Annotated in this window: 52 protein-coding genes and 3 pseudogenes (1 of these 55 running past the window's edge); 17 read left to right on the top strand and 38 right to left on the bottom strand. The window is 62.6% G+C overall.

What is annotated here, in order from left to right; genetic code table 11:
- Nucleotides 1–257, bottom strand: partial view of a putative bifunctional diguanylate cyclase/phosphodiesterase gene (locus P0D71_RS31870; RefSeq protein WP_408483506.1) — the 5' portion only. It extends 1423 nt beyond the left edge of the window; only the first 257 of its 1680 coding nucleotides appear in the window; the start codon lies at nt 255–257; the stop codon falls past the left edge of the window.
- 809 nt (nt 258–1066) lie between these two features.
- Between P0D71_RS31870 and P0D71_RS31865 the strand changes: the two genes are divergently transcribed.
- Nucleotides 1067–1873 carry a YkgJ family cysteine cluster protein gene (locus P0D71_RS31865; protein ID WP_091806830.1) on the top strand — a complete coding sequence of 269 codons (807 nt, stop codon included), beginning with the start codon at nt 1067–1069 and terminating at the stop codon, nt 1871–1873.
- A 93-nt stretch (nt 1874–1966) separates the two neighbouring features.
- Complete coding sequence (locus P0D71_RS31860) at nt 1967–2686, top strand: DUF1223 domain-containing protein (RefSeq protein ID WP_408483505.1); 720 nt, start codon at nt 1967–1969, stop codon at nt 2684–2686.
- A gap of 393 nt (nt 2687–3079) precedes the next feature.
- Here the strand turns inward: P0D71_RS31860 and P0D71_RS31855 are convergent, their stop codons facing one another.
- The 5 genes from P0D71_RS31855 to P0D71_RS31835 all read right to left on the bottom strand — a co-directional run bounded on the left by P0D71_RS31855 (nt 3080) and on the right by P0D71_RS31835 (nt 7324).
- Nucleotides 3080–3679, bottom strand: a complete 600-nt coding sequence (locus P0D71_RS31855) for a hypothetical protein (protein WP_408483504.1) — start codon at nt 3677–3679, stop codon at nt 3080–3082.
- Between the two features lie 241 nt (nt 3680–3920).
- Nucleotides 3921–4532 (bottom strand): class I SAM-dependent methyltransferase, encoded by a 612-nt coding sequence (locus tag P0D71_RS31850; protein WP_408483503.1) that lies wholly within the window; start codon nt 4530–4532, stop codon nt 3921–3923.
- Nucleotides 4533–4737: 205 nt separating this feature from the next.
- Nucleotides 4738–6006 (bottom strand): RNA polymerase sigma factor, encoded by a 1269-nt coding sequence (locus tag P0D71_RS31845; protein ID WP_408483502.1) that lies wholly within the window; start codon nt 6004–6006, stop codon nt 4738–4740.
- The gene (locus P0D71_RS31840) at nt 6003–6374 is read right to left on the bottom strand and encodes a YciI family protein (RefSeq protein ID WP_091806811.1); all 372 of its coding nucleotides are present in this window, start codon (nt 6372–6374) and stop codon (nt 6003–6005) included. Before P0D71_RS31840 ends, P0D71_RS31845 begins: the two co-directional genes overlap by 4 nt.
- A gap of 176 nt (nt 6375–6550) precedes the next feature.
- On the bottom strand, nt 6551–7324 hold the full coding sequence (locus tag P0D71_RS31835; RefSeq protein WP_091806809.1) for an MBL fold metallo-hydrolase: 774 nt from the start codon (nt 7322–7324) through the stop codon (nt 6551–6553).
- Between the two features lie 411 nt (nt 7325–7735).
- On the opposite strand from P0D71_RS31835, the gene P0D71_RS31830 reads away from it, so the two are divergent.
- From P0D71_RS31830 to P0D71_RS31815, 4 genes are all read left to right on the top strand, one after another.
- Entirely contained in the window at nt 7736–8296 is a 561-nt protein-coding gene (locus P0D71_RS31830; protein ID WP_408483501.1) for a carboxymuconolactone decarboxylase family protein, read from the top strand.
- A gap of 65 nt (nt 8297–8361) precedes the next feature.
- Nucleotides 8362–9138, top strand: coding sequence for an enoyl-CoA hydratase/isomerase family protein (locus P0D71_RS31825; protein WP_408293679.1), 777 nt, complete (start codon nt 8362–8364; stop codon nt 9136–9138).
- 55 nt (nt 9139–9193) lie between these two features.
- Entirely contained in the window at nt 9194–9865 is a 672-nt protein-coding gene (locus P0D71_RS31820; protein ID WP_408483500.1) for a peroxiredoxin-like family protein, read from the top strand.
- 97 nt (nt 9866–9962) lie between these two features.
- Nucleotides 9963–10679 carry an SDR family oxidoreductase gene (locus P0D71_RS31815; protein ID WP_408483499.1) on the top strand — a complete coding sequence of 239 codons (717 nt, stop codon included), beginning with the start codon at nt 9963–9965 and terminating at the stop codon, nt 10677–10679.
- On the opposite strand, the gene P0D71_RS31810 is transcribed toward P0D71_RS31815, so the two are convergent.
- Complete coding sequence (locus P0D71_RS31810) at nt 10668–11588, bottom strand: LysR family transcriptional regulator (RefSeq protein WP_408483498.1); 921 nt, start codon at nt 11586–11588, stop codon at nt 10668–10670. The two genes, P0D71_RS31815 and P0D71_RS31810, sit on opposite strands and share 12 nt — an antisense overlap.
- A 42-nt stretch (nt 11589–11630) precedes the next feature.
- Nucleotides 11631–12278: an oxidoreductase gene (locus tag P0D71_RS31805; protein ID WP_408483497.1), complete on the bottom strand. Its 648-nt coding sequence runs from the start codon at nt 12276–12278 to the stop codon at nt 11631–11633.
- A gap of 487 nt (nt 12279–12765) precedes the next feature.
- On the opposite strand from P0D71_RS31805, the pseudogene P0D71_RS31800 reads away from it, so the two are divergent.
- A pseudogene (locus tag P0D71_RS31800) lies at nt 12766–12861 on the top strand (catalase); the annotation flags it as partial.
- A gap of 195 nt (nt 12862–13056) precedes the next feature.
- Here P0D71_RS31800 and P0D71_RS31795 read toward each other — a convergent pair.
- Together P0D71_RS31795 and P0D71_RS31790 are read right to left on the bottom strand one after the other, a co-directional pair.
- Nucleotides 13057–13773, bottom strand: a complete 717-nt coding sequence (locus P0D71_RS31795; protein ID WP_408483496.1) for a pirin family protein — start codon at nt 13771–13773, stop codon at nt 13057–13059.
- Nucleotides 13774–13833: 60 nt separating this feature from the next.
- On the bottom strand, nt 13834–14598 hold the full coding sequence (locus P0D71_RS31790; protein WP_408483495.1) for an SDR family NAD(P)-dependent oxidoreductase: 765 nt from the start codon (nt 14596–14598) through the stop codon (nt 13834–13836).
- A 150-nt stretch (nt 14599–14748) separates the two neighbouring features.
- On the opposite strand from P0D71_RS31790, the gene P0D71_RS31785 reads away from it, so the two are divergent.
- On the top strand, nt 14749–15675 hold the full coding sequence (locus P0D71_RS31785) for a LysR family transcriptional regulator (protein WP_091806797.1): 927 nt from the start codon (nt 14749–14751) through the stop codon (nt 15673–15675).
- Nucleotides 15676–15839: 164 nt separating this feature from the next.
- Nucleotides 15840–16463: a LysE family translocator gene (locus P0D71_RS31780; protein ID WP_408293698.1), complete on the top strand. Its 624-nt coding sequence runs from the start codon at nt 15840–15842 to the stop codon at nt 16461–16463.
- A gap of 9 nt (nt 16464–16472) precedes the next feature.
- On the opposite strand, the gene P0D71_RS31775 is transcribed toward P0D71_RS31780, so the two are convergent.
- Complete coding sequence (locus P0D71_RS31775; RefSeq protein ID WP_091806794.1) at nt 16473–17888, bottom strand: aminotransferase-like domain-containing protein; 1416 nt, start codon at nt 17886–17888, stop codon at nt 16473–16475.
- Between the two features lie 218 nt (nt 17889–18106).
- On the opposite strand from P0D71_RS31775, the gene aptA reads away from it, so the two are divergent.
- A complete protein-coding gene (gene aptA, locus P0D71_RS31770; protein ID WP_408483494.1) occupies nt 18107–19435 on the top strand; it encodes an omega-aminotransferase AptA in 1329 nt (442 codons plus the stop codon).
- Nucleotides 19436–19503: 68 nt separating this feature from the next.
- Here the strand turns inward: aptA and P0D71_RS31765 are convergent, their stop codons facing one another.
- On the bottom strand, nt 19504–20022 hold the full coding sequence (locus tag P0D71_RS31765) for a DUF6496 domain-containing protein (RefSeq protein WP_408483493.1): 519 nt from the start codon (nt 20020–20022) through the stop codon (nt 19504–19506).
- Between the two features lie 285 nt (nt 20023–20307).
- Here P0D71_RS31765 and P0D71_RS31760 point away from each other — a divergent pair, with 285 nt between their 5' ends.
- Nucleotides 20308–20559 carry a hypothetical protein gene (locus tag P0D71_RS31760; RefSeq protein WP_007178046.1) on the top strand — a complete coding sequence of 84 codons (252 nt, stop codon included), beginning with the start codon at nt 20308–20310 and terminating at the stop codon, nt 20557–20559.
- Nucleotides 20560–20736: 177 nt separating this feature from the next.
- On the opposite strand, the gene P0D71_RS31755 is transcribed toward P0D71_RS31760, so the two are convergent.
- The 11 genes from P0D71_RS31755 to P0D71_RS31705 all read right to left on the bottom strand — a co-directional run bounded on the left by P0D71_RS31755 (nt 20737) and on the right by P0D71_RS31705 (nt 34901).
- Nucleotides 20737–21945 (bottom strand): ABC transporter substrate-binding protein, encoded by a 1209-nt coding sequence (locus P0D71_RS31755; RefSeq protein ID WP_091806787.1) that lies wholly within the window; start codon nt 21943–21945, stop codon nt 20737–20739.
- A gap of 108 nt (nt 21946–22053) precedes the next feature.
- The gene (locus tag P0D71_RS31750) at nt 22054–25662 is read right to left on the bottom strand and encodes a molybdopterin cofactor-binding domain-containing protein (protein ID WP_408483492.1); all 3609 of its coding nucleotides are present in this window, start codon (nt 25660–25662) and stop codon (nt 22054–22056) included.
- Nucleotides 25659–26165 carry a (2Fe-2S)-binding protein gene (locus P0D71_RS31745; RefSeq protein WP_408483491.1) on the bottom strand — a complete coding sequence of 169 codons (507 nt, stop codon included), beginning with the start codon at nt 26163–26165 and terminating at the stop codon, nt 25659–25661. The genes P0D71_RS31750 and P0D71_RS31745 overlap by 4 nt, the downstream gene beginning before the upstream one ends.
- Nucleotides 26166–26205: 40 nt before the next feature.
- Entirely contained in the window at nt 26206–27405 is a 1200-nt protein-coding gene (locus P0D71_RS31740) for an amidohydrolase family protein (RefSeq protein WP_408483490.1), read from the bottom strand.
- Between the two features lie 74 nt (nt 27406–27479).
- Nucleotides 27480–28193 (bottom strand): ABC transporter ATP-binding protein, encoded by a 714-nt coding sequence (locus P0D71_RS31735; RefSeq protein WP_408342236.1) that lies wholly within the window; start codon nt 28191–28193, stop codon nt 27480–27482.
- Nucleotides 28190–28999, bottom strand: coding sequence for an ABC transporter ATP-binding protein (locus tag P0D71_RS31730; RefSeq protein ID WP_408483489.1), 810 nt, complete (start codon nt 28997–28999; stop codon nt 28190–28192). Before P0D71_RS31730 ends, P0D71_RS31735 begins: the two co-directional genes overlap by 4 nt.
- The gene (locus P0D71_RS31725) at nt 28996–30936 is read right to left on the bottom strand and encodes an ABC transporter permease (protein ID WP_408184288.1); all 1941 of its coding nucleotides are present in this window, start codon (nt 30934–30936) and stop codon (nt 28996–28998) included. Before P0D71_RS31725 ends, P0D71_RS31730 begins: the two co-directional genes overlap by 4 nt.
- Nucleotides 30937–31076: 140 nt before the next feature.
- Nucleotides 31077–31661 carry an amino acid synthesis family protein gene (locus tag P0D71_RS31720; protein ID WP_091806770.1) on the bottom strand — a complete coding sequence of 195 codons (585 nt, stop codon included), beginning with the start codon at nt 31659–31661 and terminating at the stop codon, nt 31077–31079.
- Between the two features lie 60 nt (nt 31662–31721).
- Nucleotides 31722–32312, bottom strand: coding sequence for an amino acid synthesis family protein (locus tag P0D71_RS31715; protein ID WP_408184290.1), 591 nt, complete (start codon nt 32310–32312; stop codon nt 31722–31724).
- On the bottom strand, nt 32288–33226 hold the full coding sequence (locus tag P0D71_RS31710; protein ID WP_408483488.1) for a UPF0280 family protein: 939 nt from the start codon (nt 33224–33226) through the stop codon (nt 32288–32290). The genes P0D71_RS31715 and P0D71_RS31710 overlap by 25 nt, the downstream gene beginning before the upstream one ends.
- Before the next feature lie 67 nt (nt 33227–33293).
- Nucleotides 33294–34901 (bottom strand): 6-hydroxynicotinate reductase, encoded by a 1608-nt coding sequence (locus tag P0D71_RS31705; RefSeq protein WP_408483487.1) that lies wholly within the window; start codon nt 34899–34901, stop codon nt 33294–33296.
- 373 nt (nt 34902–35274) lie between these two features.
- Between P0D71_RS31705 and P0D71_RS31700 the strand changes: the two genes are divergently transcribed.
- Nucleotides 35275–36003, top strand: a complete 729-nt coding sequence (locus P0D71_RS31700; protein ID WP_408184293.1) for a TetR/AcrR family transcriptional regulator — start codon at nt 35275–35277, stop codon at nt 36001–36003.
- A 21-nt stretch (nt 36004–36024) separates the two neighbouring features.
- Here P0D71_RS31700 and wecB read toward each other — a convergent pair whose 3' ends face one another.
- The 11 genes from wecB to P0D71_RS31645 all read right to left on the bottom strand — a co-directional run bounded on the left by wecB (nt 36025) and on the right by P0D71_RS31645 (nt 47947).
- The gene (wecB, locus tag P0D71_RS31695; RefSeq protein ID WP_408483486.1) at nt 36025–37128 is read right to left on the bottom strand and encodes a non-hydrolyzing UDP-N-acetylglucosamine 2-epimerase; all 1104 of its coding nucleotides are present in this window, start codon (nt 37126–37128) and stop codon (nt 36025–36027) included.
- 67 nt (nt 37129–37195) lie between these two features.
- Nucleotides 37196–38272: a class I SAM-dependent methyltransferase gene (locus tag P0D71_RS31690; protein WP_408483510.1), complete on the bottom strand. Its 1077-nt coding sequence runs from the start codon at nt 38270–38272 to the stop codon at nt 37196–37198.
- Between the two features lie 177 nt (nt 38273–38449).
- Nucleotides 38450–41161, bottom strand: coding sequence for a glycosyltransferase (locus P0D71_RS31685; RefSeq protein ID WP_408483485.1), 2712 nt, complete (start codon nt 41159–41161; stop codon nt 38450–38452).
- Between the two features lie 48 nt (nt 41162–41209).
- Nucleotides 41210–42562: an ABC transporter ATP-binding protein gene (locus P0D71_RS31680; protein WP_408483509.1), complete on the bottom strand. Its 1353-nt coding sequence runs from the start codon at nt 42560–42562 to the stop codon at nt 41210–41212.
- Between the two features lie 18 nt (nt 42563–42580).
- Nucleotides 42581–43429, bottom strand: a complete 849-nt coding sequence (locus P0D71_RS31675; RefSeq protein WP_408483484.1) for an ABC transporter permease — start codon at nt 43427–43429, stop codon at nt 42581–42583.
- A 236-nt stretch (nt 43430–43665) separates the two neighbouring features.
- Entirely contained in the window at nt 43666–43887 is a 222-nt protein-coding gene (locus P0D71_RS31670) for a hypothetical protein (RefSeq protein ID WP_143048408.1), read from the bottom strand.
- 63 nt (nt 43888–43950) lie between these two features.
- On the bottom strand, nt 43951–44346 hold the full coding sequence (pcaC, locus tag P0D71_RS31665; RefSeq protein WP_091806734.1) for a 4-carboxymuconolactone decarboxylase: 396 nt from the start codon (nt 44344–44346) through the stop codon (nt 43951–43953).
- Complete coding sequence (gene pcaD / locus P0D71_RS31660; RefSeq protein ID WP_408483483.1) at nt 44343–45134, bottom strand: 3-oxoadipate enol-lactonase; 792 nt, start codon at nt 45132–45134, stop codon at nt 44343–44345. The genes pcaC and pcaD overlap by 4 nt, the downstream gene beginning before the upstream one ends.
- Before the next feature lie 5 nt (nt 45135–45139).
- Nucleotides 45140–46519 (bottom strand): 3-carboxy-cis,cis-muconate cycloisomerase, encoded by a 1380-nt coding sequence (locus P0D71_RS31655; RefSeq protein WP_408483482.1) that lies wholly within the window; start codon nt 46517–46519, stop codon nt 45140–45142.
- A gap of 47 nt (nt 46520–46566) precedes the next feature.
- Nucleotides 46567–47226, bottom strand: coding sequence for a 3-oxoacid CoA-transferase subunit B (locus P0D71_RS31650; protein ID WP_408483481.1), 660 nt, complete (start codon nt 47224–47226; stop codon nt 46567–46569).
- A gap of 13 nt (nt 47227–47239) precedes the next feature.
- On the bottom strand, nt 47240–47947 hold the full coding sequence (locus P0D71_RS31645) for a 3-oxoacid CoA-transferase subunit A (RefSeq protein ID WP_091806720.1): 708 nt from the start codon (nt 47945–47947) through the stop codon (nt 47240–47242).
- A gap of 469 nt (nt 47948–48416) precedes the next feature.
- Between P0D71_RS31645 and P0D71_RS31640 the strand changes: the two are divergent.
- Both P0D71_RS31640 and folE read left to right on the top strand, forming a co-directional pair.
- A pseudogene (locus tag P0D71_RS31640) lies at nt 48417–48767 on the top strand (type 2 periplasmic-binding domain-containing protein); the annotation flags it as partial.
- A gap of 152 nt (nt 48768–48919) precedes the next feature.
- Nucleotides 48920–49558, top strand: a complete 639-nt coding sequence (folE, locus tag P0D71_RS31635) for a GTP cyclohydrolase I FolE (protein ID WP_091806717.1) — start codon at nt 48920–48922, stop codon at nt 49556–49558.
- Between the two features lie 27 nt (nt 49559–49585).
- Here folE and P0D71_RS31630 read toward each other — a convergent pair whose 3' ends face one another.
- Nucleotides 49586–50491 (bottom strand): DMT family transporter, encoded by a 906-nt coding sequence (locus tag P0D71_RS31630; protein WP_408483480.1) that lies wholly within the window; start codon nt 50489–50491, stop codon nt 49586–49588.
- Nucleotides 50492–50772: 281 nt separating this feature from the next.
- Here P0D71_RS31630 and P0D71_RS31625 point away from each other — a divergent pair, with 281 nt between their 5' ends.
- Nucleotides 50773–51819, top strand: a complete 1047-nt coding sequence (locus P0D71_RS31625) for a VTT domain-containing protein (RefSeq protein WP_091806710.1) — start codon at nt 50773–50775, stop codon at nt 51817–51819.
- Nucleotides 51820–51919: 100 nt separating this feature from the next.
- Here the strand turns inward: P0D71_RS31625 and P0D71_RS31620 are convergent, their stop codons facing one another.
- Nucleotides 51920–52807: a CHAD domain-containing protein gene (locus P0D71_RS31620; RefSeq protein ID WP_408483479.1), complete on the bottom strand. Its 888-nt coding sequence runs from the start codon at nt 52805–52807 to the stop codon at nt 51920–51922.
- 444 nt (nt 52808–53251) lie between these two features.
- Here P0D71_RS31620 and P0D71_RS31615 point away from each other — a divergent pair, with 444 nt between their 5' ends.
- Nucleotides 53252–54838 (top strand): inorganic phosphate transporter, encoded by a 1587-nt coding sequence (locus tag P0D71_RS31615; protein ID WP_091806704.1) that lies wholly within the window; start codon nt 53252–53254, stop codon nt 54836–54838.
- Nucleotides 54839–54935: 97 nt separating this feature from the next.
- Here P0D71_RS31615 and ppk2 read toward each other — a convergent pair whose 3' ends face one another.
- Both ppk2 and P0D71_RS31605 read right to left on the bottom strand, forming a co-directional pair.
- Nucleotides 54936–55862, bottom strand: a complete 927-nt coding sequence (gene ppk2, locus P0D71_RS31610; protein WP_091806702.1) for a polyphosphate kinase 2 — start codon at nt 55860–55862, stop codon at nt 54936–54938.
- Between the two features lie 154 nt (nt 55863–56016).
- Nucleotides 56017–56415 carry a VOC family protein gene (locus P0D71_RS31605; RefSeq protein ID WP_408184305.1) on the bottom strand — a complete coding sequence of 133 codons (399 nt, stop codon included), beginning with the start codon at nt 56413–56415 and terminating at the stop codon, nt 56017–56019.
- Nucleotides 56416–56670: 255 nt separating this feature from the next.
- On the opposite strand from P0D71_RS31605, the pseudogene P0D71_RS31600 reads away from it, so the two are divergent.
- Nucleotides 56671–56924: pseudogene (locus P0D71_RS31600) on the top strand (hypothetical protein); the annotation flags it as partial.

The following is a 56924-nucleotide window of genomic DNA, read 5'->3' as shown; positions in this document are numbered from 1 at the left end:
TCAAACCAGGTACCTAGCGGCGCGTAGAAGTCGGTCGCGGTGCTGGGCATACCGGTCTCGGCCGCCTGCCGATAGGCTGCTTCGTAGCTCGACCCGATGAGGTCGGGGTATTCGGCCCAGATCTCGCGATCCAGCAGGTCCTCGGACCGACGCTTCAGCAGCCGCGCAGCGGTCCGGTTGATGTTCCGAAACTTCCACTCCCGGTCGAGCGCCATGACGCCGTCCGTGATGTGATCGAGTATCTGAAAACTTTCCACTTCCTTGCCCCTCCCTTGATCGACCGGTGCAATGGTCCCGATATGTCTGCGATCACTAACAGTGCGTATCGTAGGAGGAAATAGGCATTTTTGGGAACCGAAAGATTTTCTGCACTGGCGCCCGCGGTAGCTGCTCGGCGCGGTCAGCTCCCGTGTGCCGTTCTGGGTAAGACCGCTTCCAGCAGGGGACCGGATGCGTCAATGTCCGAACTCCGGAGCCATCGAATGACGCTTGATGGCCGGCAACGAAAGATCGGGCAGCCCGAAGAAGCAGCGCACTGATAAAATCGTGCTGCAAAGCAACTTTGTATCCCGACATGCCTGATCCTACTATCACGCCAGCCGCCGGATCATCTGCTACCGATTCGCCCGCGATACGGCAGTACCTCCCCCGCGTCAGATAAGCCTTCTCGCGACGGCCTGCGCCCATCAATTTCCTGTCCGCCCGCTGTCGACCCATTGTCGACGTTGGCCTGCTTGACCATTGTCTGGCGGATAACGAAGCAGACCTGCCGCTCGCGTGCGGGCTTCGTTGGATGAGCGAGCGGCAGCAACTGCCCGAGACGGAATGGACATGAAGCGATCAAGCGGTCGCAGCCGCTGAATTCACCGGAATTGCAGTTAGTCCAGCGGGTCTTAGCTTCGTCGATGTAGCGCGCATTAAGTCTGCGACTGTAGTCCACAAAAAGCAGCCAATTCCGTCCCGCCGAATCAATGATTTTTTCAACACGAGGCTCCCTACCTGTAACCGGCGCCGCCTATCGAACGAACTAGCTTTACCCGCCAACTAATGTTCGTCGATACTGCCTATGCCAACCCACTTTTCGTGCACCATGTGTGGCCGTTGCTGCCATGATCTGCGGCTGCCTCTCGCCGTCCACGAGGCGCTCGACTGGATTGCGCGCGGTGGTGAGGTGCAACTGTTCTGCGACGCGATCGTCTGGCCTCAGGAGCCGCAACAAACCGACCTGCTCGCCCAACACCGAAAACGCCGCTCATTTGCCGCGCATAGCGGAACGCTGCCAGTACGTGTATCGGTGACACTGGTGGCCGCGTTCGCCGGACCGTGCCCAAATCTCCGCCCAGATATGTCTTGCGGCGCCTACGATCGGCGCCCGCGTGTGTGCCGCATCTATCCTGCCGAGGTCAACCCGTTCGTGAAACTCGACCCGGCCGCGAAGGCCTGTCCTGCCGACGCCTGGTCTGTCGCGGGTCCCGTGCTCATGCACGCGGGTCAGATCGCAAGTGCTGACACGGCAGCGCTCATCGCGCAGTCGCATGAAGCCGACGAGCGCGACCGTGTCGCCAAGACGCATCTGTGTGCGCTGCTCGGGTACGATACCGCCGCTCTCGCAAACGAAGGTTTCGCGGTCTACGCGCCGTCACGCGATCGCCTCGGAGCGGCGCTGCGAGCGGCGCGAGATTCAGGTGCGCAGATCGAAGATCTCCAGCCGCGTTCGTCGCACCCCTGGCACATCATCACGAATCGCTCGACGTCACTCGCGACGTTGCAATCGATCGGCGCCAACGCTCGACAGGCTGAAAATCGATTTCGCGCGGCAGACGCACCGACATATCTGGGTTTCTTTAACGAGGACGTTAGCGATAGCGACTGACAGAATTCATCGCACTCGTCCGGCCCGCTCCAACACTAACCTGCTCGTGCTGGAGAGCGGATTACCATAACGGTCGCTTTCTGGAGTCAGAATATGCTGCCCCGCCTTCTCACTGCCATTATTGCAAGCGCTGCGGCGCTGCTCCCCTCGCGTGCGTTCGCTGACGCACTGCGTCCGGTCGTCGTTGAACTATTCACCTCCGAGGGCTGTTCCTCTTGCCCACCGGCGGATCGCTTGCTTTCCGAGTTGAGCGACACGCGCACCGACGTTCTGCCTTTGGCGTTTCATGTCACATACTGGAATCGGCTCGGCTGGAAAGACCCGTTTTCATTCGACGGCGCCGATGCGCGCCAGGCCCGGTACGCCCAACGGTTTCGTGGCTTCGAGTACACGCCCGAAATGGTTGTCGATGGCAAAGCCGAGTTAGTCGGATCCGATCGCAGTGCAGCCGGCACGGCTATTGAGCACGCCAAGTCCGATGGGGTGACGGCCGCGACTGTCCACGCCACACGTTCGAACGGTGGCGTTTCGGTATCCATTGGCCGTGGCCTCGGACGCGCGCATGTGCTGCTGATTGGCTACGACGCTCGTCACGTCACGGCGATCGGCCGCGGCGAGAACGCGGGCCGTACGCTCACTGAATCGAACGTCGTGCGCAGCATCGTGGACATAGGTCAGTGGTCCGGCGCGGCGGTAACGTTGCGTGCCGATGCCGTCGCCGGCGAACATCAGGTCGTACTCCTCGAGGCCGACGACGATGCGATTGTAGGCGCCGCGAGCGTTATAAATACAGGCGAAGCTCCCGCTCGATGAGTGGCGGGTGTTGTTTCGACAATCAATTCGCCGTGGCCCTGCATGTTTTTTGATCAGCAGACTGGAGAATGCGAACGGTTTGCGGATTCATGGTGCGGGAGCGCTCAGGCACATCTGTTCTGGATCCGACTCTACGGCATTTCCAACTTACAGTAGAAGCCTCGCGCTTGACCCAAGGTTTCGTTTGCGCTCGACAGATGGATGACAGCTTCTCGCTCTGCACGCTGTCAAATCCAATCCCATGTCGGACTGGGCACGCAAGCCACATCGAAGAATAGCGTCGGGCAGAAAGCGACCCACTGCGGCCAGCGGCCGCGCTCTGAAGCAGACGCTCAAAAGCAGGGGCAAGTCGCTCGTCACGGATTGTTTCCATTGCTGAAAATTGCCGTCCTATCAGTTCTCTTGCGAAGGTGACATGTAGACATTGATGTACTCCTCTAAATGCCGGTCTCTCAATAGCGACAAATTAATTACATCCTTACCCGATTTTCCATTGATGTTTTTAAAGGTCACCACCACCGATGGCACCCTCCTGTATCCTCCAGTCGCAGTTACGTTTTCAATGAAAGCCCATGGGAATTGCAAATTCCCGTGTTGATAGCCAGTTTTTGAAAGCGTTATTGCGGGAGCGTTGATATTCCAGCAAATTCGGACAATTTCGCAAGCCTTCTTTCCAAAGAAAATCGTTGCGGGAAAAAATATGATGCCAAACACGATTGCAGCCAGATGATCATTTGGCTGCTTCGCGGGAGCCCAAAACCACGCCGTGTTTATGAGCAGAAACGTTCCGGTGAGGACCAGTAGAGCGATCGCTTCAAATGCAACGGCTCCCTTTGAGTAGAAAAAATCCATGGATTGAGGAATATCTTTTGCTTCTAATATTTTCTTGACCTCGGCCTGCCATTTTTCGGCGCTTTTTCCAATTTTTACCAGTCCGTATGGAACTATAACGAGGAGTGTAGGCAATATAAGTAAGTAAATTAATTTACCCAACTCTCAACCTCTCGATGCAAGCGATAGATAATGAATTATTTTCAATTCGGCTTCCGGAACTTTTATAGAAGGAAATGGCCCCGACCTAAGCGCATTGCAATGTAACCTGACCCAACGATTTGCTCGCAGTTGCCGGCACCCTACGGCCACGGTGTCGCCGATTGTCGACGATTTCGCCTGATGTGTCGAATGTCGTTTCATGGCCGACAATCGCCGCGCGCGGTCGCCGCCACATCGATCCTCACTTCCGGAAAACAAGCCGCGTCCAGGTGACTCCCATGCTCCTGTTTGTTTGCTGGACTGAGTCACTGCAAACATTGAGCAGAAGTTGCAGGTTATGGGCTTCGGCAAGCCTGATCGTGTCCGCAGCGGAGACGTCAAACATGCGCCGCCCCGTAGAGACCGGCCCGTGGCGCAACGACATGATGACGAGGCCGCCCTCGTCCAACAGATCAGAGAGGGTGTCCATCCCTCGGCGACGCTGGGCTTCGTCGAGGTGCATCCATACTGCAGTAACCATGACAACAGTGAACGTGTGCGCCCGCTCCCGGACAAGGCGGAGTTCTGGAAGGCTGTCGTCGAGCCAGACGACGCTGGAAGCCGGATAGAAGTTGATCGCAGCAGCCCGCAATTCGTCGACGGGCTCAACCGCTACCACCGAGTGCCCCATCGATGCCAATGCGGCAGCGTCGCGGCCCATGCCGGCCCCCACGTCGAGGATGCGCGAAGGTGCCGTCGGTATCAGGTGCAGAACCGGTTGGTGGAGGTCTCGGAACGAAATCTTGCGCCAATCGTTAGCCAAGGCCCCAGCATACTCGGCATAACCTTCGGTTCCCGGAACGTCGATCGACATCGATGAATATTGGATGGTCAGATCGGCCGATTGTCGACGATTCAGGCGGAGGTGTCGACTGACCGTTATTGGCGGCAGATTCAACCGGTCGACGACCGTTCTACAAATCGGACGTTGGATTCATATCGACTCAACTCAATTCCGATGCGAACGGTCCAGACCGAGCAGCGGCTTGCAACCTCGCACGGCAAACGCGACGTCTAATCTAACGTCTCGCCGATAACAGCTCGATGCGCTTGCGCTGCAGGAACCGGCGCACGGCCGGATCGCGCTCGAGTCCGATCGCGAGATCGTACGCGTCGAGCGCTTCGGCCGTCGCGCCGGCACGCGCGAGCAGATCCGCACGCGCGGCCCAGTACGGCTGGTAGTCGGCCAGCCGCGGATCGTCCGCATACGGGGCGAGCGCGTCGAGCGCCACCTGCGGGCCGTCCCGTTCCGCCAGCGCGAGCGCGCGGTTCACCGCGACCACGGGCGACGGTGCAATCGCGAGCAGCGCATCGTAGAGCTGCACGATTTCGCCCCAGTTCGGGCGATGCGTCCGGCAGCGGTAGACGTGCGCCGACTGCAGAGCGGCCTCGAGTTGAAAGCGTCCGATCGCGTTGAATGCGCTCGCGCGCCGCAGCAGTGCGTTGGCTGCGTCGATCATCGGCGCATCCCATGTCGCCGGATCCTGGGCCGACAGTGGTACGTAGTCGCCGGCCGCATCGCGTCGCGCATCGCGCCGCGCCTGCGCATAAAGCATCAGCGAGAGCAGACCGAGTGTCTCTGGCTCCTCGGGCAGCAGTTCGACGAGCAGGTGTGCGAGAAACAGCGCCTCGCCGGCGAGGTCGCGCCGCTCGGTATCGACGCCGACGGGATCGGTCCACCCTTGCGCATACGCCGCATAGACCGCTTCGAGCACCGCAGCGACCCGGCCGGGCAACTCCTCGCGCTCGGGTACGCTGAACGGAATGCCCGCGTCGCGGATCTTGTTCTTCGCCCGCACGAGGCGCTTGCTCATCGCGGCGGGCGACATCAGGAACGCGGACGCAATCGTCTTTGCTTCGAGCCCCAGCACCACCTGCAACATCAGCGGCGTGCGAATCGCGGCCTCGAGCGCAGGGTGCGTGCACGCGAACAGCAGCGCAAGCCGCCGGTCGGGCAACATGCCTGCTTCACGCTCGTCGATCTCGTCGGCGAGGATCGCGAGCTGATTCACCACTTCGTCGCCGACACGGCGATGACGCGCGCCATCGAGCGCCCGGCGGCGCGCAACCGTCATCAACCACGCTTCGGGATTCGCTGGGCAGCCGCGCTCCGGCCAGCCCGCGAGCGCGGTCGCGAACGCGTCGGCCAGCGCGTCCTCGGCCGCCGCGACGTCGCGCGTGCGCATCGCCAACAGCGCGACCAGCTTGCCGTAACTGCGGCGGGCGACCGCCTCGGCAATCGCACGCGCGGCGGCGCCAGCGTCAGGGCCGCCGCCGGACGGACTCATGCAGCAGATGGCGCGTCGTACGGGGCAGTCCAGACCGGGCGCACTTCCATGAGGCCGTGCGCCGCGCCGGGACAACGCGATGCCCACGCGATCGCCGCGTCCAGGTTGGGCACGTCGATCAGATAGTAGCCGGCGAGCTGCTCCTTCGAATCGGAATACGGTCCGTCAAGCACCTGCGGCTTGCCGTCGACGAACCGCACCGTGGTGGCCGTCCTCGTGTGCTGCAGCCGGTTGGCGCCCACCAGCACCTCCGCTTTTTTCAACGATTCGGTGTACGCCTGATAGGCGGCAACCCCTTGCTGCCGCTCGCTGTCGGTCATCTGGTTCCAGCGGTTTTCTTCCGAATAGATCATCAATAGGTATTGCATATGAGCCTCCGTCATGGGGTTAGGCGGATGAATTACATCGAGCCGCCATCACAATGACGCGCGGGCCGCATGCCGACGGACAGGCGGCATCGAAAAAATCACGGACAACGCGCCCGCCATCCCCTCCGCGCGGCTGTCGATTGCACCGCACCATTGCAGACCGCATTCGCGAGCGCTCAGGTACGTTTAGCCAGATAGGCATCGACTAACTCGACCAGTCGTTTTCGCCCAAAGCTCCCGTCGTGTCCAGCGTGGACCACTTGCACGGGCAATTCACGCAAGCGCTTCATCGTGCGCACATAAGTCGGAATATCAGCGCCACCTATCTCATCCAGCAGCGGGCCATCGTAGATCGCATCGCCCGAGAACAGGGTGCCGGATGCCGCTTCCCATAGGCCGATACTGCCCGGTGAGTGACCGGGCAGATGAAGGACTTCAAAATGCCGGTTGCCGAGATCGACAATGCTCCCCTCCTTGACGATTTCCGTGACCGTTGCCGCCCGCACGCGATAGTCGGACATCGAATAATCAGCGCTCGGAAGGGCCGTGATCAGATCGCCGTCGAACGGATAACCTGCTTTGCGATACCGGCGAATTGCTTCGTCGCCCAATACCGATGCCAGAAGAGTGCCTGGCTCGCGCGGCGAGCGCAGGTTCTCTGCCTCCAATTCGTGAACCAGCGTGTGTTCAAACTCGTGATGCCCGCCGACATGATCCGAATGCGTATGCGTCGCAACGGCGGTTACGTCCTTCTGCAGCAGGTGCCTGGCGGCATCCTGCAGACTGACGATACCCATCCCTGTGTCGATCATCAGGTCCCGGTCGCGCCCGCGCACATGCCAGATATTGCAGCGCATCAGCGGCACGACGTGCGGTTCCCAAAGTAGCGTGATTTCGTCACTGACGCGCTTGAGTTCAAACCATCGATCGGCAATCGGTAATGTAGTCATGCGGGGTCGCTCACGAGTAAGAGTTGGTACTTTGACACACTTCGCATAGTGTTTCGAGAGCGTTGAGACTGGCATCGTCGGCTTGGTGCGCGGAGCATAACAACCGCTTGCCGGACACCGTGTCGTGGCCCGCCGTCATCGACCCCGAGCGTTCAATTGCTCCCACGCGACCTGTGTGGCCGCCTTTGAAGCTGGAGCGGTCGGTCCCACCTCAAAGTTGATTGATCAAAACCCGTCGACCAGATTCAAACGATCCATCCCGTTGCGTTAGACCATCTGTCCTCTCAGGCGTGAGCACTTCAACCATTGCTATATGCCTGCCAGGAATGACTGTTATCGACGGTGCCTGCCTTCTTCGAAAAAACGCTGACCTTCATCATTTGCTCACCGTCAACCAGCAGGAGCAAAACGATGAGCAACTTCCAAACCTACACGATCGATAACGCACCGGCCGCTTCGAAGGCCAGCCTCGAAGACACGATGCGCGCCTTTGGCTTCGTCCCCAACCTTCAGGCGCATATGGCGGAAGCGCCCGCGCTGCTGGCCGGTTACTCGGCGCTGTGGGACCTGTTCTCGAAAAGCACGCTGACGCCGCACGAACAGCAGGTCGTCTACCTCACATCGAACTTCGAGAACAACTGCCACTACTGCATGGCCGGTCACAGCACGCTGGCGAAGATGATCAAGATGGACGCGGGCGTGATCGCAGCGCTGCGCGCCGGAACGCCGCTGCCGGATGCAAAGCTCGAAGCGCTGCATCGCTTCACGACGCTCGTAGTGCGTGAGCGCGGCTTCGTCCCTGACGCAGATGTCGACGCATTCCTGGCCGCCGGCTACACCCGTCAAAACGTCCTTGAAGTCATTCTCGGCGTGGCAACCAAAGTGATGAGCAACTACACGAACCACATCGTCCACACCGAACTCGATGGCTTCATGGCCGGTAACGAGTGGACCAAACCGGTCGCTGCCTAAGCCGTCTCGGGGAGCCCCTCGCGGCCCCTGTCTAGCGCCATACCGAAGTTCACCCAGGAGCAGCCATGTCCACGTTCGACCGCTATAAAGACGCTTACCCCAACGCCAAACTGACCCGTACGCCGGACGGCGTGCTCGAAGTGCGTTTCCATACCGACGGCGCGAAGCTCGTCTTCAATGGCCATACGCATGAACAGTTCACCGACATGTTCCACCAGGTCGGCGAAGACCCAGATAACCGCGTGGTCATCCTGACAGGTAGCGGCGACGCATTCATGGACGCGATCTCGCCGGAAGGTTTTGATTTCTTTACGCCGCGTGGCTATGACAAGATCTTCCGCGAAGGTCGCAAGATCCTGATGAATATCCTGGACATCGAAGTCCCGATGATCGCCGCGCTGAACGGCCCGGTCCTGCTGCATTCGGAATACGTCCTGTTGTGCGATATCGTGGTGGCGACACCCGAGACGGTGTTCCAGGACATGCCTCATGCCGCCTTTGGCATCGCTCCCAACGATGGTATCCATCTACTCTGGCCGGAAATGATCGGCAGCATTCGCGGCCGGTACTTCGTGCTCACGCAGCAAAAACTCGCTGCTGCGGAAGCGAAGTCGCTGGGCGTGGTCAACGAGATCGTGCCTGCGGATCAACTGCTGGATCGCGCGCATGCCATCGCCGCGACTATCGCAAAGCAGCCCCCGCTTACCACCAAATACACCCGCATCGGTCTGACCCAGCGGCTGCGTCGCGTGATCGACGAAGGCATCGGCTACGGCCTGGCGCTCGAAGGTATCAGTGCGGCCGAAGTGGCGCGCACTGCGGCAGCGCAGAACGTAGCCTGAATCCACCAGCTCGTTGGTTCCTCAATTCCTCTATTTCTCTCGACGGAGAACACTCATGTCACTGCAGGACAAACTCGACGCATTCAGGGCCGACTTCAAGGCGGGCAAGCCGCCGTTCAACGCACCGCCGGCGATTCATCCGGTGATGGAACGCGCCACGGCAGAACTGATTGCGAGCGGGCAGGCTGCCCGAGCCATTAAGGCCGGCGACCGCGCTCCGCATTTCAACCTGAAAGATCACGATGGCAACGACGTGTCTTCCGCAGCGCTGCTCGTGAAGGGGCCACTGGTCGTGACGTTCTATCGCGGCGTCTGGTGCCCGTACTGCAACATCGAATTGCAGGCGATCAACGAGGTGCTGCCGCAGATTCAGACATATGGCGCGAACGTCGTGGCGATCTCACCGCAGACGCCGGTCAATAGCCGCAAGTCGGTGCGCACCAACGAACTGGGTTTTCCGGTGCTGAGCGACGTGAACGGTCAGACGGGCGCCGACTTCGGGCTGCGTTTCACGCTGCCCGACTATCTGGTCGAGCTTTACAGGAACCTGAAGAACGATCTGCCGACGTTCAACAACGATCCCAGTTGGACCTTGCCGATGCCGGCGCGCTATGTCATCGGACAGGACGGCATCGTGCTGTATTCCGAGGTCAATCCGGACTACACGCGTCGTCCCGACCCGTCGCATATGTTCCCGGTTCTGGAAAAAGCGGCCGCCAACGCCTGAGCCTTGCTGCTCAGCGCTAAAGGCTAAACGGTCACTACGCCGCGCCGGAGAACCCGCCGCGGCTTTTCGATTCCTTCCTGTTCTTAAAGGACATTTGATGACACAGCGTACTTTTCTCATTACCGGCGCGACCAAAGGCATCGGTCTCGCGCTGACAGAGCGCCTGATTGGCGACGGCCACCGTGTCGTTGGCCTCGCGCGTGAAGCAAGCGATTTTCCGGGTGAACTGGTCCGTGTCGATCTCGCCGATCGTGATGCAACCGCCGCCGTGCTCCGGGATCTGGTGCGCCGGCATTCGTTTGACGGCGTGGTGAACAATGTTGCGCTGGTCAGGCCACAACGTCTGGGTGAGGTCGCGCTCGACGATCTCGACGACGTCCTCGCGCTGAACCTCCATCCGGCGGTCCAGACCGTTCAGGCGTTGCTTCCCGGTATGCGGGCCCGGGGCTGGGGACGGGTCGTGAACATTTCCAGCCTGACGATTCTCGGCATGACGCAGCGCACTGCCTATGCAGCGGCGAAAGCGGCGCTGGTGAGTTTTGCACGTTCCTGGGCGCTGGAACTAGCCGACACGGGCATTACGGTGAATGCCATCGCGCCCGGTCCGACCGAGACCGAGCTGTTCCGCGCGAACAACCCACCGGGAAGCGAGGGCGAGCAGCGCTATATGTCGGCAGTGCCCATGGGCCGCTTCGGCAAGCCCGGTGAAATTGCCGGGACGATCGCGTTTCTGCTCTCTGACGTAGCCGCCTTCATGACCGGTCAGACGCTGTACGTCGACGGCGGCGCGTCGATTGGCAAGCTAGGGTTCTGAGGGCGTGCCGGCATTGCCGGCAGACGCGACGCCCAGTACCTCCTCCACGAAAGCGACGAAGGCGCGCGCCTTCGCACTCACCAGGCGTCCGGCAGGGAATACCGCCCAAAGGTCGATCGGGGGCAATTCCCAGTCGGTGAGCACCGCTTTGACCGTACCATCGGCAAGTTCCGGAGAAAACATCCATTCCGATGCGATCGCGAGACCCATGCCGCCGAGCACCGTCGTGCGGATGCCCTCGGCGGCGCTGACACTGACGCGTCCTGACACGACCACTGCTACTTCCTTGCCGTGCTGGCTGAACGCCCAGGATTCGCCCCCGCCGCGCAACGAATAAACCACGGCTTGGTGCTGGCTCAAATCCGCGGGCGATTTCGGCACGCCTGCTTCGGCGAAGTAGCCGGGCGTGCCGACGACCAGCCTCCGGCTCCGCCCAATGCGACGCGCGGTCATGGCCGAATCGTCGAGAGAGCCCATGCGCAATGCAACGTCCACGCCTTGTTCGAGCAGGTCGATGGTGCGGTCGTCCAGCACGATATCAATCTGCAGATTCGGGTGGCGGTTCATAAAGGTCTTGAGCGCCGGCAGGATGTGCAGGCGTGCAAACGTCACCGCGGCGCTGATGCGTAGCACGCCCGACAGTCCGGTAGACGCGTCGCGCACCACCTGTTCAGCAAGATCCACTTCTTCGATTGCGCGCCGCGCGTGCTCGTAGAACCGCTGACCGGCATCGGTGGGTGTCAGGCCGCGTGTGGAGCGCAGCAGGAGTCGCACGCCGAGCCGCTCTTCGAGTTGCGCGATCGACTTCGAGACGGCCGGCTGCCCGAGCCTAAGCCGTTTTGCGGCCGCCGAGAATGAACCTGCCTCCACGACACTGACATAAGTTTCCATTGCTGCCATCCGGTCCATGTGGCTGCTTTTCCTTGAAGGATCGTGAAGTCCGTATAGTGGCTAAGATGTTTTCAGTTGGAAGTCTATCGCGCCAGAACCTGGTCGATGAAATTGCCGTTGCCGATCGGTCTCTGTCAACGCAATCCGCAGGAACAACTCGGCCCCGCGGCAGGCGATCCTGGGGCGGGGCCGGTTGCGATGCTCGCTCCCGCCTTGGATAACCGGCGCTGCACTATGGAAGGAATAATCGGTGTAACCGCGCGCATCGTCGCCATAGAACGTCGAGCGGTCGTAGTGGTTCAATGGCGCCGCGACGCGCAGTCGCTCCGGCAGATCCGGATTGGAGATAAACAGGCGCCCGAACGCGACGAGATCGGCGTCGCCTGCTTCAATGATGCGCTGCGCGCTATCCGCAGTAAAGCCACCCGCCGCGATGAGTGTGCCTTTGAAGACGCGACGCAAGTCTCTAGCCGAGGCCGACGCGGCGACGTCATCGTTACCGCGCACTCTCGGCTCGACCGCATGCGGATACGCGAGACCATAGGCATCCAGACGACGCGCGACATAGCCGAACGTGGCATGCGGATCGCTATCGGACATCGTGCCGTACGAGCTTCCGGGCGAAAGACGCACCGCGATGTGGCCAGCGTCCCAAACCGAACCGATGGCATCGAGCACCTCGAACAGGAAGCCCGCGCGGTTTCGCAAGCGCCGCAATGCGACGCAATTCTTCGATCACGCCGGGAATTTCTTCGAGCGTGAGAGCGCGCGGAACGAACTTTGCGCGGCATTCGACATCCGGTGAAGTGCGGCCGGAGTGCTAACCGCTATTCCCGCAAGGAATGACCAATGACTCTCGACGACGCGTCCTTTCGACTAATCCGCCCAGGAGGCGTGTAGCCGGAATCGGCAGCATGTGCCGCGACGCCGAAAGCGAAATAGCCGATACAAAGGACTGATGCGATCGTCCTCTTCATTCCAGACTCCAATTGTGTTGACTGTTTCGCGGATTGAATTGCAACAGAGCAATTACGCGCGATTTAGCATAGAGAAGGTTGGCGCCGGGCTCTATACGATTTCCGATGAAACACTTTCAAGAGGCACTGATGCCTCGCTGAAAAAATCGTCAGTGTCGCCTCACTAACCGATACTTAGGTATAGGTTTGGCGAGCTGATCGATCATTGCTTTACCAATATCCCGGAGCGGCGCGTGCATGCGAAAGGATCTGGCGCATTTGGTACGCTGAAGATTACGCATGACATCTCCCGCTTCACGAAGGCAAACGTATTTCCACCACTCAGCGGCGCTCGTTTTCCATCTTGTCTCGACCGCACATGAATATCCCATAGGACTGCCGCCCGGCACTCATGGCCCGTTTCTGTTTTCGTTTTTGTCTTTGGTTTCGGTTCTCGATTGTTGACGATTTTGGTCGGAGGCTCGAACGGCCGAGATATGGTCGGTGACAGTCGCACACAACAACAAGGCTCATTCGCCTTGGCCCAAAAGTTCGACGATCATCACATCCGTATCGTCATGCGCTATCAGATCTAGCTTCGCCTCATCCCGGACGGCTGCGCCGTCGCGCGCAGCGAGCTGGATAAATCCCACATCGAGCCGCCCGTGATCCGCAACAAGATACGCTGAGCCGGGCATCGGCAACTCGTGCTTTATTGTCATGCCTTCGCGCAGCGTCGCGATACGCACGCGTGCGTCGGCATTGATGGGCAGCGCGCCCGCGCGGACATCATCCTCATTGCCGCTTGCCAGTGTGATAAAGCAGCCTTCACGACATTCACGCGAACAGACGCGCGTCGCCCAACGCGGCGTACCGCCCGTCGTGCGCGGACGCAGCCAGATCTGGAGTAGCCGCGCGGACACATGTTCCTCATTGCGCTCAGCGTGATAGATCGCCGCGCCCGCGCTTATGACCTGCACAGAATCGGCGACCAGCCGGGCGCAATTGCCCGCGTCGTCTTCGTGCGTGATCGCGCCCGAGCGCACCCAGGTCACGATCTCGACGTCCCGGTGCACATGCAGGCCGAAACCCGAGCGCGGTGCGAACTCATCGTCGTTCCACACGTAAAGCGGGCCCAGTGGCGGATGATCGGCGCGCCCGCTCACGCCCACGCCGAAATGCAGCCGCGCGTCGAGCCAGTCGCGCCTGATCGCGCCGAGCGAATGAAAAGGACGATGTTCGATCATGATGAACCTCCGTTCGGGCGCATGGGGCGCGTAGAACCGCATCCATGCGCCGGGCCACGCTTAGATCTGCTGCTGACCGCCATCGACGAACAGTTCGATGCCGTTGACGAAGCTCGCGTCATCCGAGGCGAGGAACAGCGCGGCGCTTGCGATTTCGTTCGGTTCGCCCAGACGTCCCATCGGGATCTGCGCCGCCAGGTAATCGGCGAGACCCTGGCGCTGGGCGGCGTCGTCGCCGGCCAGGTCGAGCAGTCCCGGCGTGCGGGTCGCCCCCGGGCTGATCGTGTTCACGCGGATCTGGCGGTCCTTGAGGTCGAGGATCCAGTTGCGTGCGAACGAGCGCACCGCAGCCTTCGAAGCCGAGTACACGCTGAACGCCGCCGTGCCCGCGCTACCCGCCGTCGAACCCGTGAGAATCACCGACGCGCCCTTGGCCAGCAGCGGCAGCGCCTTTTGCACCGTGAACAGCACGCCCTTCACGTTGCGGTTGAAGGTGTCGTCGAAGTGTTCTTCGGTGATGTTGCCGAACGGCAGCATCGAGCCGCCACCGGCGTTGGCGAACAGCACGTCCAGTCGGCCCTGTTCTTCCTTGATCTGCGCGTACAGCGCGTCGAGTTCGTTCAGTTTCGTGGAGTCGACACGCACGCCGCTCGCCTGGCCGCCCGCTTCGCGGATGCTTTTCACGGCGGCGTCGAGTTCGGCCTGACGGCGGCCCGTGAGGTAGACGTGCGCGCCTTCGGCGGCGAAGCGCTGCGCGGCGGCGAGGCCGATGCCGCTGGTTGCGCCGGTGACGAGTGCGATCTTGTTGTCGAGTTTGCGTGCCATGGTCTTGCTCCTTTCGGTTCGTTCAGTGGAAGTGGGTGTTGGCTGGTTCGGTGTTGCGTGCTGCGATGTGAGGAGAATATCGACGGCCGGGTATTTTCTAAATAGAATTGATTGCAATCTAACGTTGCATAAATGCAAAGATGAGGGGAAATGGCGAGGCTGCCGGATTTCGAGGGACTCGCGATGTTCGCGAAGGTCGCTGAGGAGGGATCGTTCGCGGCTGCGGCCCGCGCGGTGGGGGTGTCGGTGGCGACGGTTTCGCGCGGCGTGGCCCGCCTTGAAGATCGTCTGGGCGCGCGGCTCTTTAACCGCACGTCGCGGCAGCTGTCGCTGACCGAGTTCGGCAGGACGATCTGCGAGAAGGCTGGCGATATCTATCGTCAGGCCGAGGAGGCGGAAAGCGCGGCGCGTGAGATGTCGGTGCAGCCGCGCGGGTTGGTGCGCCTGGCCGTGCCGATGTCGTTCGGGCTGCGCTGGGTCGCGCCGCTGCTGCCGGGCTTCTTCCGCGCGTACCCGGAAGTGTCGATCGACCTGCATCTATCGGATGCATCGGTCGATCTGGTCGCCGATGGCTTCGACGCCGCGTTGCGTATTGCCGCGTTGCCCGATTCGTCGCTGGTGGCGCGGCGGCTGTGCGCGGTGACGCAATACGTGGTGGCGTCGCCCGAATATCTGGCGCGCGAAGGGCGGCCCGCGCATCCGCGCGAGCTGGTGGATCGGCCATGTCTCTCGTACGCGTATCGCGCGCGCAGCGATGTCTGGCGCTTCACGAACGACGCGGGCGAGGAGGAGCCGGTGATGCCCGTCGGCCCGCTGCGCGTGACGAATTCCGATGCGTTGTTGCCCACGCTGCTCGACGGCCTGGCGATTGCCGAACTGCCTGAATTCATCGCCGGCGAGTATCTGGCCGATGGCCGACTCGAAGCGATCCTCACCGACTGGTCGCTGACCAGAGGCGGCCTTTACTTCGTCACGCCGTCGGCGCGTGCGCGGCCCGCGAAGGTGGCGGCGCTGTCCGATTACTTTGCCGAGCATCTTTCCGATCCAACGTGGCGATGGCCTAAGCAATCAACTTGACGAATAAGCGACGACTTATCATTGCATTTGAACAACAGCGATCGCCCAAACTCCATCATCGCGGCCACCCGTACCGGACACCATCTCAAAAACCGTACAGGTACTGTACCGGACACCATCGCTAGAATGCTCCCATCCCCTTTCGTCCGACAGCGGAGCATTTCATGTCTTATCTCAGTCTCAGTGCGCTGCCCGCCGGCATCCTGTTCGCGCTCGTCACCACGATCACGCCCGGTCCGAACAACACCATGTTGCTGGCCTCCGGAGTCAACTTCGGGTTTCGCCGCACGCTGCCGCATCTGTCCGGCATCAGCGCCGGCGTCGTGCTGTTGATGCTGTCGGTCGGCATCGGTCTGGGCGAAGCCTTCGTCCACTTTCCCGTGCTGTACACCGTGCTCGAAGTTGCGAGTGTCGCTTACCTGCTCTACCTCGCGTGGAAGATCGGCACCTCGGGTGAGTTGAAGGTGAAGAAAGGCGAGCGCCGGCCCATGAAGTTCTACGAAGCCATCGCCTTCCAGTGGGTCAATCCGAAGGCATGGATGATGGTGCTGACCGCCGCCACGACGATCCACCTCAGCGAGAGCTACAGCATGAACGCCATCGCCATGGCGGTGATCTTCTACGTGATCGGCTTTCCGTGCATCTGCCTGTGGGCAGGTTTCGGCACCGCCATGCGGCAGGTGCTATCGGACCCGAAGCGGCTGCGTGTCTTCAACGTGGCCATGGCGCTGCTGCTGGTGCTGTCGCTGTATCCGATCGCGCTGAAGCTGCTCGGCCAGAGCGCGTGAACCCGACCGCTATAACGCGCCCTGCCCGACCCGCTCGATGAAGCGCCACAACGCGTCGTCGGTCGAATATGGCGCGTTGAAGCGGAACCAGGCGCTCGGGGCATCGTCGGGACGAAAGTAGGAGCCCGGCGCAAGCCAGATGCCGTGTGAAAGCGCGGCCGTCGCCACTTCGCCGGCCCGCTCCGCGTCGACCGGCAAGCGCGCCCACAGGAACAGCCCCGCGCGCGGCCGGTGAAACAGCTCCAGACCGAGCGAATCGAGCCGCTCCTCAACGGTCGCATGCGCGAGCTTGAGACGCTCGTTGACGGCTTCCACGTGACGCGCGTAGCGCCCCTCCAGCAACACCTTGTCGACGATCCGCTCGATCGCCTCCGACGACGTCAAACCCACCGCCATCTTCGTACGCGCCAGCTCACGCAGTACCGCGCGTTCGGCGACCACATAGCCGCAGCGCAGCCCCGGCGTCACGGTCTTCGAAAAGCCGCCAACGTAGAGCACGCGCTGTAAGCCTTCCATGGCCGCGAAAAGCGGCGCGCCGGATGGCGCGAGTTCGCGGCTCACGTCGTCTTCGATCACCCACATGCGCTGACGCTCGGCAATCTGCAGCAAGCGGAACGCAGCCGACATGCCGAAGGTCGCGCCGGTCGGATTCTGCAGCGTGGTATTGACGAAGATCGCCTTCGGCTTGTGCTGCGCGACCAGCGCTTCGAGCACGTCCGTATCGACGCCCGCCGGCGTGCGCGGAACGCCATGCACTTCGAGGCCCGCCAGCTTGAGAATCTGCAGCAGATTGCAATAGCCTGGATCTTCGACGATCACGGCGTCGCCCGCGCGCAGCAAGGTGCGTACGATCAGATCCAGCGCCTGGGTCGCGCCTTGCGTAAGCAGGACATTGGCGACATCCACGGGCAAGCCGCGCCGGTCGAGTTGCTCGGCGATCCGTTCGCGCAACGGCGCGAATCCATACGGATGTCCGTAGTCGCCAAGGCGCGCCGCCGGCACCCGGCTCACCGCCCGCAACGCGTGCTGCAAACCGGTTTCGTTGATCCACTCGTTCGGCAGCCACCCGCCGCCCGCCTTGATCGGCACGGAATGGTCGGCGAACACGTCGGACAGGAGCCAGGTTGCGGTGAGGCTCGGCGGCTGCCAGTCGGTGGCGGCAACCCGCGTGGATTGCGAGCGCGCCGCCACGCGATAGCCGGAACCGCGGCGCGCAACCACGAGCCCCATCGAAACGAGCCGGTTGTACGCCTCCGTGACCGTGAAGGTGCTCAGGTCGTGGCTTTGTGCCAGTTGGCGCACCGACGGCAGCAGCGCGCCGGCGCGCAGCGACTGCGCCTCGATGGCGCGCGCGAAGCCTTGCACCACCTGCTCGACGAGCGTGGGAGCGGCGCGCCGGTCGCGCTCGAGTTCTAGTTCGATCATGGTCAGGACGAAAAACGGGCCGCGGTGGGCGGCTGAACGGGCGAATGACGGAGCCCGACCCCCGGTCCGGCGCGCATCGACACAGTTAGTGCGAATCCACCAACACAGTTAGCGCCACACTGCGTCAACTGTTTATGCCGCCATTAAACCGCGAACGCTACAGTTTTGCTACGCCCCAAAGGAAGTCTCCCTGGGGATCCACTTTCGAGGAAACACACATGACTTCGCGCCCTGTCATCGACGATCTGTCGTCTTTCTGGATGCCCTTTACCGCCAACCGCCAGTTCAAGGCCGCGCCGCGCCTGCTGGAATCGGCCAAGGGCATGTATTACCGCAGCTCGGATGGGCGTGAAGTGCTCGACGGTTGCGCGGGTTTGTGGTGCGTGAATGCCGGCCACGGCCGCGAGGAAATCATCGCTGCGATTACCCAGCAGCTCTCCAAACTGGATTTCGCGCCGACTTTCCAGATGGGCCACCCGCTCGCCTTCGAAGCGGCCACGAAAGTTGCTGAACTGATGCCGGAAGGTCTGGATCGCATCTTCTTCACGAACTCGGGTTCGGAATCGGTCGACACCGCGCTGAAAATCGCGCTGGCCTACCACCGTTCGCGCGGCGAAGGCCAGCGTACCCGCCTGATCGGCCGCGAGCGCGGTTATCACGGCGTGGGCTTTGGCGGCATCTCGGTCGGCGGCATCGCCACGAACCGCAAGACCTTCTCGGGCGCGCTGCTGCCCGCAGTCGATCACCTGCCGCACACGCATAACCTCGAACAGAACGCGTTCTCGAAAGGCCAGCCGGCCTGGGGTGCGCATCTCGCCGAAGAACTGGAGCGCATCGTCACGCTGCACGATGCATCCACGATCGCCGCCGTGATCGTCGAACCGGTGGCCGGCTCGACGGGCGTGCTGATTCCCCCGCAAGGCTATCTGCAAAAGCTGCGCGAGATCTGCACGAAGCACGGCATCCTGCTGATTTTCGACGAAGTGATTACCGGTTTTGGCCGCGTCGGCAAGGTCACGGCGAGCGAATACTTCGGCGTCACGCCAGACCTGATCACGATGGCGAAGGCGATCAACAATGCTGCGATCCCGATGGGCGCGGTGGCCGCAAGCCGCACGATCCACGACACGATCGTGAACAGCGGCGCGCAAGGCGCGATCGAACTGTTCCACGGCTATACGTATTCGGCTCACCCGGCCGCCACGGCAGCCGCGATTGCCACGCTCGACCTGTATCGCAGCGAGGGTCTGTTCGAACGCGCCGCGACGCTCGCGCCGACGTTCGAAGCGGCCGCCCACTCGCTGCGCGGCGCGAAGCATGTGAAGGACGTGCGCAACCTCGGCCTGATCGCCGGCGTGGAGCTCGAATCGCGCGACGGCGCACCGGGCGCGCGCGCTTACGAGGCGTTCGTCAAATGCTTCGAAGCGGGCGTGCTGGTGCGCTTTACGGGCGATATCCTCGCGTTCTCGCCGCCGCTCATCATCAATGAAGAGCAGATTGCGCACATCTTCAAGACCGTGGGCGACGTGCTGGCTACGGTGCAGTAATTCAGCAATTCAGCACTCGATCAGGCGGCGCGCATCGTGTGCGCCGCCTGATCGGCAAACGCGCGCTATCAATGGTGCGCGCGCGAAGCCCTCGTATGGGCCGCCTTCTTGGCCGCCGCAGAACGGCCCGCAGCACCTTTCGTCGCGGCGGCCTTCTTCGCCGCAGCGGAACGGCTCGCCGCCGGACGTTTGGCCGCGGCCGCCTTTGTCTGCTTCGACAACGCCGCGCGCGATGCACCGGCGCTTCCCTCACGCTTCAATGCATTGGTGGCGGCGCGCGAGCGCTTCGCGGTCGACTCCGCGCTCTTCTTCGTGGTGCTCTTGTGCTGGCCCGCGGCTTTATCCGTGGCGGCTTTCTTGCGCGTGGACTCGCTCGCCGCGCCCTTCTTGGGCGACTTCACGGCGACGCCCGCGCGCCGGGCTTCCGAGAGCCCAATCGCAATCGCCTGCTTGGCCGACCTGACGCCGTGCTTGCCGGCACGCACCTTGTCGACCTGTTCCTTGACGAATTCGCCGGCCTGGGTACTCGACGACTTGCCCGCGCGCTTGTCGGCGTGGGCACGCTTGAGGGTTTTCTGTTCGGGCATGACATTCTCCGGTTGGTTGTGGCCCATGTCATGCAGCAACGGGTGTGCCGCAGCGCGGCGCGCCGGGCAATCCGCGCCGAAGCGCTCTCATGCGATGAAGGCGGCGTCATTGGTCCCGGCGCAAGGAATTGCGAAACAGCGCTGTAACGGCGGCAAAAATTCGAGGAATGCGCCGAATCGCGGCGAAACATCAGGAAACCGGCGGACAGAACTCGCGCCGCTCAGCTGGACAGCGTATGGTATTGGCAAGGGTTGGCGCGTGGTCCGGCCCGACGGGAGACGTCCATGAAGATCCCTACCGTTCGCGCAGGCGCGCATATTGAAGGCGTGCACTGGATCGCCGAATACGCCGAAGACGTCCATGAAATTCGCGTCTTTCGCGAAGGCCAGGAAGTGGACGTGCACAACGCGCCCTCCACCCTGTTCGGCGACGAAGAAAATGCAGGCTCCAAAAGCACCGCGGATCATCGCGCGGTCGAAGCCGCCGTGCTGGCTTATCTGAAGCGATTCGTGATCGAGCACGACGCGGAAGAGTAGTCCTCCGATTCTCCGCTTGTCGCCGCGAGCTGCCTGTTCGGGGCCGCGTTGACGCGCGCGTGGGTGGCCGCATAGAGCCGCGGTCGCTGGCCACCTCGACCCGCGAGTGGCCGCAAGTTCGAGCGTCGTGCATCGCGCTACCCGCCTGCGGCGCCGCGCGCCGCAGGCGTCACGACCTCACTCGGCGGGCCGCAACTTCTTGACCTCGGCATCCGACGGCTGAACGCTCGCGCCATCGATATACCGGTAGGACGTCATCACGCCCTTGCCGTCCTTCAACCCCGTCACGCCGACATATGCGCCCATGGTGGACTGATTGTCCTGGGCCCGATAGGTGATCGGCCCGAACGGCGTCTCCACGCCGAGGCCCTTGAACGCGGCGGCGAGCTTATCCGGATCGACCGACCCGGCCTTCTTGATCCCCGCGGCAATCGACATCAACGCCGAATATCCCACCACCGAGCCGAGCCGCGGATAGTCGTGGTACTTGGCCTGATAGGCGTCGACGAACTTCTTGTTGGCCGCCGTATCGATCGAATACCACGGGTAGCCCGTGACGATCCAGCCGGTCGGCGCTTCCGCGCCCAGCGGGTCGAGATAATCCGGCTCGCCCGTGAGCAGCGACACCACGCTGCGATCCTTGAAGAGTCCGCGCGTATTGCCCTCACGCACGAACTTGCCGAGGTCGGCGCCGAACAACACGTTGAAAATCGCGTCCGGCTTGGCATCGGCGATCGCCTGCGTCACCGCGCCCGCATCGACGTTGCCGAGCGGCGTGGCCTGTTCTGCGACGAACTGCACATCGGGCTGCGCCGCCGTCAGCAGTTTCTTGAAGGTCGCCACCGCCGATTGCCCATACTCGTAGTTCGGGTACACCAGCGCCCAGCGCTTCTTCTTCAGCTTGGCGGCTTCGGGCACGAGCATCGCCACCTGCATATATGTGGAAGGACGCAAACGGTACGTGTATTTGTTGCCGTCGGCCCACACGATCTTGTCGGTCAGCGGTTCAGCGGCGAGGAAGAAGATCTTCTTCTGCTTCGAGAAGTCGGCAAGTGCGAGGCCGGTGTTCGAGAGGAAGCCGCCGAACAGCAATTGCACCTGCTCGCGCGCGATCAGTTCCTGCGCAACGCGAATCGTGTCGCCGGGATTGCCGTTGTCGTCGCGCGATACCACCTCGAGTTGTTTGCCGAGCACGCCGCCCGCGGCATTCACCTGGTCGAGCGCGAGATTCCAGCCGTTCTTGTAAGGCCCGAGAAAGGCGGGCTGCGCCTTGTAACTATTGATCTCGCCGATCTTGATGGTCTGCTGTGCGCTCGCGCTCAAAGCGGCGAACGACAGTACGGTCGGCACCATGAGGCGAGAAATCCATCCTGCGCGCGTGGTCATGCGTTTCTCCGTTATCAAAAGGATTGCGGGAATGCTGGTCGTTGTTATCAGGTGTTCGAGCGGCTTGCGATTTATCTCGATGCATCTCGACCCAATCGGCTCATCGACTCAATCGACGCGCGCCGTCGCGCGAATCCGGGCGACGCTCGCCGTGACGTTCTGCCAGGCCGGCTTGCCACCGGCGAATTGCTGACGCAGGTACGACACGAGTTCGGCCACCTGGGCGTCGTTGAAACTGTCTCGGTAAGCCGGCATCGTACCGAGTTCGGGACGCGCAGGCGAGCCGATGCCGTCGAGAATCACGCGAATCAGGTTATCAGGCGTCGCGCTGTGCAGATTCGTGTTGAGCGCGAGCGATGGATGCGCGCCGAACAATTGCGGCCCGCTACCGGTGTGATGACAGGCGGCGCACGCGCCGTCGAAGAGTCGCGCGCCGAGGCCGGCCGGCGCGCCTGAGATCGCGCTCGCCTGTTCAACCTGGCGTGCGACCGCGACCGGATCCGCGTTCGGTTCCACCGGGCTGAGCGAACTGAGATAGGTGGCCATTGCGCGAATATCGCTGTCGGGCAGCGCCGCCAGATCGCCGACCACAGGCGCCATCGGCCCCGCCGCGACGCCGTGCAGCGGCGCGTGGCCGGAGCGCAAATAGCTGAACAGTTCGTCCTCGCTCCAGGGCACGGGCGCGTTCGAAAGCGTCGACAACGCAGGCGCTTCCCAGCCTTCGGCGACACCGCCGCCCATGAATGCCGCGCCGGCTTTCTCGGCGCCGAATGCATTGCGCGGCGTATGACACGCGCTGCAATGGCCGAGCCCATTCACCAGATACGCGCCGCGATTCCATTGCGCGCTTTGCGTCGCGCTGGCGGCGAAAGCCGTGCGTCCGAGAAAGAGTCCGTTCCATGCGGCCATGAGCGGACGCACGCTGAACGGATACGCCAGCTTCGTTTCCGGCGGGCGCGAGCGCACTGGCGTTTGCGCCATCAGGTAGGCGTAGAGCGCTTTCAGATCGTCGTCGGAAGTGTTCTGGAACGAGGTGTACGGGAAGACCGGATAGAGACGGTGTCCATCGCGGCTGATGCCTTGCCGCATCGCCCGCATGAACGCTTCGAGCGACCAGTTGCCGATGCCGGTCAGGCCGTCCGGCGTGATGTTGGTGCTGTACACGGTGCCGAAGGGCGTATCGAGCGGTTTGCCGCCGGCGTTCGGCACGCCGTTGTGCGCGGTATGGCAGACCGCGCAATTGCCGAGCGACGCCAGCAGTTTGCCGCGCGCCACGAGATCGGCCGGAAACGCACTCGCCAGTGGCGGCGTGATCGGTGCGACCGCGTGCGGCGCGAGCGAAAATGTGCCGAGCCATCCCACTGCGCCCGCCGCGAAAGTGCCTAAAAAACCCAATCGCCAGCGCTTCTTCCTGCGTGCCGCCTTATCTTCGGCTTGCGCATCGGCAAGCGCAGCGCGGATCGTCTCCGGTGTGAAAGGCGGCCGGCGAAAACGCACGCCCGTGGCATCGAAGAGCGCATTGGCGATCGCAGCCGCGCCAGGCAGCGACGCGGATTCGCCCGCGCCCATCGGCGGCTCGCCGTGGCGCGGCATCATCACCACGTCGATCACGGGCACTTCGCGGAAGGTCAGAATCGGATACGCGCCCCACTCCTGGCTCGTCACCGCATTCTCGCCGAACGTCACACGTTCTTTCAGCGCGCGGCTCGTCGCCTGAATCACGTTGCCGTGTATCTGATGACGCACGCCGTCGGGATTCACCATCGTGCCGGTATCCTGGCCGACCACCACGCGCGTCACCGCCAGCTCGCCGCTCTTGCGATTGACTTCCACATCGGCCACCCACGCGGACCACGCCGCGCCGAAGCCGGGAAATTTGCTATGCACGTAGCGGGCATAAGCGAAACCCCGCCCGCGTGCGATGTCGCCCTCATCCTCTTTGAGTTCGGCGCTACGCGGCTCCCACCCGGCTTTCTCCGCGACAGCTTTGACCAGCTCGATCGCGCGTGGATCGCGCAGGTGCTTCAGACGAAACTCGACCGGATCGACGCTCGCCTGCGCCGCCAGTTCGTCGATGAACGACTCGTGCGCGAACGTGTTCGGCAACGCGGACACGCCGCGCAACCACGACGCGCGCACGATCGGCGGCGTGTCGTCGCAAACGATACGCATGGTGCGGTAATCGTACGGCGGCACGGCCGTGCGGTCGCCCATTTCGAACACCTGCGGCTGCGCGGCGATCGTGCCGGTCAGGAGCAGCGCCAGTGTCGGCGCATCGTTGGACGGATAGCGCGTCGCAAAGTCGTATGCGGCCAGTTCGCCCCCGGCATTCGACGCGCCGCGCACGTCCATCAATTGCGCGGCGCCTTTCGGCTCCCACGCATGCTCGTCTTCGCGCGAAAGTTGCACGCGCACCGGACTGCCGGCGGCGCGCGAGAGCAGCGCGGCGTCGGCGGCGACATCGTCCGCGCAATTGCGGCCGTAGCAGCCGGCCGCATCCATCCGCACGATCTCGATGTGCGCTTCGTCCATGCTCATCAGCAACGCGAGATCGGCGCGCAGCGAATGCGGATTCTGCGTACCCGACCAGACCTTCAACGCGCCCTCGCGATAATCGGCCACCGCGCACGAAGGTCCGATCGATGCGTGCATCTGAAACGGCCACACGTAAGTGCGTTCCAGCTTGCGATCGGACTCTTGCGCCAGCGCTGCATCGACGTCGCCCTCGATCACCAGATCGCGCCGTTTGGCCGGATTCGCGCGCAAGGCCGCTTCCACGTCCTCGCTGGTTTCGAGCGCTGGCAGGCCTTCAACCGCTTTCCATTGCACGCGCAGCCGCTTCACGGCCTGCTGCGCGATTTCCTCACGCTCCGCCACGATACCGACGAAGTCGCGAATCACGACGACCTTCACGATACCGGGCAAATCGCTAACGGAATCTTCATCCACGCGCAGCAGGCTGTTGCCCATGAAGTCGCCCTGCGCGACACCGGCATAGGGCGGACGCACCACTCGACCGTGCAACATGCCCGGCACGCGTACGTCATGCACGAAACTCAATTCGCCGGTGGCCTTCGCGGGAATATCGACGCGCGGCGCACTCTTGCCGACGATTCTGTAGGTGTCCGGCGACTTTAGCGGCGCGTTCGTATCGAGCTTCAGTTCGACACGCTTCCCGCTCACCAGATCGCCGTAGCCGATGCCTTTCGCGGCAGTATCGCCGTCGCGCCGAAAAACCACACCGTCACGCACGTCGAGTTGCTCGACGCTCACGCTGAACCGCGCCGCCGCCTCAGCCAGCAGAAATTGCCGCGCCTGCGCCGCGGCGTGTCTCAATGGCACCGCCGATATCTGGATCGTCGCGCTGGCGATCGTCGGCCCCTGATTCGGCGCTTCACGCGTATGGCCGAGCACGATCGACACGCGTGTCAACGGCACATCCAGTTCTTCCGCGACGATCTGCGCGAGCGCCGTGCCGATGCCGGTGCCGAGATCGACGTGACCGTTGAACGCGACCACGCTGCCGTCGTCGCGCACCACGAGGAACAGGTCCGCCTCGGTCGGCACGAACGACGAACGCGAGCCCGGCTGACCGATTGCCGGCTTGACCGGCGCCTGCGGCGGCCGCGTGACGATCAGCACGCTCTGCGCGTCATAGAGCTGTTGTCGCGAAGGTGGCGCGGCGCGTCGATCGACGCTGAAGTCCGGGCCGGTCATGCACGCGCTCCTTCATGCACGGCGGATTGCGCCGCGAGCAATTCAGCGGCGCGCTGCACCGCGCGCACGATCTCGACATGCGTGCCGCAACGGCACAGATTGCGCGACAACTCGCGCCGGATCGTCTCGACGCTCGGATGCGGATCGCGATCGAGCAGCGCCTTGGCCGTCATGATCATGCCGTTCAGGCAATAGCCGCACTGCGCGGCCTGCTCTTCGATAAACGCCTGCTGCACCGGATGCAGCGCGGCGCGCGTACCGAGTCCTTCGAGCGTGGTGATCTCGCGGCCCAACGCGACCTTTGCCGTGGTGACGCACGCGCGCGTCGGCATGCCGTCGAGCAGGACCGTGCACGCGCCGCATTCGCCGAGACCGCAGCCGAATTTCGGACCGTTCAGCGCGAGGTCGTTACGCAGCAGATAGAGCAGCGGCGTGTCGGCCGCGGCGCTGACGAGATGCGTCGCGCCGTTCACCTTCAGCGTAAGAGGCGCGGGGCGGTTCATGAGCGTGCCAGCCCCGCTGCGCGAGCCGTACGATCGGCGTTCACAGCACCACCGGCACTTCGGTGGCCGGTGGCGTATTGCGGCTGCGCCGGCAGCGAATCAGCCCGTCGATCATCACCATGCCCACGCCCGGAATATCGCCGAGCTGCACGCTTTCGAGCAGCGTATCGGCGGCCGTGTGTTGCGCGCGGTCCATGAACACGAGGTCGGCGGGACGGCCCACTTCGATTAGCCCCTGGCGCAGATTACGTTGACGCGCGGTGTTGCCCGTCGCGAAGCAGAAGGCGATTTCCGCGGGCACGTCGGCAAGGCTTGAGATCAGCGCGATCATCCGCAAAATGCCGAGCGGTTGCACGCCGGAACCGGCGGGACTATCCGTGCCGAGAATGATCCGGTGCGGGCACTTCAATTCGATCGCATGACGCGCGGTCAGCAAGGCGATCCGTTCATTGCCGTTGTGGACAATTTCCAGCGCGCGGCTCGACTGCTCGCACAGATCGCAGACATGCCGGTAAGACAGCGACGTATGCCCGCCGTTGATGTGGCCGATCACGTCCGCGTCGGCGGCGAGCACCACGTCGCGATCGATCAGGCCCGAGCCGGGAATCGACGGACCGCCCGTGTGAATCGTGCTCTGAATGCCGTACTTGCGCGCCCACGCCACCATCTGCGCGGCTTCTTCGCCGCCCTTCACACTGCCCAGGCCGACTTCGCCGAGCAGCTTGACGCCCGCTTCCGAAAGCTCCTTGAAGTCCTCCTCGACCATGCCCTTCTCGATCACCGGTGCGCCCGCCATCACCTTGACGCCGCCGCCGACACCCGCGCCGCGCATGCCCTCGAACGAACGTTGTGCGGTAATGGCGAGCGCCTTCACGCCGAGCACGTCTTTCGGGCGGCCGGGCAAATGCACTTCGCCGGCGGAAATCATCGTGGTCACGCCGCCGTTCAGATTTGATTCGATCCAGCCCATCTGATTCTGGCGCGGCGTCCAGTCGCCGAAAACGGGATGCACATGCGAGTCGATCAGACCTGGCGCGACCGTCGTGCCTTTGCAATCGACCGTCGTGCGCGCGCCTTCGAGATCGCAGTCCTTTTCGCGGCCGACCGCGACGATCACGCCGTCGTCGATCACCAGCGTGTTCGCGTCGAGAATCGGCTGATCGATATCGCCGGATAACAGCAGACCGATGTTCGTCACCGCAACCTTGCCCGACAAGCCTGTCAACGTCTCTGCTGCCATCTGCTTCTCCTTTCGCAACGACTGTCCGGCGCCCGCGAAGTGCGACCGCGTGTGATTCGCACGCGCCGATGGAATCACACGCTCAGATAAGCGCGCCTCACTGTTTCGTTCTGCGCGAGTTCGCCGATCGTGCCGCTAAAGCGGATCTGCCCTTTTTCGAGCACGTACGCGCGGTCACTGACGAGCTCGGCGAAGTGCAGGTTCTGTTCGGACAACAGGATCGACAGCCCTTCGCGCTTGAGTTCGAGAATCATGTTCGCCATCTGTTCGACGATCACCGGCGCCACGCCTTCGGACGGTTCGTCGAGCAGCACCAGATACGGATTGCCCATCAGGGTGCGCGACACGGTGAGCATCTGCTGCTCGCCGCCGCTCATCTGGCCGCCCGGACGTTGCGGCATTTCGCCGAGATTGGGAAAGAGGCGGAACAGTTTTTCCGGCGTCCATTGCGGTGCACCTTCGCGCGGCGGCTGACGGCCGGTGTCGAGGTTCTCCATCACGGTCAGATCCGCGAACACGCGACGATCCTCGGGCACGAAGCCCATGCCCATGCGCGCGATCTTGTACGGCGGCAACGCCGTGATGTTGTGGCCGCGAAAACTCACTTCGCCGTGCCGGCGCGGCAGCAGGCCCATCACCGCTTTCATCGTGGTCGATTTGCCCGCGCCGTTGCGGCCCATTAGCGCCACGACTTCGCCGCGGCCGACTTCGAGGCCGACGTCGAACAGAATATGTGCGCGGCCATAGAACGCGTTGAGGCCGGAGACTTTCAGCATCGGCTCGCTCATTGCAATGCTCCCTGGCCTTGATGGCCGCCGGCTGCGTCGTGCAGCGGTGCGTGCGGCTGGAAGGTCTTGCCGGTGCCGAAATAGACTTCCTGCACGCGTGGGTCGTTGCGGATCGTCTCGGCGTCGCCTTCGGCAATCAGCTTGCCGCGCGCGAGCACGATCATGCGATCGGCGTAGGCGAATACGACGTCCATGCTGTGCTCGGTGAACAGCACGCCGATCTGGTGTTCGGTGACGAGACGTTTGGTCAGCGCCATCAGCTCGTTGCGCTCCTTCGGCGCCATGCCGGCGGTGGGTTCATCCATCAGCAGCAGCTTGGGGCGATTGGCCAGCGCAATCGCGAGTTCCACACGCTTCACATCGCCATAAGCGAGCACGCCGCACGCGCGGTTCGCGTCCGCGGCCATGCCGACCTGGTCGAGCAGCGCGAGGGCTTCGTCGGCGTAGCGCGAGCGGGTGGGCTTCCATAGCCCGAAGGTCTGGCGTTCGCGCGAGACCAGCGCCATCTGCACATTCTCGATCACGGTCATGGAGTTGAAGGTCGCGGCAATCTGAAACGTGCGCCCCACGCCCAGCCGCCAGATGTCGCGCGGACGCATGCCGACCAGTTCATGACCGTCGAGACGAATCGATCCGGACGAAGGCGTCAACTGCCCGTTGACCATGTTGAAACAGGTGGACTTGCCCGCACCGTTCGGCCCGAGCAGGGCCAGCAATTGACCCGCTTCGAGATCGAAAGAAACATTGTCGACCGCCTTGAGGCCGCCGAACGATTTGGAGAGACCGCTGACGCGCAGCAAGCTCATAGCCCCTCCTTGATCGCCGCGCGCTGAGCAGGCGGGACGGCGCTCTTTTCAGCCGGGTCGGCGGTATCGTCGCCGAAACGCTCGCGAATGAAGCCGACGATCCCCTGCGGAAACGCGATCACCAACAGCAGGATCGCGAAGCCCAGCAGCGCCTGCCAGTAGTCGGTTTGCCGCGCGACGGTGTCCTGCAGCCACGTGAACACGGCCGCGCCCACAATCGGCCCGGTGAGTGTCTGCAAGCCGCCGAGCAGCACCATCACGAGGCCGTCCACCGAACGGCTCACGCTGATCACTTCCGGCGAAATCGTGCCCTTCGAGAATGCATAGAGCGATCCGGCGAGTCCGCAGAACAGCGACGCGATCACGAACGCGGCCCATTGCACGCGTTTCACGTCGATGCCGATCGCCTCGGCGCGCAGCACGGAGTCACGCGAGGCCCGCATGGCGTAACCCAGCGGCGAGAACAACATCTTGCGCAACAGCCACACGCCGACCACGGCGCAGGCGAGCGTCACGTAGTAAAAGGCCACCGGCGACGACAACCAGTTCGACGGCCACAAACCGAGAATGCCGTTGCTGCCGCCCGTCACGTCGTCCCACTGGAATACGACCGACCAGACGATCTGCGCGAACGCGAGCGTCAGCATCGCGAGATAGACGCCGGAGAGGCGCACGCAGAACCAGCCGAACACCAGCGCGCCGGCCACCGCCAATAGCGGGCCGAGCAGCAACGCGGCTTCCATCGGCAAATTCAATACTTTGAGGAATAGCGCGGCGCCGTATGCGCCCAGTCCGAAGTAGGCGGCGTGGCCGAACGAATGCATGCCGCCCGGTCCCATGATGAAATGCAGACTGGTCGCGAACAGCACGGCGATCAGGATCTCGACCAGCAATACGGGCATGTACGGAAATGCGTTGGCCGCGAGCGGCGCCAGCACGAGAACCAGCAACGCGATGGCGGCCAGCCATTTGAGCCGTTTGCCCGCCGGACGCAAAGGCGTTTCCGGCGCCGCCATGCCACGAACCGCGGCGCTCGCGCGGCCGAGCAGACCCCACGGACGCACCACCAGCACGACCGCCATCACGACGAATTCAGCCACCAGCGTGAAGCGGCTCAGCGACAGACCGACGCCGAAGATCGTCACGTGGCCGATGCCGATGCACAGCGCCTTGATCTCCGCGATGATCAGCGCGGCAATGAACGCCCCCGGAATCGAACCCATGCCGCCGACCACCACCACCACGAAAGCGTTGCCGATCGTCTCCAGATCCAGCGACAGATTCGCCGACATGCGCGGCCCTTGCAGGGCACCGCCCAACCCGGCGAGAAACGCGCCGACGAAAAACACACCGGTAAACAGCCACGCCTGATTGATGCCGAGCGCGCCAAGCATCTCGCGATCCTGCGTGGCGGCGCGCACCAGCGTGCCCCAGCGCGTGCGTGTCAACGCGTACCAGAGCAGCAGCAACACCACGGGACCGATCACGATCAAGGCAATGTCGTAGGTAGGCAGCGGATGGCCGAGGAAATCGACCGCGCCCGCCAGATGCGGCGCACGTGGACCGAACAGGTCTTCCGGGCCCCACAGCCACAGCGCGGCATCGCGAAAGATCAGCACCAGCGCGAACGTGGCGAGCAGATGAAACAGCTCGGGCGCCTGGTAGATGCGGCGCAGAACCACCATCTCGACCAGCGCGCCCAGCACCGCGACCACCAGCGCCGCAGCCAGCACCGACAGCCAGAAGCCGACCGCCGTGTGCCCGAAACGGCTCGCGATGCTATACGCGACATAGATGCCGAACATATAGAACGAGCCGTGCGCGAAGTTGACGATACGTGTCACGCCGAAGATCAGCGACAAACCGGCGGCGACGAGAAACAGCGTCGACGCGTCGGCGAGTCCGTTGACCAGCTGTACCAGCAAATTCGAAAACATCGCGACCCTCGGCAGCTTGCTGAACGGCGAGTGCGCGGCCTCGCGCATTCGACACGATCAGCAGACGTTGCAGCGCGTGCGGCACCATGCACGCACGCGTCAACGGCAGGACAGTAACAGCGAAATAAACGAATGCAAACTCAGCGCAGACCGTCTTCGCCTTTGATCTCGCTCACCTGCAACCCGCCGATGCGCGGCAGCGGCCGGCCTGACGCCGTTACCGCGACAGCGACGACAATTTCGTTCGCACGCGGCGCGTCCGACACGCGCGCTTCGATGGCATCGAAATGACTGCGCACGAAGGCGGCGTCTTTGTGGCCGAGCGGCACGTCGATCGCGGTGCCGAGCGTGCCCATCTTCTTTGCCGACGGCACCAGTGCCGCGCCCTTCTCCACCGCCGCGCGCAGCGGCGCGCCGAGCTTCGGATGCAGGATCGCGGCGGCATGCTCCAGTTCGCCCGCCTCGCCGACGATAGCAGCCTTGCCATAGCTTTGCGCGTCGCCCGGCGCGATGCCGAGCGCTTCGACACACTTGTTGCCGAGCAACGCGCCCAACTCCTCGCCCGCTTCGATCAGCGCGTCGAGTTTGGCTTCGTAGCGGCCGGCATAAGGGTTATCGATCACCGCGATTGCAACGGCTCGACGCGCCGGCGGCTCGACGGCCTGGCCCATTTCAATGCGTGTTTCATCCACTTGCACGACCAGCTTGCGAAGCTTGATTGCCATTTCGCTCTCCGAGTTCCGATGCCTGCTCTGCGTTATTTTCCGTGCGCCAGCGAGGCGCGCTCAGCGCAAACCGTCCTTGCCCACGATCGCCTCTTTCGCGAGGCCGCCCACCCGCGCGTGCACGCGCTGCCCCGTGCTCATCACGAGGATATACACCAGTTCGTCCGCTGCGGGCGCGCCGGGCACGCGCACTTCGATCGCGTCGAAATGGCTGCGCACGTAGCTTGCATTGACATGCGTGAGCGGCACGTCGAGCGCGGTGGACGGCGCGCCGACCTTCTTGGTCGACGGCACGATGGCGTTGGTCGGCACGCCGTTCTTCTCCAGCAACTCACGCATCGCATAGCCTCCCGGCACATGCCACAACGCGCCGTGCTCCAGTTCGCCACGCGAGCCGACAATCGCGCCCTTGCCGTAACTTTCAATCGACGCATGCGGCACCGCCATCGCCGCCAGCAACCGCTGCGCCATATCGAAGCCGATCGGCTTGAGCGCTTCCATTGCGTGCTCGATTTTCGCTTCGTAGCGCCCGGCGAACGGGTTCGTCATCACCGCGGCAATCGCGCCGCGCCTGAGCGGCTGCGCGGGCGCGGGCCCGAACTCGTGGAAGATGTCTTCGACGTGCGTCAGCACGCGGCGTATTTCGAACACGGAGCCTCCGTTTTTATCTGTGCGCGCTGCGTGAGCAACCCGCCTGTGTCCTGAATGCCAACCACGCGCACCCGCCCTTGCAGGAATAGCGCGGCGCCTTCAATCAAGCCTTGTGCGAGCAAGTGCTGGGCGGCTTCGACGCCACGCGCCAGCGCGAAATCGATCAGCGGCTGTGGTAAGGACGGCACGTCGACTGTGACGAGCATGTCGCCGAGGTCGCTATCGTCCTTCAACGACGAAGCCGGACGCCGCAGGATCCCCGCGTGATCCAGATCGACGGCGTTGGCGATCATCGTCGCGGCGGCGTCCGCGGCGGCGGCGTTGCGCGCGAGCACGGTGACGCTGTCGGCAATGCCGAGGCTGAAGCTGCGGCCGCGCCAGCCGCTCGTCGCAATGCCGCGTACCGGCAGGTTCGCGTCGAGCGTCAGGTTGGCGTCGAGCGTCTGATCGCGTGACAGCCGCACGGGCGAGAACGATGCGAGGTCGGCGAACACGCCGACGCGGTATTGCTGTCCCTCGGTCAGATAAAGCGCAATGTCGCCGCCATTGTTGATGAATGCGCGCGAGATGTCTTCGCGCGCAAACACCGTGACCAATTCATCGGCGACGCTGCCCGCCACCGCCGCCATCGGCGTGATGTAGCGCGCCCGGTGAGGATGACAGGCCGACCACATGCGACGGGCAACCGCGCCTTGCAACGCTGTGCCGTTCAACGTCGAGTCGGCCGGCACAGGCTGCCGAAGCCGCGGCAACTCGCCCACCAGCTCCGGCAACACGTCGACAAAACGCGCCCAGCACGCCTCATACGCGGCCTGCACCGCCGAAGGCGTGCCTTCCGCGCTGAGGATCAGATCGATCGGCCCATGCTGCCAGTGCCAGCGGGTCGCATCGAGTCGGGTGCGGGTTGGGTTCATCGTGTCCGTTACGTGCGTTGCGTCTTTTAGGTGCGTTGGGTTGTTTAGATCGGCGCGGGCGGCACCGTTAGCCGAGCATCGGCGGCATGGCGGGCGGCCACGGATTGTCAGGATTGCGCGCGAGGGTTCGGCGCGCGAGCGGCGCGCCTTCCGTATGCTCCGGCCCGTTGGCCAATATGCTCTCTAGTGAGCGCACCGCTTCGAGATGACCACCGAGATCGCGATACGCGTCATAGGTCATGGTGAATTCGATCGGCGCGACAATGGCGGGTGTCGGCACCGTGCCGAACGAACGGTCGGGCATGCGCGAGACATCCACCATCACCGTGATGCCGCCGCCCGGCCACACGTAAGCCGGTGCGCCGCCGCAGGTCACGTTGACCAGTTTCTGTTTGATCGCGCGCGTGAGCAGCACCGGGTTTTCCGTGGCACCCGCCCGCAGGCTGCCGCCCGCGCCGCCGAGAAACAGCACGGTGGCCAGCGACGGCTCGCAGTTCTCGCCGATCCGTTCGACCGTGCGGCGCACCGCCTCCGGCATCGCCGCGATGCGCGGCACGAGATCCTGATCGAGTTCGTACCACTGCGCGTGCTCGCCGGTGGTCGATACCATTAGCAAGCGCATACCCGGCCTGGCGACGGCAGGGTCGAAGCCTTCGACAATCGCGAGCGGGTCCTGAATGTCGGTGCCGCCCCAACCCGTGCCGGGATTGGCCACCTGAAAATAACGGCCCGGCGTCGACTTGCGTCCGCGAATCTTCAGACCTGAGCGCGTCATGCCGAGACAGCGACCCGCCTGATGCTCGGTCAGCACGCCGGTAATGTGATCGTCGACGACCACCACTTCGTCGGCATGACCGAACCATTGCTTCGCGAAGATGCCGATCGTGGCCGACCCGCAGCCCACGCGCATGCGCTGCTCCTCGACACCGTCGACAATCGGCGCAGCGCCCGCGCGAATCACCAGACTCGCGCCGCCGTCGATGCTCAGTTCCACCGCCTCCTTGTTGCCGAGCGCGAGCATCATGTCGCACGTCAGGCGGCCTTCTTTCTTGCTGCCGCCGGTCAGATGATGCACGCCGCCGAGGCTCAGCATCTGCGAACCGTATTCGGCCGTCGTCACATGGCCGACGATCTCGCCCTGGCAACGCACGTTCGACTGCTCCGGCCCGAGAAAACGGTCGGTGTCGATCTTCACCTTGAAGCTGCAGTAGCTGAAAATGCCTTCGGTGACGACCGTGATCATGTCGACGTCGTCGAGTTTCGAAGCAACGATAAAGGGCGCCGGCTTGTAGTCGGGATACGTGGAGGATGCGCCGACGCCGGTCACGAACAGCGCCTGTTCGGCCGCGGGGTCCCGCACTTCGGAAGCCGCACCAAATTCGATCGAGGCGTTCGCGCTGCCTGCGCCCGCTTCGGCTGTTAAAGGCGCGCGCGACAGGAACACCACCGGATCGACACGAATCAGCCTGCCGTCGGCGTTCGCATAACGGTCGCATGCGCCGGTGCGCCCTGCTGATATTTGACACAGCACCGGGCACGCGTTGCATTCAATCTTGTTCGACGCCATCCGCTCGCTGCGCGGCGCCGCCTTCTCGAGCACGGTCGGACCCGGCGTCGAAGCGGTTTCACCGTCGACGCTTTCCGCTCCGAAATCGACCTTCGTATGTTCTGTCATGGTGGGGTTCGCATACGACGACATTACAATCGGTCCCGCTTCGGCTCACGAATAGCCCTTGTTTGAAGGCACTTTCGCGTGACCCGCCAACTTCCATGTTGCGGCCACTCACCGTTCGTGTAGTATCCGCTACACCAAACTCGTTAGAAATCTACTCGATCAATTTAGTCTGCGCAACGTATTTACTGGCATGCGCGTGATTGGTGCAACGCCACATCACCGTCTGAATGACGCTTCAATCTACGCCGAAGTGAATGATCGCGCAGCGCATCCCGCAACCGTCCATGCGGGCTGTATGATGAAGGCGCGCCCGTGCCTGGCCGGCTGCGGCGCGTGCCGTTCAACCTACGCTAACAAGAGATCCGAGACCGCCATGAGTCCCACCGCCGCCCGCAAACCGGGCGCTACCGGCATCCGTGCGAAACAGGCGCAGGACACTCGCGCCAAGATTCTGAAAGCGGCCATCAAGGTCTTTGCCAAGCAGGGCTATGCGAGTGGCCGCGTGGAGAGTATTTCGAAGGCGGCACGCTCGCACGACCGCATGATTTATTACTACTTCGGCAGCAAGGAGCAGTTGTTCGTCGAGGTTCTGGAAACGATCTACACGCAGTTCAACGAGGCGGAAAGCAAGCTCGATCTCGATCTGGCCAACCCGGTGCATGGGCTCGAACAGATGGTCGAGTTCGTCTGGCAGTACTACCTCGATCATCCCGAGTTCGTCACGCTGCTCTCCAGCGAAAATCTGCATCAAGGCAAGCACGCGAAGAAATCCCTCAAGCTGAAGGAGATTTCCGGCTATGCAATTTCCGTGGTGCAGAAGTTATTGGACGCGGGGCAGGCACAGCAGGTGTTCCGTGCCGATGTCAAAGCGCGCGATGTGTATTTGATGATCGCCTCGCTCGGGTATTTTTATAACGCCAATCAGTACACGTTGGGCGCGTTTCTGGGCGAGCCGCTCATGGAGAAGGCGGCGCTCGAGCATTGGTGCGAGGTGATCAAGGACACGGTGCTGCGCGCGGTGAGGTCGAGTTTGCCCGTGCCGCCGGATGCGGCGGCGCTCACGGTCGCGGTGAACGAGGCAAGCCAGAATAGCGAGGCATAACCGCTCCGCTGCTAGATGGCGCTACACCTGAAAGTGATCTCTCAATACGCTTACGATTCGTCCGCACGCGTGACCGTCACCATAAGGCGACACGCCTCGCGCCATACGCTTGTATTCGACCGGGTCGTCGAGTAGCCGTTGCGTGTTCGAGACAATGTCGGCGTATTCGGTGCCCACGAGCTTGACGACCTCGTGCGCGACCGCCTCTGGGCGCTCTGTCTCGCGCCGTAGCACGAGCACCGGTTTGCCGAGCGCGGGCGCCTCCTCCTGCACGCCACCGGAGTCGGTCAGGATCAGATAGGCCCGCTTCATCGCCGCAACGAACGGTAGGTAATCCAGGGGTTCGCACAGCGTGATCCGTGGATGGTTGTCGAGATGGGCGAAGGCCGTTTCACGCACGTTCGGATTCGGGTGAACCGGATAGAGCACATGAACGTCAGGATTGTTATCGGCGATCGATTTGATTGCTCGAAGAATGTTCTGAAACGCCTCGCCAAAATTCTCGCGACGGTGCGAGGTCACTAGAATCAGCCGGCTATCGCCCTTGAAAGGCGTTGCACCATCGCAGCGCGCGGCCACGTCCAGCAACGCGTCGATGACCGTGTTGCCGGTGACGAACACGCTCGCTGCATCGATACCTTCTGTGAGGAGATTCTGTTTCGCGGTCTCCGTCGGTGCGAAATGCCAGCGCGCAAGCCGGCTTGCGACCACACGATTCATTTCTTCCGGAAACGGATTCGACAGATCACCGGTTCTCAGTCCGGCTTCGACATGCCCGACCGGCACGCGCCGGTAAAAGGATGCGAGCGCCGCCGTCAGTACAGTGGTCGTATCGCCCTGCGCGAGCAGCACGTCGGGCTGTTCGGCGGCAAGGACATCATCGAGGCGAACCATGAGCCGCGATGTCAGCATGGGTAGCGACTGATTGGGTTGCATGATATCGAGGTCGATATCGGCTTCGATCTCGAACAGACGCAACACCTGATCGAGCATGCCGCGATGCTGCGCCGTTGCCAGGACGCGGCAGTCCGCCCAGTCTTCGCGCTGCAACCGCTTGACGAGCGGAGCCATTTTCACAGCTTCGGGACGCGTTCCGATAGTGACGATGATCTTACGTTTTTTCACGGCGTTTTCCGGTATGGGGACTTGATAAAGGATGGGGAGTCGCAGTCGATGGTGTGTTTTCGCACGGTCAGGCTCTACCGACCAACCGGCGGATCGCGCTTCTGAGCCGCCAGGTCTTCGAGCGCAGCATCGTGTTCAATTGCCTCTCGACCGCGTCCGCATGCGCTCGGACTTCGATAAGAAGCGCCGCGCAATGTTCGCCGTCGATCTTGTATTTTTCGATGCACGCGTGAAGCGAAGCAATCTCCGCAGACAGAGCGCGGCGTTCCTGGCTCGCTTCGCCCATTGTCTGGTCGCGTTCGGTGATTGCTCGTGATAGTTCGCGGACTGTCTGCTCCCGCTCGCTGAGCGCTTGCTGCAATTCGTCGAGTGCTTGATCCCGTTCGGAGAGCGTCTCTTGCAAGCGCTCCAGCTTTACCTTCTCTGCGTCGAGTTCTGCGCATACTTGCTGCAGCGTGTTCTCTGTCGATTCGAGACGCGCGGTCGTCGCAGCACGCTCGCTATGAGTTTGAGCAAGCTGTGCCGCGAACTGCTCCCTCTCTGAGGCGTGCATCTGGGCAATGCCTTCACTGCGCTCTCGCGCGAACGCCTCGTAGGTATCGTCGCCCACAAAGAAATTGCGCAGATCGGGCCGAGTGTCTCCGAGCGCCGAGAGCCGCGCGTAGACGAGCAATATCTGCTTCCCGTTCCAGTAGTTGATATTGATTTTCGACGTGTCGACGACGCGGCAGGCCACCGCGGCGAAACCGGGCACCGGACAGACGGGAATGTTGGCCAGGTCGAACGTGAAGAAATGCTCGGGGATCCGGTCATATTCCTGAAACGGCAGAAGCAGAACCAGAAAACGCCTGGTGTGCTCCGCAAGCCGTGCGACAACATCGAACGGGCGGTCGAAATGTTCAAGCGTATTCGACGAAAAAATGACGTCGTAGTCGTCTAGCTCGTCGAGAGACTGCGCTTTGAAACACCCACGGGGAAAAGAGGCCCGGGCCTTCTCGATCGCCACTTCCGAAATATCGACACCGGTGATCGAGTTCACGCCAAGCCATTTGCTCAGTTCATCTACGCCCTGCCCCTCCGCACAACCCCAGTCGCAAATCTTCCATTGCTCGCGCAACACCAGGTCCTTGAACCAGTCCGGCATCAGCGTGGCCGCAATCGTCGCGAAAAATCGCGTTTGGCCATGTCCGCCGGCAGAGACCCAGTCCGTCGAAAAACGATGGTCCCAGTATTGCTTTGAGTTGATGTCTGTCATTACAAGGCCTGTTGGTCTGCTCATTCGATCGAATGCGCGGACGTTCGCGATAGGGAGCAAAGATGCCTAGTCGACAGTCAGCGTGCTTTCGATGACTTCGCGCCAGCGCTTTTCCCATTCCTGCTTGGCAAACGCGGCCGAGGACTCGAGTCCGTGCGCCGCGAGTCTCGCGAGCCTCGTTCGATCGTCGGCCAGTTCTTCGATAGCGGCCGCAAGCTCGATATAGTCCGCACGGATCAGCTTGCCGTTGTACCCGTCGACGATCAGGTTCGGCAGTCCGCCGACGTTCGTCGCTATGACCGCGTTATTGGTCGCCAGCGCCTCGATACAGGACAGGGACGTCCCTTCCGAATACATGGTCGGGACCAGCACGATATGGCTGTCGACATAGGCTTTGTACATGTCCTCCATGTCGTATTCGATCCACGTCACCCTGTGCGGATGACCCGCCATGAACGCTTTCACCGCTTGCGCATCGTGGTCGATCGCCTGACCGCACAGGACCAGGCGGATATCCGGGCGCCGCGAAAACAGGAGATCGAACGCGTTGATGGTCAGATAGAGACCGCGCGCTTCATAAAGCCGGCGCGGCAGCAGAACGCATAACTCCTCTGTCTCGAAGTTCTTCGGATGGCTCCTGAAAGACTCGAGATCGACGTAGTTCGGGACGTACGTGAGTGTATTGGCGAGCGCCCAGTCATAGGTTCGCACCCAGTTGATGAAATTCGTATCGACACACACGCATTGGTCGCTGTTGCGCAGCGCGCGGAACAACGGTTCATAGCGTCCCCGGTCAAATGTGGCGAGGTTATTGGAGGCTCCGTCCCAATGAATGCCGTGGTTGATCGAGATAACGCGCTTGTTTTTCCCGAGCGACGCGGCAAGTTCAGTCGGTGACGCGATAATGAGATCGGCATCCGCGCAGAATTGGGCGTACTTGCCAGACATCACGTCGAAATCCAGATTGTCGGCGGCATTGATCCCGACTACCTTGACGCCTCGGAAATCGCGCTCGAACGGCTCCCGGGCGTTCTGCAACAGACGAACCTCGCAGCCCATGCCATGCAGCACGACTGCGAGGTCGTAGACGTAGCGTTCCGCCCCGCCCTTATAGACGGTTTCGCCGTTCCAGTCGTAGAAGTTGACGTTGATGATGTCCACCTTCACCGTGCGCCGTGCGCAAGCGGCCGTCAGCCTCGTCACGTTCCCGGCGTTGACCTGTCTGAGCAACGGCGCGTGAAGCACCGGCCAGGCGTGCGCGTTCGCAACCTCTGCGGACGCCTCCGTGTACGCGGAGGACCACTGGCCGCTCGCTACTGCGTCGACGAAGTCGATTCCCGAGGCGACGATAATGGCGTGTTCGTATTCCCTGATGGTCCGGGTCGGCGTGCCGATCACCGGTTTCCCGGCGGCCAGATACTCGAACAGCTTCAGCGGCGAAACGGGGTCGGTTTTCTCGCTGACAACGAACGGCACAACACCGACATCGATCCAGGCGAGATAGTGCTTCAGTTCGGCATACGGTTTCGGGCCGAGGTGAATGAAATTGTCGAACGTCTTCAGACGCGCCATGCGCTCCTGCACCTCGACGCCGTATTGCGGCTCGAAAGCGACGACAGGACCGACGAACAGCATCACCACGCCGTCGAGTCGCACGATTTCGTCGAGCAAATCAAAATCGAGCAACTCCGAAATTGCACCGTGGTAGCCGACAACCTTCCGGTTCGCCACCATCTCGTACAGCTTCGCCGGCACGTCGCATCGCTCGCGCTCGCCGTGAACGAAGTCTTCCGGATAAACCCCGTTTTCCAGCAGCAGCGCATTCGTGACCTTCGCGCGGTTCGCCTCGTACAGCCGATTCGACGAGAACAGGCAGACATTCGCGATCTGCAGCAAGACGTCATGGTCGCAACGCATGACGTCGGAGTAGTTCGCGAAGATGGTCAGGTCATCGAGAACATCGTAAATCGTCAATGCGGCACGGCAGATTTCGGCGACGTACTTGAAACCGGGCCAGTGAAGATAGAGCGTGACCGGCTCGTCCTGAAAATAGCCGAGGAAATCCTCGACCATGTTGGACACGTACAGGTTGTTTGACTTGGGCTGGATCACGGGATAAAGACCGCCGTACTCCAGCATCACGCAAAGATAGCCCGCCTTTGCGAACTCGGCCATGAGGTGGTCGGGACGCTGCTTGAGCGAAAGATCGTAGGCAACCGGGCACAGCACCACACCCCGGCGGTCCGGATGCGCCGTAAGCAGGCGGCTGATCTGGTGCCTTCTTTGTTTCGAGGGTTCCTTCGCGTAGTTCCCAAAGTATGTCGCCTGGGCGCGTGTATGGACTTCGTAGTCTCCGCCGGCTACGGGCAGGACGTCATGCATGGGTACAACGGCAACCGCCGGCGTCTGCGTCTTGCCGCGCGCCGCCAGCGCATAAACCGCGCTCGCAATCCGTCGCATTGGCGCGGTCAACTTCCACGAACTGCTTTCGAAAATTTCGCTGAGGGAGCCCTGCACACGCTCGCGCTCGCGAACCTCGCGCACAAGCTCGCTCGACACGTCGTCCAGCGAGCGCTTGAGACTATGGATTTCCGACAGCGCGTCCGACAACCGCTTCGCCAGTGTGTACCGGTCTCTGCGCGCGAGACGCTGCTCCTCTGCAATCTGCTCGTGTTGCGTGATGAGAGCATCCGCGTCGGAGATCGAAGTGCTCCGCTTCGTGACCGATGCGAGGGTGTGTCTCCGCGTTACGTTTGGCATCGCTTCTTGTCTGTCCATGGCCAACCTCTCGAGTCGCCGTTATTCCAATTGCTCTTTCTGATACCGTCACCGCCTGTCTGAAGGCGTTTCTTCCATGCGTATTTCTTCTGTGATATCCGGCAGGAACAGCCCGTATCTATCGCTTTCAACATAGGAAGAGAAATAGCCGGCGCCCTCGATGTACTCGTAGTACTGCGGCACTGCGGCAGACCGGTCTTCGAGGGCCGCCACGAGCAGATACCGTCCTGTGTTGAGCTGGTTTCTCAGGCGAAACGCGATGTCGAACTCACTGCCTTCGAAATCGAAGTCAATGCCTTTCTCGTCGTGAGTGGTCCGGACGATCAGATCCGTGCCTTTCGTATCCTTGATGGAGAAAGCCACGCTCAGCGCGCGGCGATCGATGCCTTCAGGAATCTGGATCGCCAGGCGGACGATCATCGGCTCGAATGCCGTGAACACGCTTTGGCGCCGACCGGCCGAGTTCAGGACCTGGGCCGACACGATCGATCCAACGTGCGTTCCCCAATGGTTGATCGGTTCGTCACTGGCAGTTGGGGCGAGCCGCCCCGCGCTTTCAGCGGCCTGATCGTTCTGCTTCGCTTCTTCCTCAACACCGGCCGCGCTATCTGCCGACTGACCGGACACTCCGATCGCTTCGCTTTCGCCGAGTCCTTCGGACATGAACTGCGTGTATTGCGCGGTAACGGCGAACGCGTTGCCCGCCATCCGAACCCGCCCACCATCGAGCCAGACGGCACGCTCACACAAGGTTCGCACCGAGCCGACGTCATGCGACACGAAAAGAATCGTGACGCCTGATTCCTTGAGTTCCTTGATCTTGTTGAAGCATTTGGCCTGGAAGCGCGCGTCGCCCACGGCAAGGGCTTCGTCGATGATCAAGACCGCCGGGTCGACGTGAATGGCCACGGCAAACGCGAGGCGCACATACATGCCGCTCGAGTAAGTTTTGACGGGCTGATCGATGAAATCGCCAATTTCCGCGAACTGCTCGATGCTGGCGAATTTCCGATCGATCTGGTCGGCAGTCATTCCCAGCATGGCGGCGTTCAGATAGACGTTTTCCCGACCGGAAAACTCCAGATTGAAACCGGCTCCCAATTCGAGCAGCGCCGCCACGCGACCGTTGATCGCGATGTCACCCTGGGTGGGGCGCAGTGTTCCGCAAATTATCTGCAAGAGCGTGGACTTGCCGGACCCGTTGCGCCCAATGATGCCGACCGTTTCACCCCGTGTGACCGAGAGCGATACGTCCCGAAGCGCCCAGAATTCCCGCGAATACCCGGTGCGTTTTGGGAAGACGATATGCTTGAGACGGTCGAGCGGCGTTTCGTATATGTCGAAACGCTTCGAGGCACCTGTCACCTGAATCGTGGTTTCAGGCTTGCCAACCTGATTCATTTCCATGAGCATCGGCCTTTACAGAACGTCCGCGAATCCTTCGCGTGTCTTCTGGAACCAGGCCAGACAGATCCACGCGAAAGCGATGCTGCATGGCAGATAGATCGCGATCCCCGCAAAGTCAGGCAACTCGCCCGCGATCATGACCGCTCGTGCCTGCTCGATGATGAAAGTTAGCGGATTGGCCAGAATGAGTGCCCTGAAAGCGGGCGTCAAAGTATCGAGCGCGTAGAAAACCGGCGACAGGAACATCAACAGGGATGAAAGCAGCGTGGTGACATAGGTCAGGTCACGCACGTAGACGCCGGTGGCGGCGAACAGCCAACCCACACCCACGCCGACAAACGCGAGCGGAATGAAGAGCGCCGGCAAAAAGACGATCGTCCATTGAAGCTTTCCGTATACGCACAGCGCAAAGACAACCCAGACGACAAGACTCGTCATGAAGTGAAATGCCGCCGAGGCGACGGTAATCCACGGCAGGATTTCAAGAGGAAAGACGACCTTCGTGACGTAGTTCGCGTTGGTCGTGATAACGGTCGGCGCTCTATTCAGGCACTCGGCGAAGAAATTGAACAGAATGAGGCCCACGAACAGAATCACCGCGAACTGAAAACTATTGTCAGTTCCTGGCCAGCGCGATTTCAACAGCGTGCCGAAAACAACCGTGTACATGGCGAGCATGATCAACGGCTGAACGATAGACCACGCCAGTCCCATTACCGATCCGCGATATCGGCTCAATATATCCCGCCTGGTTAGCGCGACGATAAGCTGGCGTTGCTGCCAGGGAACCAACAAAAGATCGCGAAAATGAGCACGAGGATGAGATTCCTCGCGACCATCGTGTTTATAGGTAAAGCTCATATTGGCAGATCGCCTTGAACAGCGCCGGCTGATTTAACGGTCAACGAAGAGGCAAATCATGCGGCGACGAATGAACCTGCCGGGATTTCGCCAGTCGGTGCCTGCTCCATTGCTCTTGAATAATCCTACGGTCTTGCCAAACTCGCGCGAACGAATATCACTATCTTGAAGTAGTTAAATTCACATCTAAAATGTGCAAAAGATTAATAACCGAGAGTTCACCAGCATTCGTATTGTCAACGAATTGGGTCGGCTAAAACCTTAGAAAATGATGAGGCACAAAGAAGAAAGTCAGAAACGGTTGCGGGAATATTCGACTTCAGTGCAGGAATTTTCTGCAAAAATCGAGGGAAGTGGAATGCGACCGAATCCCGCAGTGCGCGGCGTTCATGTCGAACGCCCGCCGGATACCAGGTATCCGTATCACAGCCCGTTGCAGGCCGGATGAAATCGAACATCGTCGATGTTCAGAAGCAGCGTGCATTCGCACGCTGCCTGGCACGTCATCTCGATTGCATTGCTTACGGCTGCGCGGCCGCGGCATCATCCTCACGAAACAATTTGTCCGCCAGGTGAAACGCCGAATTCGCCGCCGGCACACCGCAATAGATCGCGGTTTGCAGCAGCACTTCCTTGATCTGCTCACGCGTCACACCGTTATTCTTCGCGGCCCGCAGATGCAGGGCGAGCTCTTCGCTGCGGTTGAGCGCGACCATCATCGCGATGGTCAGCAGGCTGCGCGTGTGGCGCGGCAAACCGTCGCGCGTCCAGATTTCGCCCCACGCATAGCGCGTGATGAAATTCTGAAACTCTTCCGTCAGTTCAGTACGGTTCGCGAGCGAGCGGTCGACGTGCGCACTGCCGAGCACCGCACGGCGCACACCGAGCCCGGCTTCGTAACGGTCTTCGTCGTTCATTTCTGCTCCGTCAGGAAGTCGATCACGGTCTTCGTGAAAGCGTCGGCTTTCTCGATATTCGAAATATGCGAGGCGTCCAGTTCCACGTAACGCGCGCCCGCTATCGCCTGCGCCAGTTCGCGGCCTTGCGCCGGCGTGGCGGCCAGATCGTGCGTGCCGCTGATCACCAGCGCGGGCACCTTGATGCCGGGTGCCTCGGGGCGCAGATCGGCGGCGTCGATCGCGTCGCAATTCGACGCGTAGCCTTCCTTGTCGGTGTGCGTGAACACGTCACGAATCATGGCCAGCACCACCGGCTCGCGCTCGATATAGTCCGCCGTGAACCAGCGCGGCAGAACGGCATCGGCCAGCGCGGCCATGCCTTCGGTGCGCGCTTTCGCGGCGCGCGGCACCCACACTTCCGGCGAACCGATGCGCGCGGCCGTATTGCACAGCACGACGCGCTCGATACGATCCGCGTGACGCGCCGCCAACGCAACGCCAGTCAGGCCGCCCATCGACAGTCCGCAGAAATTCGCGCGGGCGATCTTCAGCGTGTCCATCAGGCCGAGCACGTCGCCGGTGAGTTGCTCGATCGTGTAGGGGCCTTTTGGCGCTTCCGAATGGCCGTGGCCGCGCGTGTCGTAGCGCAGCACGCGAAAGTGTTTGGACAGCGCCGCGACTTGCGGCGCCCACATGGACAGATCGGCGCCGAGCGAATTCGACAGGACGATCCACGGCGCGTTGCCGTGGCGGTCGCCGTCGATTCGATAATGAAGCTCGGTGCCGTTGACTGCGGCGTAAGGCATGCCGGTTACTCCCTGGAATGGTCGCGCTGCGAGCGCGTGGTGTGAAGTGCCAGCGCGGCGTCCACATAAGCGTGCGCCTGGCCGACATATTGAGCAGGATCGAGCAATTGCTTCAGACGCTCGAGCGGAAGATGTTCGGTCACGGCCGGGTCTGCGGCAAGCACGTCGAGAAGGGTTTGCCCGTCGCGGATCGCGGCTTTCGACGCGCGCTCCACCAGATGATGCGCGTCGAGCCGGCCGATGCTGTCGCCGAGCGCGAGCATGACCGCTTCGCCGAGAATCAGGCCATGCGTGATGTCGAGATTGGCGGCGAGCCGCGGCACGTTCACGTTCAGCCCCACGGCGATCTGTTCGATGTTGGCGAGTGCGCCGCCCGCGAGGCGCGCCAGATCCGGCAACGCATCCCACTCGGCTTGCCAGCCGCCGAGCGCGCGTTCGTGCTCCTGCACCATGCCCGCGAACACCGTGGCGACCAGCCCCGGCGCACGCGTGGCCGCCGTCAGCACCGCCGCGCAGCCGACCGGGTTGCGCTTGTGCGGCATGGTCGACGAACCGCCTTTGCCGGCCGCGGCCGGTTCAGCGAGTTCGTCGATTTCGGTTTGCATCTGCAGCGAGATGTCGCGCGCGATCTTGCCGAGCGTGCCGATCAGCATGCCGAATAGCGAGGCCGTTTCGGCAATGCGATCACGCTGCGTGTGCCAGGGCAAGGTCGGCACGGCGAGGCCGAGTTCCTGTGCGAGCGATCGGGTCACTTGCGGCGCGGCATCGCGCAGACTCGCCAGCGTGCCCGCCGCGCCGCCGAATTGCAGCACCAGCACGCGGGCGCGCAACGCATCGAGCCGCTCGCGATGACGCAGCAGCGCGTCGAGCCATTGCGCGAATTTCAGGCCGAGCGTAATGGGCAGCGCCTGCTGCAACCAGGTGCGGCCGATCATCGGCGTGGCGCGATGGGTGGCCGCGAGTTTCGCCACGGCGTGACAGGTGGATTGCAGGCTGCCGTCGAGCAGATCGAAGGTGTCGCGCAATTGCAGCACCGTCGCCGTGTCGATGATGTCCTGGCTGGTGGCGCCCCAATGCACGTATTTCGACGCTTCGGCGTCGGCCGCCTTGACGCGCGCGGTGAGCTGCTTGACGAGCGGAATCGCGAGATTGCCGCCGAGCGCGGCGTCGCGCGCGAGCGCGTCGGCGTCGAGTTGATCGGCCTGGCAGGCGGCCTCGATGGCGCCCACCGCCGTATGTGGGATGACGTTATGCGCGGCTGACGCGCGCGCGAGCGCCGCTTCCACGTCGAGCATCCGTTGCAGCGTGGCACGCGGCGCCCAGATGTCGTTCATGGGCTGCGTGCCGCAAAGAAGGCCCGTCAGACGGGCGCTGGAGTCGAGCATGATGGCGTGAGTGGCCGAATTATCGAAAGTAAAAGCGCCGCCGCGCGTCAGGCCGCGTTTGCGGCTTGCGTACCGTCGATCAGCGGCACGCCGGTCAGCTTGTGCAGTGCATCGAAATCGATATCCGAGAAAATCTCGCGCACCACGAGCCCCTGATCCGTGACATCGATCATCGCAAGGTCCGTATAGATGCGGTCGACGCAACCCACACCGGTTACCGGGTAGCTGCATTCGGCGGCGATCTTGCTCTCGCCCTGCTTGGTCAGGTGCTCCATCATGACATAGACCTGCTTGGCGCCGATCGCGAGATCCATCGCGCCGCCAACAGCGGGAATCGCGTCGGGCGCGCCGGTGTGCCAGTTCGCCAGATCGCCCGTGGCCGACACCTGGAAGGCGCCGAGCACGCAGAAATCCAGATGGCCGCCGCGCATCATCGCGAACGAATCCGCATGGTGGAAATAGCAGCCGCCCGTGAGCAGCGTGACGTGCTGCTTGCCGGCGTTGATGAGTTCGTCGTCTTCCTCGCCTTTGGCCGGCGCCGGGCCCATGCCGAGCAAACCGTTTTCGCTGTGCAGGAAGATTTCCGTGTCAGCGGCGAGATGGTTGGCCACCAGCGTCGGCACGCCGATGCCGAGGTTCACGTAGGCGCCTTCGGGAATATCCAGCGCAACGCGCTTGGCCATTTCATCGCGGGTCAGTTTTTTCATGTCGGTCTCCGGTTCAGGCGGCAGCGTCGTGAGGATTGGGCAGCGGGGCGTGCGCCGCTTGCGGCACTTCGATCACGCGCTGCACGAAAATGCCCGGCGTGACGATCACTTCGGGATCGAGCGCTCCGAGCGGCACGACTTGCGACACCTGCACGATCGCGGTTTTCGCCGCGCTTGCCATGATCGGTCCGAAATTGCGAGCCGTCTTGCGATACGTGAGATTACCCCAGCGATCGCCTTTGTACGCCTTGATCAGAGCGAAGTCGGCATGCAGCGGCGACTCCAGCACATAGTGCCGGCCGTCGATCAGGCGCGTTTCCTTGCCTTCGGCGAGCTTGGTGCCGTAACCGGTCGGCGTGAAGAAGCCGCCGATACCCGCGCCTGCCGCACGAATGCGCTCCGCGAGATTGCCCTGCGGCACCAGTTCCAGTTCGATCTCTCCGGCGCGATACAACGCGTCGAACACATACGAATCGGTCTGGCGCGGGAACGAGCAGATGATCTTGCGCACGCGCTTGGCCTTGAGCAGCGCCGCGAGGCCGATATCGCCGTTACCGGCATTGTTGTTGACGATGGTCAGGTCGCGCGCGCCCTGTTCAATGAGCGCGTCGATCAATTCCGACGGCATGCCGGCCGTGCCGAAGCCGCCGATCATGACGGTCGCGCCGTCCTGGACATCGGCGACGGCCGACTGAAGTGACTCGAAAATCTTGTTGATCATGTCGAATTTCCTTTTGGGGCGCTGCGTGCCGCGAGGCTGGCTGCGTTTCAGGCAGAGCGTGCGCGGAACGGTCTCCGGGCCAATGCGGGCGGTGGCTCGCCAAGTGCGGATGCGGGCTGGCGCCGTCGGTTAGCTCGCTTCAAATTTGTTCGTTGTATGAACATGGATTCGTTTAGCGAACGTTTAGGCGATTATGGTTGTCCTTCGGGCAGGTTGTCAAGGCAGGGAATTCCCCTTAATCATAGGTTTTGCCGCGCGTTGTGCAGGTTTTGTTGCGTGCTTCGCGTGTCGATAGCGGGCAAGCGGCACTATCCCGCGTCAGGGTTGCCCGACTAACCTCCATCCTCATATCCAGTACGCCGCCCCGCCCGGCGCCGCGGGTCACGCAAACATGTCTGGAACGAGCCTGGATCTAAAACGGATCCCTTGCCTCGACAACGTGGAGGACACACGCACCGCGCAATACGTGGCGGCGGCCCATGCGGTCGTGCGCGCCGAAGGACGCAGCCAGGAAGTGCTCGAACACTACCTGGAGAAGAAGCGCATCAAGCGCTGCGCGGTGCTCGAAACGCCTCACTTCATGAGCCTGCCGTTCATCCTCGCGCGCACCGACCTGCTGGCGACCGTGCCGCACGCGATAGGCTTCGCGTACGTGTCGGAGCACGCGTCGATCACGCTGGTCGAGCCGCCGCTGCCATTGCCGCATTTCGATCTGCGGCAGCATTGGCATCGCAAGTTTCATAACGATCCGCGCGCAGGCTGGCTGCGCAGCGTGGTCGCCGAACTGTTCAACGACGCGATGGACGAATGGCCGAAATGAGCGGCGGACTATCAGCGCACTGATAGCGGCGATGTTGCATGAGACGAGAAGGGACATCGCCACGGCGCGGTGAAAAACATGGAACAATGGCCGCACTCATTGAACCCGCGCGCTCCGTACAGCGTCGACGCGCGATCCCGGAGGAGCGACGGATGACCAGCAGCAAGGCAAAGAAGATCAAACCCACGGCCGCAGCAGAGCGCCCGAGCCGCGAGGAAGCCGAAGCAGCCGTTCGCGTGCTGCTGCGCTGGGCCGGCGACAATCCGGCGCGTGAAGGCCTGCTCGATACGCCCGCGCGCGTGGTGCGCTCATACGAGGAGTTTTACGCGGGCTACCAGGTCGACCCGCGCGAGATCCTTGCCCGCACCTTCTCCGAAGTGGACGGCTACGACGAAATGATCGTGCTGAAAGACATCCGTTTCGAGAGCTATTGCGAACATCACATGGTGCCGATCATCGGGCGCGCGCACGTGGCGTATTTACCGCAGCATCGCGTGGTCGGCATCTCGAAGCTGGCGCGCCTCGTCGATGCGTTCGCCAAGCGCCTGCAGATCCAGGAAAAGATGACGGTGCAAATCGCCGACACCTTGAACGACGTGTTGCAACCGGCGGGTGTCGGCGTGATTCTCGAAGCCGCGCATCAATGCATGTCGACTCGCGGCGTGCACAAGGCCGGCGTGACGATGGTCACCTCGCGCATGCTCGGCACGTTTCGCACGGATCCGTCCACGCGCCGCGAGTTTCTGTCGATCGTCGGTAATCCGGGCGTGGTGGCTGTCTCCAACACGTAGGCACAGCCCAGCTTCGACAACAGCGCCTCATGCCACGCCGGGCCTTCTGCGCATCACCCCGAAGGTGGCCAACAACACCGCGCCCAGCACGCACGCGACACCGGCCAATTGCGCCGCGCTGACGGGTTCGCGCAGCACCAGCGCGGCCAACGCCACCGCGCTCACCGGCACGAGCGCGGTCATCAGCCCCGCTTCCGCGCCGCTGATTCGCGCGGCGCCCGCGTACCAGAGCACGAAGCCCGCCACGGTCGGCACCAGCGCGTAATAGAGCACGCCAACCAGTGCACTGGCATCGACCGGTAACGTCCACGGTCGTTCGAAGCAGGCCGGCACGATCGCGACCGCGAAGCCGATACCGCACATCAACGCCGACAGCGGCAACGGCGCAACCGCCGTGCGCAGCTTGCGATTGAGCAGGATGAACAACGCCTCGCAGACAATCGCAAGGAACACGAGCGCGTTGCCCGCCAGAGAACTGGCTGCATGCGGCACAGGGAACGCGTCGAGATGCACGGTGCAGACCAGCACGCCGGCCGTCGCCAGCAGGATCGCGCCGAGCAGCGCGGGCCCGGGGCGCTCACCGAGCGCGAGCATGGCGACACCGGCCGACACGGCGGGCAAGGTGCCGGCAATCACGCCGGCATCGGCAGCCGAGGCGAGCTTCATCCCGCAGATCAGCAACACCGTGTAGCCGACGCTGCCCGCCCCTGCCTGGGCGATCACGAGCAAGGTATCGCGCCGGTCCAGACGCGGCCAGCGCACGCCGCGCCAGCGCATCACCAGCACGAACAGGGGAAAGGCAATCGCGAAACGCAGCGCGGTGGCGCTGAACGGCGGCAGCCCGGCCGCGATCGATTTACTGACCACCACCGTGCTGCCGACTCCGATCATGGCCAGCGCGCAAAACAGGTATCCGGCATGCCGCGAGTTCATGGTGCTGTCCTGTGTAGTTGGAACGAGCACGAAGATTAGGCGTACGTCGGCCGACGGTCTTGAATGAAATTGCAGCGAGAGAGTGAGTCAATGAATCGGGTTCGTGGAATCACGACATGCCGTCAATGCTGGCCCCGCGCCAAATCCATCGAGTATCCTGAGCGAGCGGCTACAACGGTCGGCGCGGAGCCAACAATCGGGCCCTTCGGGTACACACTTTGCATCCCGGTAGAAAAGCCGCATAGCACGCCGATTCAAGCGCAAGAACAGGAGTTTCTCAATTGGTAGAATTTCCGTCTTCGGCGGTATCGACCTGGGGCGGCGCGGTCGTGTTCCTCAACGTCCTGTTGACGCGACTCGGCGTGCCGATTCCCGCGGTTCCCGTGCTGCTCTTCGCGGGCTCCGCGATCGCTGCCGGTACGCTGTCCTTCTGGCCGATCCTCGCCGCCGCCGTACTCGGCGCGCTGATCGGCGACGGCGCATGGTTCGCGGCCGGCCGCCTGTATGGCCGCAAGCTGATCGCCGCGTTAGGCCGCCTCTCGCCGGCCGTCTATCCGAAGGTCAATAAAGCGCGCGCGCTGTTCGAGCGTTTCGGCGTGCCGCTCGTGTCGATCTCGAAGTTCGTCCCTGGGCTCGCGCTCATCACCCCGCCGCTGATGGGCACGACCGCTGTCGATGCGCGCATCTATGCGGCCTGGGACCTTGCCGGCGTCCTCGCCTGGGCCAATTTCTGGTTGCTCGGCGGCGCTGCCGCGGAACGGCAACTGCACATGCTGCTCGAGTTTGTCAAAGCGCGCGGCGGCACTGTCATCGACATTCTGCTGGCCGCCGCCCTGATTTATCTCGTGTTTCGTTTGCAGCAACGGCGCCGCGAGCGCCGCCGTTTCGCGCAAGCCGCCGCGGATGCCGCAGCCCAAACCGCCGTTCCCGGCTGGCGCCACGTCGCGCCGCCCAAGGTGCTCGACGCCCGCCCGCAAGCCCTTTCGTTCGAAGCGCCGCGACTCATTCCGGGCGCGCTCGCGTTCGATCCGCACTCGCCGGAGCAGATCGACGGCGCCCTGCGGGCGCACGATACGGTGATCTACTGCATCTGCCCGGACAGCGCGACGGCTGTCGATATCACGCAACGCATGCGGGACAACGGTTATACGAGGATTCGCGCACTCCGGGGCGGCCTCGACGCCTGGCAGCGGCGTGGCTTTCCGGTCGAACCGCTGCCACCCGCCGACGAGCTGTTCACCGGCAGACGCGCGCCGCTGCCAGGCGGTGAGGCCCACGGGGCCATCACGCTGCGCGGCTTCGCTCCGCGCAGCAGTCAAAGCACTTGAGCCGCATGCGTCCCACTTATGCGGACGCGCGTCCCAGGTCGTTATGCGGATGCCATCTGTGCCATTTCGTTCGCAGAAGCGCGCAACGATGGGCGCGCCATCATAATTTGCGCAGCAAACCCGCCGCCGCGCGCATCCTCCGTTTGCGTTCCTTCTTGAGCCACTGAAGCGCCGCGTCGGTATCGCCAGTGCCGGCGCCGTCGAACAGGGCCCTATTCTCGTGCAACAACATTTCGCTAGCGACCACGTCGTTCAGCGCACCGAATCGTTTCTGGATCTGCTTCAAGCGTTTGAGAGTACGTTTGCGCCCGCCGCTCAGGACCGGCCCGAAAAACTCGAGCAGATAGCGCAGCTTCTTCCCCGCCTTCCTGACATTGTGAAAGGCAGCGTAGTTGGATCGCTTCGCCCGACGCGCGCGTTTCATCCGTTTTTTCAAGGAATTCTCGGAAGTCGCCACGCGTTGAGTGGCGAACTTCCGCAGCGGCATGCGTTCATGCGAGGTGTTCAGTTCTTTGGAAGCACTCGACAAGGCTTCGCGCAACAGATGTTTGACTTCGGCATTCGAGAGCGTTTCGCGGCTCGTCGCCATTGCGCCGCCGCGAGCGCCCTGAAGTTTGGGCGCCAGGTCGGCGGCGGCGCCGAGTGCGCCGCGGTCGTCGCTCGTCAGCAATTCGATCAGAATGTCCCAATCGCGCGTTTTGCCGGCGGCCGTGGCCAGAAATTGGTAGAGCGCGCGTTGCCGCGTGCTCTCGCCTTTTTCGAGCAATGGTGCGAAGGCCCACCACAACGAACGCAAACGCCGCAGCGAGACGCGCAGTTTGTGCAGTGCTTCAGGTGATGCGTCTTCGCGCACTGCATTGGTGTGTTCGATCGCTTCATCGACGAGCGGCGCCGCGTACGAGGCGAAGGCCGCTTGCGCGGAAGGCGCAGCAGCGGGTGGATCGCTGTCGCTGGAGCGTGGGTCGGCTTTGTGGCTCTCGCGTTTCATTGAAGATCCCTGAATACACCGTTCTGACAGCCTAGCAAAAAAAGGGCCTAGTCGGTAAGCGCTTGGCCAGTACGCCAGAATAATGGCTGGTAGGCCCAGAAGCGCCTGCCTCAAACACGCGCCACGACGTCCCGCGGCGAAAAGGCCTCGCGCTTCGCATTGGCGCAATCAGCAAACGAGTCAGTTTGAGCAGGTTCCATGCGAATCCTCATTGTGGGCGCAACGGCTCTGCTCGGCGGCGAAGTGATATCGGCTTCCTGGTCGTCCGCCCATCAAAGTCCTTTTCGGACAGCTGAGCATTCCGATCGGACAATTTTTCACACCGTGTTCCACCGAGGTGCGCGTCTAGCGGCTGCGCGCCTCGGGCGTCACGCCACTGTCATCATTGCGACACACCGCCCCCGCAGCATCGGAAGTTCCGCGACAAACTTCAGGGCTCCCGTCATGCCGGAACTTTCGTATCCACAATCAGGCACCGCTAGCGGAAAGGGGCGCAGTATCGGCCTCATCATCTTTCTCGCCGTGATTCTGGTCGGCGCCGTGTATTGCGCCGTGCACTTAATGGATGACTTACAGCCCGTTCGCGAAAGCTCGGCTCTGCCTTATCTGCTGCTCGGTGTTGCGCTGTTGATCGCGCTCGGCTTCGAATTCGTCAACGGCTTTCACGATACGGCGAACGCGGTCGCGACTGTCATCTACACGCATTCGCTTGCGCCGAACATCGCCGTGGTGTGGTCGGGCGGATGGAATTTTCTCGGCGTGCTCACGTCGAGCGGCGCCGTCGCCTTCGGCATTCTGCAGTTGCTGCCGGTCGAGCTGATCTTGCAGGTCGGCAGCAGCGCCGGTTTTGCCATGGTCTTCGCGCTGCTGATCGCCGCGATCATCTGGAATCTCGGCACCTGGTATTTCGGACTGCCGTCGTCGAGTTCGCACACGCTGATCGGCTCGATTATCGGCGTCGGCTTGATGAATCAATTGATACACGGCAGCAACGGCACGAGCGGCGTGGACTGGAACCAGGCGCTCGGCGTCGGCAAGTCGCTGCTGTTCTCGCCGCTGGTGGGCTTTCTCGCAGCTGGCTTGCTGCTGCTGATCCTGAAGGCCGTCGTGCGCATTCCGGCGCTGTATGCCGAGCCGAAGGGCAAGGAGCCGCCGCCCTTCTGGATCCGCAGCCTGCTGATTCTGACCTGCACGGGCGTTTCGTTCGCGCATGGCTCGAACGACGGCCAGAAAGGCATGGGCCTCATCATGCTGATCCTGATCGGCACGGTACCCACCGCCTACGCGCTGAACAAGGCTGTCACGCCAGCGGAAACGCAAACCTTCCTCGCCGTCGCGCATCAAACCTCCGCGACGCTCGCCAAGTACACCCAGGGCGCCGCGCCTTCCACCAATCCACGCGCCGATGTCGAGGCTTATGTCCGCACGCGCCAGCTGACGCCCGCCACGTTGCCGGCCTTGCAGCAACTGACCGAGATCATTGCCGGCCAGGTGGGCGCGTCGGGATCGATGGCCGCCGTGCCGCAAGGCCTCGTGGACAACGTGCGCAACAACATGTACGTGGCTTCCGAAGCGATCCGCCTGATGGACAAAGCCAGGCAACCGGCTTTCGCGCCCGACGACGCCAAAGCGATCGACAACTTCAAGGCGCAGACCGATCACGCCACCAAGTTCATTCCGACGTGGGTCAAGGTCGCGGTGGCGATTGCGCTCGGTCTAGGCACCATGGTGGGATGGAAGCGCATTGTCGTGACGGTCGGCGAAAAGATCGGCAAGCAGCATTTAACGTACGGACAGGGTGCATCGGCGGAATTGGTGGCGATGCTGACGATCGGCGCCGCCGACGCATACGGCCTGCCGGTTTCCACGACGCACGTGCTGTCCTCGGGCGTGGCCGGCACGATGGCGGCCAACGGTTCCGGCCTGCAGTGGGGCACCGTGCGCAGTCTGGTTCTTGCCTGGGTGCTGACGTTGCCGGCTTCCATCGCGCTGGCTGCGGGCTTGTACTGGGTTTTCCGGGCGGTGTTCTGAACTCCGCGCGACGGCCGGTTCCGGAACCGGCCGCGGCGTAAAAAAGCGCGGCTCACATTTGGCCGCGCTTTTTTTCACCCCGCCGTATGCCGAAGAATCAATACACTTCGGGCACGATCATCGACGACGGCACCGGCTGGCGGCTGTATTCGTCGTGATAGACGCGCGCGGGCAATTCGACACGCGAATGCTCGATCTCGTGATACGGCACCTGGCTCAGCAAGTGATGAATGCAGTTCAGGCGGGCGCGTTTCTTGTCCACCGCCTGCACGACCCACCACGGTGCTTCGGGAATGTGCGAGCGTTGCAGCATCACTTCCTTGGCCTGCGTATAGGCCTCCCAGCGGCGGCGGCTTTCCAGGTCCATGGGACTCAGCTTCCACTGTTTCAGCGGGTCGTGAATGCGGTTCTGAAAGCGGATTTCCTGTTCCTCGTCGGTAATCGAAAACCAGTACTTGAGGATCTGCACGCCGCTTCGGGCCAGCATTTTTTCGAATTCCGGCACCGAACGGAAGAACTCTTCGTACTCTTCGTCGCTGCAAAAATTCATTACGCGTTCGACGCCCGCGCGGTTGTACCAGCTGCGATCGAACAGCACCATTTCGCCGCCGGCCGGCAAATGCGACACATATCGCTGGAAATACCATTGCGTGCGTTCGCGGTTGTTCGGCGCGGGCAGCGCCGCCACGCGGCACACACGCGGATTGAGCCGTTGCGTGATGCGTTTGATCGCGCCGCCCTTGCCGGCCGCATCGCGCCCCTCGAAAATGACCACGAGGCGGTGGCCGGTTTGCACGATCCAGTCCTGCAGCTTGACGAGTTCGCCTTGCAGCCGGAACAGCTCACGGAAGTACATCTTGCGCGCTTCGCGGTGCTCCGGTGTGAAACCCTCCGCGCCGTCGATGATGCGGTCGTCGACCTCCATCTCGAGTTCCTCGTCGTACGCATCGATCAGGTCCTCTTCGAAACGGCGCTGCCGCTCTGCCATCAATTCGGCTTCAGGTCTCGGGTCCTGCTCTTTCATTGCGGCTCTCCTGGCAACGGAAATGGTTAGGCGCGCGGCGGGAAGCGCGACGCGGACGCGCTCGATTATCGAAGCGGCAAGTGTCAGCCGTGTTACCGGTAGGGCCCGCGCCTTTCGACGTCCATGATAGCGAGTTTTGTGCGGCGATCCGGCGCTAGCGCAACGGTTTCGCGAAGCTGATTTCGTGGCCGTCCGGATCCGTGATGTGGAAATAGCGCTCGCCCCACGGCGCATCGGACGGCTCCAGCGACGGCTTGAGGCCCGCCGCCAGCGCTTTGCGATAAAGCGCGTCGACGTCGGAGACATAAATGATCACGCGGCCCCACCAGGCGACCGGCGCGCGCGCATCCACGATCAGGTTCAGATACGAACCGCCGAAGGCGAACGATGTAAATGCCTCCTGTGGACCGCCGAATTTCATGGGAAAGCCGAGCGCTTCGTAAAACAGCACGGCGCGCGGCATATCGCGGGTGGCGAGCGTGATCGCGCTGATGGATTCGATGCGCGGTTCAATGGGCCCGTTCGACGAGGGTGACGTGGCGGGTGAGTTCATGGCGGCTGTCTCCTGGGTATGGCGGGCTCGCGATGTGATCAGCATGGTGCATGCCGCGCCGGCGAACGTGGCGCTCGTGCCGAGCGGGCTGGATTGGGCTGGGCCGGCCGGACTGCAGGCTCGCGGCTCGCGGCTCGCGGCTCGCGGCTCGCTCAGAAAGTGTCTCACAGGCCGCGCCTGCGCAACTCGCCCCAGCGCACTTGAAAACCTTCGCGACGCCCCGCATCTGCAATTCCGTTTATCCGGAGCATCGCCATGGGAAGCCGCCCACGCTTCATCGATGACCTGTCGCGCGCCGCATCCGACGCCCCCGGGCCCGAAACACTCAATCCTCTAGCCGACGACGCCCTGCTCGACGCCTACTCCCGCACGGTGATTGGCGCGCTGGAACGCGTACAGCAGGCGGTCGCCTTCATTTCCGTCGAACGCCGGCTGCCCGGCGACCCGTCGAGTCGCGGGCCCCCCCCCCCCCCCCGGCGGCCCCCCGCGCCCGCCCCCCCCCCCCCCCG

It is taken from the genome of Paraburkholderia sp. RL17-383-BIF-A, from assembly GCF_046028015.1.
Taxonomy (GTDB): Bacteria; Pseudomonadota; Gammaproteobacteria; order Burkholderiales; family Burkholderiaceae; genus Paraburkholderia.
Note: the sequence above shows the minus strand (reverse complement) of the source record. Positions and strands in the feature narration are given on the sequence as shown.

Coding starts and splice junctions, on each gene's coding strand:
- P0D71_RS31775 (WP_091806794.1), bottom strand. CDS start 17,888: ATGATCGAACTAGAACTCGAGCGCGACCGGCGCGCCGCTCCCACGCTC.
- P0D71_RS31755 (WP_091806787.1), bottom strand. CDS start 21,945: ATGACCACGCGCGCAGGATGGATTTCTCGCCTCATGGTGCCGACCGTA.
- P0D71_RS31700 (WP_408184293.1), top strand. CDS start 35,275: ATGAGTCCCACCGCCGCCCGCAAACCGGGCGCTACCGGCATCCGTGCG.
- P0D71_RS31685 (WP_408483485.1), bottom strand. CDS start 41,161: ATGGACAGACAAGAAGCGATGCCAAACGTAACGCGGAGACACACCCTC.
- pcaD (WP_408483483.1), bottom strand. CDS start 45,134: ATGCCTTACGCCGCAGTCAACGGCACCGAGCTTCATTATCGAATCGAC.
- P0D71_RS31830 (WP_408483501.1), top strand. CDS start 7,736: ATGAGCAACTTCCAAACCTACACGATCGATAACGCACCGGCCGCTTCG.
- P0D71_RS31850 (WP_408483503.1), bottom strand. CDS start 4,532: ATGTCGATCGACGTTCCGGGAACCGAAGGTTATGCCGAGTATGCTGGG.
- P0D71_RS31785 (WP_091806797.1), top strand. CDS start 14,749: ATGGCGAGGCTGCCGGATTTCGAGGGACTCGCGATGTTCGCGAAGGTC.
- P0D71_RS31745 (WP_408483491.1), bottom strand. CDS start 26,165: ATGAACCGCCCCGCGCCTCTTACGCTGAAGGTGAACGGCGCGACGCAT.
- P0D71_RS31825 (WP_408293679.1), top strand. CDS start 8,362: ATGTCCACGTTCGACCGCTATAAAGACGCTTACCCCAACGCCAAACTG.
- P0D71_RS31810 (WP_408483498.1), bottom strand. CDS start 11,588: ATGGACCGGATGGCAGCAATGGAAACTTATGTCAGTGTCGTGGAGGCA.
- P0D71_RS31815 (WP_408483499.1), top strand. CDS start 9,963: ATGACACAGCGTACTTTTCTCATTACCGGCGCGACCAAAGGCATCGGT.
- P0D71_RS31750 (WP_408483492.1), bottom strand. CDS start 25,662: ATGACCGGCCCGGACTTCAGCGTCGATCGACGCGCCGCGCCACCTTCG.
- P0D71_RS31820 (WP_408483500.1), top strand. CDS start 9,194: ATGTCACTGCAGGACAAACTCGACGCATTCAGGGCCGACTTCAAGGCG.
- P0D71_RS31615 (WP_091806704.1), top strand. CDS start 53,252: ATGCCGGAACTTTCGTATCCACAATCAGGCACCGCTAGCGGAAAGGGG.
- P0D71_RS31675 (WP_408483484.1), bottom strand. CDS start 43,429: ATGAGCTTTACCTATAAACACGATGGTCGCGAGGAATCTCATCCTCGT.
- P0D71_RS31670 (WP_143048408.1), bottom strand. CDS start 43,887: ATGTTCGATTTCATCCGGCCTGCAACGGGCTGTGATACGGATACCTGG.
- P0D71_RS31690 (WP_408483510.1), bottom strand. CDS start 38,272: ATGCCGGACTGGTTCAAGGACCTGGTGTTGCGCGAGCAATGGAAGATT.
- P0D71_RS31835 (WP_091806809.1), bottom strand. CDS start 7,324: ATGACTACATTACCGATTGCCGATCGATGGTTTGAACTCAAGCGCGTC.
- P0D71_RS31860 (WP_408483505.1), top strand. CDS start 1,967: ATGCTGCCCCGCCTTCTCACTGCCATTATTGCAAGCGCTGCGGCGCTG.
- P0D71_RS31735 (WP_408342236.1), bottom strand. CDS start 28,193: ATGAGCGAGCCGATGCTGAAAGTCTCCGGCCTCAACGCGTTCTATGGC.
- P0D71_RS31630 (WP_408483480.1), bottom strand. CDS start 50,491: ATGAACTCGCGGCATGCCGGATACCTGTTTTGCGCGCTGGCCATGATC.
- folE (WP_091806717.1), top strand. CDS start 48,920: ATGACCAGCAGCAAGGCAAAGAAGATCAAACCCACGGCCGCAGCAGAG.
- P0D71_RS31730 (WP_408483489.1), bottom strand. CDS start 28,999: ATGAGCTTGCTGCGCGTCAGCGGTCTCTCCAAATCGTTCGGCGGCCTC.
- P0D71_RS31790 (WP_408483495.1), bottom strand. CDS start 14,598: ATGGCACGCAAACTCGACAACAAGATCGCACTCGTCACCGGCGCAACC.
- P0D71_RS31765 (WP_408483493.1), bottom strand. CDS start 20,022: ATGCCCGAACAGAAAACCCTCAAGCGTGCCCACGCCGACAAGCGCGCG.
- P0D71_RS31620 (WP_408483479.1), bottom strand. CDS start 52,807: ATGAAACGCGAGAGCCACAAAGCCGACCCACGCTCCAGCGACAGCGAT.
- ppk2 (WP_091806702.1), bottom strand. CDS start 55,862: ATGAAAGAGCAGGACCCGAGACCTGAAGCCGAATTGATGGCAGAGCGG.
- P0D71_RS31795 (WP_408483496.1), bottom strand. CDS start 13,773: ATGATCGAACATCGTCCTTTTCATTCGCTCGGCGCGATCAGGCGCGAC.
- P0D71_RS31760 (WP_007178046.1), top strand. CDS start 20,308: ATGAAGATCCCTACCGTTCGCGCAGGCGCGCATATTGAAGGCGTGCAC.
- P0D71_RS31725 (WP_408184288.1), bottom strand. CDS start 30,936: ATGTTTTCGAATTTGCTGGTACAGCTGGTCAACGGACTCGCCGACGCG.
- P0D71_RS31780 (WP_408293698.1), top strand. CDS start 15,840: ATGTCTTATCTCAGTCTCAGTGCGCTGCCCGCCGGCATCCTGTTCGCG.
- pcaC (WP_091806734.1), bottom strand. CDS start 44,346: ATGAACGACGAAGACCGTTACGAAGCCGGGCTCGGTGTGCGCCGTGCG.
- P0D71_RS31655 (WP_408483482.1), bottom strand. CDS start 46,519: ATGCTCGACTCCAGCGCCCGTCTGACGGGCCTTCTTTGCGGCACGCAG.
- P0D71_RS31645 (WP_091806720.1), bottom strand. CDS start 47,947: ATGATCAACAAGATTTTCGAGTCACTTCAGTCGGCCGTCGCCGATGTC.
- P0D71_RS31705 (WP_408483487.1), bottom strand. CDS start 34,901: ATGACAGAACATACGAAGGTCGATTTCGGAGCGGAAAGCGTCGACGGT.
- P0D71_RS31680 (WP_408483509.1), bottom strand. CDS start 42,562: ATGAATCAGGTTGGCAAGCCTGAAACCACGATTCAGGTGACAGGTGCC.
- P0D71_RS31840 (WP_091806811.1), bottom strand. CDS start 6,374: ATGCAATACCTATTGATGATCTATTCGGAAGAAAACCGCTGGAACCAG.
- P0D71_RS31710 (WP_408483488.1), bottom strand. CDS start 33,226: ATGAACCCAACCCGCACCCGACTCGATGCGACCCGCTGGCACTGGCAG.
- P0D71_RS31865 (WP_091806830.1), top strand. CDS start 1,067: ATGCCAACCCACTTTTCGTGCACCATGTGTGGCCGTTGCTGCCATGAT.
- P0D71_RS31605 (WP_408184305.1), bottom strand. CDS start 56,415: ATGAACTCACCCGCCACGTCACCCTCGTCGAACGGGCCCATTGAACCG.
- P0D71_RS31650 (WP_408483481.1), bottom strand. CDS start 47,226: ATGAAAAAACTGACCCGCGATGAAATGGCCAAGCGCGTTGCGCTGGAT.
- aptA (WP_408483494.1), top strand. CDS start 18,107: ATGACTTCGCGCCCTGTCATCGACGATCTGTCGTCTTTCTGGATGCCC.
- P0D71_RS31720 (WP_091806770.1), bottom strand. CDS start 31,661: ATGGCAATCAAGCTTCGCAAGCTGGTCGTGCAAGTGGATGAAACACGC.
- P0D71_RS31740 (WP_408483490.1), bottom strand. CDS start 27,405: ATGGCAGCAGAGACGTTGACAGGCTTGTCGGGCAAGGTTGCGGTGACG.
- P0D71_RS31845 (WP_408483502.1), bottom strand. CDS start 6,006: ATGAGTCCGTCCGGCGGCGGCCCTGACGCTGGCGCCGCCGCGCGTGCG.